We start from the raw sequence: 55,789 nt of genomic DNA, 5'->3' as shown, positions 1-55,789 counted from the left end.
TCGCTCAAGCTTGCCGAGGGGCCGAAGGACATCGCCCGCGCCGCCCGCCTCGCCGAGGCCAAGGGCGGGCAGACGCGCGCGATCCTGAAGCTGCTCGGCCGTGGCGCGCTGCTGCTGACGGCCGGCGCGTTCAATCTCGCGCTCTGGCTGTTCGGGGCGCTGATGACGCTGTTCGGCTTCGTCGCCTCGCTCAAATCCATGACCGAGCGGGCCACGCAGGCCTGGCTCGATCGCGGCAAGCGGCGCCGGCTGCGCCAGATGCAGGTCGCCGCCGCCAGCCCCGAACTGGTCGCAGCCGCGCCCTGCGGTTAGAGTGCTTCCGACCAATCGTCACTCCAGACGTTCAGGACCAAGGACCGATGCCGAGCTTCCACAACGGCGCTGTCGAAATCGCCTTCATCGATGAGGGAGAGGGCGATCCGATCGTGCTCGTCCATGGCTTCGCCTCGACCAAGAACGTGAACTGGGTCTATCCGGCCTGGGTCTCCGAGCTGCGCAAGGATGGCCGCCGCGTCATCGCGCTCGACAATCGCGGTCATGGCGATTCCGCCAAGCTCTACGACCCCGCGCTGTATGCGATCGCGGAAATGGCGAGCGATGTCACGGCGCTGATGGATCATCTCGACATCGAAAGCGCCGACATCATGGGCTATTCGCTCGGTGGCCGCATTGCCGGCCACATCGCGCTCGCGACGCCCGCGCGCGTGCGCTCGGCGATCTTCGGCGGAATCGGCATGGCGATGATCGAAGGCGGCGGCCCCGGCGAGAACGTCGCCTCCGCCCTGGAAGCGCCCTCGATCGACGAGGTGACCGATCCGGTCGGGCGGACATTCCGCGCGTTTGCCGACCAGACCCGCTCGGACCGGCTGGCGCTCGCCGCCTGCATGCGCGGCTCACGCGGATTGATGTCGAAGGAGGAGGCGGGGCGCCTCAGCGTGCCGGTGCTGGTCGCCGTCGGCACCACCGACGAGGTCTCGGGCTCGGGCCCCGCGCTCGGCGCGCTCATTCCGGGCGCTCGGGTGCTCGATATCCCCAACCGCGACCACATGCGCGCGGTCGGTGACAAGGTCTACAAGGCCGGTGTGATCGATTTCCTGGCGCAGCGTTGACGGTCCCATTCGCGCGCCAAGCGGTCGCGGCCCGTAGATTCCATGGGGGAGCGGTGAGCGAGCCCTTCCGATAGGTTTGGGTTTCCACACTCGAACCCTCGGAGAGTCAGATGCAAGCTTCGACCCAAGGCACGCTCACCGCCGGAGATACTGGCACGATTTTCGTTGCAATTGAACTCAGCCAGAAGAGCTGGCTGATCACGTTGCACAGTCCCGATCAGGGACGGATGTCGCGGCACAAGCTCGACGGAGTCGATCAGGTCGGGTTGCTGGCGTTGATCGCCAAGACGCGGGCCCGGGCGGCGCAGAAGCTCGGATCGGAGCCGCGCGTGGCGAGCTGCTACGAGGCCGGCTATGACGGCTTCTGGCTGCACCGGTTGCTGGTCGCGAACGGAATCGACAATCTGGTGTTCGATCCGGCAAGCATCGCGGTCGAGCAGCGCGCACGGCGGGCAAAGACGGATCGGATCGACGGCGAGCTGTTGCTGCGCACGCTGATGGCCTATTTGCGCGGCGAGCCCCGGGTGGTCCGGATCGTCCGGGTGCCGACGGTGGAGCAGGAGGACGCCCGGCGGGTCAGCCGCGAGCGCGACCGGCTGGTCACGGAGCAGACGGCCCACACCAACCGGATCAAGGCGCTGCTGCGGCTGTCCGGCCTGGAGGTCGGCGCGCCGCGCCGCCGCAACTGGCTCACCTGGCTGGAGCAGCAACGCGACTGGCAGGGTGAGCCGCTGCCGCCCCACGTTCTGGCCGAGGTCAAGCGCGAGCACGCGCGTCTGATGCTGGTGCGCGAGCAGCTCGCGGCGCTGGAGCAGAGCCAGGAGGCCGCGCAGGCGGCTGTCGTTCCGGAGGCGATGGCCAAGCGGCGGGAGCAGCTGCAGCGGCTCAAGGGGCTCGGGCCGGCCTTCGCCACGACATTGGCGGGCGAGCTGTTCTACAAGGACTTCCGCAACCGGCGCGAGGTCGCCAGCTATTGCGGCCTGACACCGAGCCCATGGAAGAGCGGCGGCATCGATCGTGAGCAGGGCATCAGCAAGGCGGGCAATCCGCACGTCCGCCTGAAGACGATCGAGCTGGCTTGGCTCTGGGTCCGCCATCAGCCGGACAGCGCGCTCAGCCGCTGGTTCCAGACCCGCACGCTCAACACCGGCAAGCGTGTCAGGCGCATTGCGATCGTGGCGCTGGCGCGCAAGCTCGTCGTGGCGCTGTGGCGCTATCTCGAGACCGGCCTCGTGCCCGAGGAGGCCCTGATGAAGGCGTAAACGAACTTCGCGATCAGGCCCGCGGTTCGCCGCGGTCTTGCGAGGATGGATGATGACCGTGCCACCCTAGGGCCGTACCACCAGCCGTCTTGTAGATGGGTCTCATCCTCTTTGGCTTCTCGCCGCAAGCATGCGGAACATGGGCCCGGATGACTTCATCCGACCGGATATGAGGTGATGCAGCGGACAGCTGCAGAATCTTCGCAAGCCAGTCCTCGACCGAGACCGCAGGTTCGTGGCGCCAGACGTCGCCCTGCCCACCCGCAAAGCCGCCGTCCGCTACGGCGCAAAATCGAGAGCGCGCGGACGTCGGCTTTGCTCCGCCGAACACACCACCTCTAAGGAAACGAACGGCATCCTCGAAAAAACAACCTCGACCTATCGAACGAGACTTGACTCACAAGACCCCATATGAGGGTGGGCAAAGGCGTTGCCGTGCTCTGTCCACGCATGCGGATCGCGGTGGCGCCGTGCCCACCGCCGGGCGGCATACTCTGCGGCGAGAAGGTCGGCACAGCGCTACTTGCGAGCTCGAACGTGGCGAGAGCTCGCCCGTGCCTTACGGGGCTGTGCGCTCGCCGCCGAAATGGCGGGCCGCCGCCACCAGTACGGTAAAGGTTGCGATCCAGACCAGGCGCGCGCCGTAGCGGTCGTGCGGGCCGGAGATGATGCCGCAGATCACGGCGTTGCCGAGCAGGGCCAGCGTCACGGTGGCGGCGAGCAGGGCGATGTCGTCGCGCCGCCGGCGCCAGATCGCGTGGCCCGCGATCGCAGCTGCCGCCAGCATCGAGGCCAGCGCGACCGGCACGTGCAGCCAGTTGACCAGCGCGAAGTCGATGTCCCAATGCTGCTGGTGTGCGGCGCGCATCGGCTGGGTCTGCGAGGGGATGTAGCGCTCGATGATGCCATAGGTGTGCGGCACCCAGCCATTGGTGCCTTCCCCGGTCGCCACGTGCATCAGCTGCTCCGCCGTCGCGACCGCAGCTGCCTTGGTCTGCCACAGCGGATAGGCGGCGAGCGACTGCTTCACGATGAAGCCCATCTCGTCGTTCATGCCCTCGAAGCGGCCGAGCTTGTTGAACATGCTGTTGCCCCACAGGAAGTCGTCGGCCGTGGGCGGCAGCTCGTTGCGATAGGGGCAGAGCTTCAGCTTCTCGCGCGAGCAATGGTCCTTCAGGTACTGCGCGACGATGCCGTCCTGGAGCATGCGGCCGAAGGCGACGCCGGTGCCGCCCGGCGTCCAGGCCAGCTGGCCTGAGAGAGCGAAGTTCGCGGCCAGCAGCATCGCCGCGCCGGCCACGATCGTCATGCTGGCCTGCACCAGGCCCGAAAGCGCGATCTGCCGGCGCAGCAACGGGTAGGCGATCCAGCCGGCGCAGCACAGGCCGAACAGCACTCCGAGCGTGGCGCTGTGGGTGGCGGAGGCGAAGGCCACGAAGCCAAACAGCGCACACTTCTCAAGTGGGGAGATCCGGCCCGCCTGCGTGGCCATGACGAACAGCGCAAGCACCGACAGGCCGGCGAAGATGTCGGTCAGCAGCATGCTCGCCAGCCAGGGCAGGGCGGTGGTCAGGATCAGCAGCAGGCCGATCCACAGCAGCCGCAGCGGCTGGCTGAGACCCAGGACGCGCAAGGTGAGCTGCAGGATCCATAGTGTCGCCAATGCCTGCAGGCCGAGATTGAGCCAGAAGCTGGAGCCCTCGCCCCAATGCAGATAGAGCCCGAACACGGTCGAGCGGCTCGGCACCAGGTAGCCTTCGTACCAGCGCGCGAGATAGCCGCCGGTGTCCCACTGGAGGAGCGGGTAGCCGTTCCACAGCGCCGGCGCGACCAGGAAGAGCGGGATGACGATGACGGGGAGCCAGGCCGATCCGGCCTCGGTTGCGCGTTCGTCCAGGATCTGGGTGTTACTGATGCCTGTGTCCCCCTGTGCGGAGCACCATGGCCAAAACATGGTCAGGGCGATATTCACCAATAGACCCAGAGTGATGGATGGTAAAGCAGCCCCCGTGATCGAGCGGGGGACGTTTGGCTTTCTGGCCGCGGGTGGTTCCTTTTTGCCGCAGCCGACTCCCGAACGGCGCGGGCCGGTATCCGGCAGTCTTGATCCGCAGTCTTGATCCGCAGCCTTGCCGCCCCGCATCAGGCCGCGCACAGGAGAACCGGGTTCCGAGCGCATCGGCAGGAGATCGGCTGTGCCTCGGGGAGGCCGCTTGATTTCCGGTTCCGGCTGACCACCTTGAGCCGGTGCGGCACCGGCGGGTCGGCGGCGTAACGGACGCGTAACCGGCGTAACGGAATTGTCTCAATCCCATGTTCTCTGGGAGGCAGGCTGGCCGCAATGGACTGACGACCTGGAGCAGCTCACAGAGGACACCGTTCCACGCGTCGTGCTATAAAACCTGCCCACTAAACGTGCGAGAAGCGCCATGGCTATGCATCAGACTCATCAGCACGAGACCCATCAACAGGGCGGAAAGCTGGCGGCGCTTGATCCGATCTGGGATCGGATTCGCCACGAGGCCGAAGAGATCGTCCGCCGCGAGCCGGAGCTCGCGACCTTCATCTACTCGACCGTGCTGCATCACAGCCGGCTGGAGGACTCGGTCGTGCATCGTGTCGCCGAGCGTCTCGATCATTCCGCGCTCTCGGGTGACCTGATCCGCCAGACCTTCGACGATGCGCTGCGCGACGAGCCGGATCTCGGCCACGCCTTTCGCGCTGACCTCGTTGCCGTCTATGACCGTGATCCGGCCACCTCGCGCTTCATCGATCCGCTGCTGTACTTCAAGGGCTTCCACGCGCTGCAGACGCATCGGCTGGCGCATTGGCTCCACCGCAAGAGCCGCAAGGATTTCGCGTTCTATCTGCAGAGCCGCTCGTCGGCCGTGTTCCAGACCGACATCAACCCGGCCGCGCGGATCGGGCGCGGCATCTTCCTCGATCACGCCACCGGCTTCGTCTGCGGCGAGACCGCCATCATCGAGGACAACGTCTCGATCCTGCACGGCGTGACGCTCGGCGGCACCGGCAAGGAGAATGAGGATCGTCACCCCAAGATCCGCCATGGCGTGCTGATCGGCGCCGGCGCCAAGGTGCTCGGCAACATCGAGGTCGGGCACTGCGCGCGGATCGCCGCCGGCTCGGTCGTGGTGAAGCCGGTCCCGAACAACGTGACCGTTGCCGGCGTACCGGCGAAGATCGTCGGCGAGGCCGGCTGTGCGGAGCCGTCGCGCACGATGGACCAGATGATCAACGCCATCGGGATATGAACCGCAAAGCGCGATCTGCGATCGCGAAGTCAAGAGCTTTTCAATAGCGGGATTTCGTGCCAACACACTGACCGTCTGTGGATTTGACGATCCGCCATTTGTTTCGGCAGAATGAATGTGAGATCCAAGATGTCCCTTTCAGGTCCGTTCGACAACGGCGACGTCGTCTCGCCACGTCGACGGGCTGGAATGTCGAACTCAGGGACGAGGGCTCTGCCCAGCGTCGTCTTTGAGAAACAACAAACCCCGCTGCCGATTGGAGATCACCGTGGACGTTCAGGAAGTCAGGAAGCTTGACGCGTATCTCAAGCGTGTGTTCGCCAATCCCAAGATCCGGGTGGTGCCGCGGCCGAAGAAGGAAGACTCCGCCGAAGTCTATATCGGCGAGGAGTTCATCGGTGTGCTGTTCGTCGACGATGAAGACGACGATCGCTCGTTCCAATTCCAGATGGCAATCCTGGAAGACGACCTCGTCGAGTAAGTAGCAGCAGTAGGGTGGGCAAAGGCGCGGCAGAGCTGTCTCGGCAATCGAGATCGTTTTGGCGCCGTGCCCACCATCTCACCGGGAATGTGCGGATCGATGGTGGGCACGCTGCCGCCCTGCGGGCGACCGCTTTGCCCACCCTGCGGCACTTGCGCGAATTACTTCGCGGCGTGCATTTGCGCCGCAAGCCGCTCCATGGCAGCGGCGACGTCCTGCCAGTGTGACAGCCAGCTGCGCGGAAAGCGGAAGATGAGATCGGCGCCCTCGACGCGGCGCTCGCTGAGGCACATGCCCGGTGTAGCCGCATCACGCGTGCAGCGGGTCACAAGCGCGGGCTGTTCCGCCACGAACAGGTCCTCGAGGTCGTAGGGCGTCCCAGCGCGGAAGCTGCGCATGGTCAATCCGTCCTGCACCGCGACACCAGCCGAATTCAGGTAGCGCGGATAGATCGTCCTCAGCCGCGCCTCGGGTGACAACGCGTCGTGATGCGCTGATATCGATACGAAGATCCGATCGATCGGCTGCGGCGCCAAGTCCAACTGATCGGCACTGACGTGATGCGGCGCCTCGGGCGGTGCCAGCGAGGGATATTCAAAGCCGAGATCGACGCGCTCCTGCGGGCCGGTATGACGCTGGATCTTCACGCGGACGGCCGCCGTCGGCACGTTGAACAGCGTGCCGCCGATGCTGACGGGCAGGCGTTCGGGCCCCTTGAATGCGCTGGCCTGCCACGTCGGCCAGAGCAGATAGGCGACCAGTGCAACCGCAGCCGTGGCCAGCACGCCGCCAATCACGATCGGCATGACGTGGCCATGTCCGTTCGAAGGGCGGGCATTGCGGATCGAAAACATCGTCATGACGGGCTGGGTATCTCGGGGCGAATCACCGCGGACTATGCCACGCCAATACGGCTTTCTGCAGGGTCTTACCGGCAAGGGCCCGGGCGTCAGGCGCGGCCGCCGTTAACCCTTCCTTAAGGATAATGTGGCGGGCGCGGCCGGTTTTTGCCAAACCAGCATCGGGGCAGTTCTGCAAGTCTGTGGGTGCGTTCGATGTCGGCAGAGGCGTTCAATTCACTGTTTTCGATCCTGATCGGCTTTGCCGTGGCCGGCGCCTTGGCCAGCGGCTATCAGGCCTATGCCGAACGTCCACCCGGCTTCGAACTGCTGCAGCAGGGGGTCACGCCGCGGCGCTTCGCTGCGGTGCCGTTCCTGGTGTTCGCTGCACCTTTCATCATCATGCGCAACACGCTGCGTGGCGCCCGGATCGAGCGGCGTCGTTTCGAGTTCGTGATGCTGGCGACCGTGATCGCCGGCTTCTGGAGCATGATGTCCGGCACCTTCCTGGTGATGACGCTGCGTGCCGCGGGTGTGCTGACCTAGTTCCGGCGAGCGCCGCGTCGTGGGCGCTTGCTTGAAAAGCCGGTTGCGGCTGTGCCAAGGTCTTGCGCGAACGGGAGACCTCGATGGCCATCTACGAACTCGACGGGCAGGCGCCTGAGCTGCCGGCGGACGGAAACTACTACATCGCCGATAATGCGACCGTGATCGGCCGTGTCAGGCTCGCCAAGGAGGTCACCGTCTGGTTCGGTGCGGTCATTCGCGGCGACAATGATTGGATCGAGATCGGCGAGAGCTCCAACATCCAGGACAACGTAACCTGCCACGTCGACCCCGGCTTCCCGCTCCGGGTCGGCAGGAACTGCACGGTTGGCCACAACGTGATCCTGCACGGCTGCACCGTCGAGGACGACGCGCTGATCGGCATGGGCTCGATCATCATGAATGGCGCACATATCCGCCGCGGCAGCGTTGTCGGCGCCGGCGCCATCATCACCGAAGGCAAGGATTTTCCGGAGTATTCGCTGATCGTCGGCGCGCCCGCCCGCGTCGTCCGGACGCTCGAACCCGCGCAGGTCGAACGGATGAGCATCGCGGCCCGCGCCTATGTCGACAAGGGGCCGCGCTACACCAGGGGTCTGAAGAAGATCGGCTGAGACGGCCACGCCACCGGTCGAGCCGCTCGGATTGATCCGCACGCCATCAGGTCCCTTCGGACTCTCCGGCCTCGCGTGCGCTGGCAACGCGTTCGTGACCGCTCGCCCACAACGCATGCTGCTCGCTGCCGTCCTGATACGGATTGGCCTCCGCCGGGATGTTCTCGTGTGCGGCGCGCTCGCCCTGTTCGAACGGATCTGGGTCGGTGCTCATGCTGCCGTCTTCCTCGTCTTTTTCGGTTTGCGCGCCGCTTTACCGGCGCTGTCGCCGTGCGCCGCCGCGCTCCTGCGCAATGCGTCCTTCAGATCGGCCGGCACGCCGTGCTTCTCGAGCAGGTCCATGAACGCCTCGTCGGCAAGGTCCTGCAGGCTCAGCATCTGATCTCGTCCCAGTTGCTTGAGCTTGTCGAACGTGTCGTCGTCGAAGGCGATCAGCTTGCGCACGAACCCTTGCTCTCCTCGCCCCATCAATTGTCTCCGATGCCAATTCGTTCCGGAACGTGGCTTGCGCCGTCGGGTTGAAGTGTAAACGGAGAGCGTCCTATGGCCAGACATTCACTGGACACGTTGATCGTGATCGTAGGTCTCACCGCGGCTACGGCCGTGTTCGCGCAAGGCGGCGGCGGCGCGGCGAGCGGTGGTGCAGCCGGCAGCAGTCCGAGCGCGGCCGGCACGCCCAATGCAGGCGCGGCCGGGGCAGGCACGACCGGCGTGAGCGGCGTCCCCTCGGGGCCCGGAAATCCGGCCGGCCTCAATAATTCGCAGAACGATCCGAGTGGCGCGGGCAGCGCCTCGCGGCTTTCGCAGCCGAATTCTCCGGGCACCAACAACCTCGGCACGGCGCAGTCGACCGGTTCTGGGGCGAGTGGATCGCGGGCCGGCTCGAGCAATTCGAGCGTCACCACCGGGAGCGGTCGCGGGGCAGCCGGTGGCACCACAGCGATGGGACCGAACCGGGGCGGCGATTCGACGGAAGAGGCGATCCAGCAGGAAAACAAGACGGTCGATCAGAAGGTGAAGAGCATCTGCAGGGGTTGCTGAATGTTGCTCGCGACGGTGGATTTGACGTGGAGACACCAAAGTCGCGCAGATGTGAGCGGGCCTGCCCGCGAGTTGTTCCAAATCCGGCTTAAAAGATCGACGTTGCAATGACGGCGGTCGTTGCGTCGGTTGGATTTGGAGACGGAATCGATGCGTAAGATGGTGTTGGGATTGCTGGCGGGCGGCGTGATCGCATCGATGATGGTGCCCGGCGTGGCCTCGGCGCACGGGCCGGGCGGCTTCCGCCATGGCGGCTTCGGCGGCTTCCACCATGGCGGATTTTATCGCGGCTTCGGCCCCGGCTTCGGTATCGGTTTGGGGTTCGGCTACCCCTACTATTATGGGGGCTATTCGGACTACTATCCTTACGCCTACGAGGATCTCGGCGGCTGCTACGTGGCCCGCCAGCGCGTGCGGACAGCGCACGGCTGGCGCTACCGCAATGTCGAAGTGTGCCAATGAGGCTTCGCGCGAGGTCTCCGGATGAACCGGTCACTTCGCGTTAACGATCTCTCGGCACCATTTATTGATGCTGCGATCCGGTGGAGAAGGCGCTGGCGCAACGCTTGCATGGGACACAGGCATGATGAACTCACTCACATCCCCTGAACTCACGTTCCTTTTCATGGGCGTCGTCGTCAGCCTCGGCATCGCGCTGGTCTGGATGGTCTGGGAGCTCGAGCGGAGCACCCGGCAACCGGCCCAAGAACACGCCAAGTCGCGCCGCAACGGATCGCGCCTGCGCTGATCGGCGGCTCGCGTTGATCAACAAGCTCTCGCTCGGCGCATCGCGCCGGGCGAGGTCAGTGCTTGGCGTTTGACTATCGCAACGCAACGTCAGCTCAGCACGCCGTACGTCTTGAACCATTTCTGCATCTGCGCCCAGGCATCGTCGGCGGCGTCCTTGCGGTAGCTCGGACGATAGTCGGCATGGAAGCCGTGCGGGGCGCCGGGATAGATCTTGAACTCCGCGGTCTTCTTGTTATCGGCGAGCGCCGCCTTCATCGCTTCCACGCTGGCGACGGGAATGCCGGTATCGGCTTCGCCGTAGAGACCAAGCACGGGGGCCTTGATGTCGGGCGCGAGCTGCGTCGGACTCTTCGGCCAGACCGGATTGGGCGGATCGATCAGCGGACCGTAGAATGCGACACCGGCCTTCAGGCCGGCATTGTGCGCCGCATATTCCCACACCGTGCGGCCGCCGCGGCAGAAGCCGACGATGCCGAGGCGCGAGGTGTCGCCGCCCTGTGACTTGGCCCAGGCGACGGTGGCGTCGAGATCCGACAACAGCTCCGCATCGGGTTTTGCATTCACGATCGGCAGCAGATCCTTGATGTCGCTGATCTTCGTCAGGTCGGTGCCCTTGCGGAAATAGTAGTCCGGCGCGACCGCGAGGACGCCGAGCTTGGCAAGGCGGCGCGTCACGTCCTTGATGTATTGGTGGAGTCCGAAGATCTCCATCGCGACCACGACGACCGGCGGATTGCTGGCGCTCGCAGGTCTTGCGAAATAGGCCGGCATCTCGCCGTCGGCGACCTTGATCTTCGCATCACCTGTATTGAGGCCGTTGGTGTCGGTGGTGACGACCTCGGCCCGCACGGGGCCTGCGGCCAGCGTGTAGCCCGCCGTCACGGCCGCCGATGCGGTCATGAAGCCGCGGCGTGAAAAGGGGGCGACTTTGGTCAGCCCGATGACATCGGACGTCAGTGCTGGTTCAGCGGACATGGGCGCTCCTCTCTGGTGATCCGGCGCCAACATTCGCTCACGCTCTGGGCCGCACTTCAGCGAATGTTGGCGCCAAAGGTGGGGGGCGCATTGAGCAGAGAATTTCCCGTGAAAAGCAAATCACCAGCCGGAGAGCCGTGGCCGCCGTGCCGGTTCCAGGCGGCTTCAGCGATCAATCTCGGTCCCAGAAAGAACAAGGTCGTCGGCGCAGTATGGCGCCAACGACCTTGCCAGCCCCGGATATTGAAATTGGCCTTGGCGCCATCCTGAAATTGGCTCGCCATCCGGTGAAATCAGGATGGCGTGAATCGTCTCTTCGAACTGTGAAGCACTTCACAAGGCTCCGGGAAAATTCGGCCGGGAGTTTACGATCCGCGTCACGAGCGCCGGCGGTGCCGATGCCCGCTGCGGCTCGCATGGGCGCGTGCCCGGATGCTGCGGTTGCCCGGCGGCGATGCCTGCTCCGAGCTCTGCGTGCTGGCGAAGGACTGGCGCAAGCCGTCGATCGCGTCCTTCAGGGTCGAGACCTGGTCCGACAGGCGCTTGGTGTCGGCCTGCTGGGTTGCGAGCAGGCGGCGCATGCTCTGCAGCTGCTCCTGCATCATCTGCAGCTGGTCGATTGATTCCTGCTGCGTGGCTTCGAGGCCCTTGGTCTTCTCGACGAGCTGCTCCGACGCCTGCACCGTGCGCGCCTGCAGCTGCCGCGTGACCGCACCGCGCTCGGCATCGGCAGGCGTACCGCCATAGGCCCGCCAGAGCACGATGCCGCCGATGCCCGCGATCAGCACCACGAAGGTGGCGGCCGCGAGCGCGATCGGCTGAGAACTCCTGACCACAGGGGTATTGGATTTATCGGGATAGCGTCTGGTGTCGCGCGTCACCGGGTTCATCACGAAACCACCCTAAATCGAAAAACATTCGGATACCCTCCCAAAAACCGGGAGAGGCGGAAAACTCGAAGGCAACTGGGAATCCCCGCACGCCATAAGCTATGCGCCCGGCGGGACGTTCCCTCACCAAGGTTTTATTAGCAAATCTGACAAAAGAGTGGCCCGCAAGCCCGAAACAGCGCGGGCGGCCGGCGGTTTCGCGGCGGCGGCACGTCCAGAGGCCCGGGCCGTCCGGCGGGTGACGCAGAAACGCTGAAAAGACAGGTGGTTACTCGGTTGTCCCGCAGTTCCTGCAGATCGTGAGCTTCTGCTTCAGGCGGGCCTCGTCGGCGAGGTCGGCGGCCTGTTCTTCCTCCCAGCTCATGCGGCCGCGAGCGCCGGAGCTCGACTGCGACGACATCGCGTCGACGCGGGCGTTGCCGCGGCGCTTGGCGCCCTTGCGCTGGGTCCCGACGTCGGGCTCCATCGCCATCTCGGCGTCGGCCTCGGAAGACGCAACGCGGCCGTCCCAGTCGGCCGCAGCCGCCGCCGTCTGCGGTCCTGTGCCGGCGGGCGCGGTGACGACCACCGGGTTGGCCGCCACGGGGGTGCCCGCCATTGCATCGGCCGACGCAAGCGGTCCGCTGCAGCCGGTCGCGGTCATGCAGCAATTAGCCAGGGTCAGGGCTGCCGCCAGCAGCGCTGCGCTTCGCAGGATCATCATCATGCCGACAACCTAGACCTGACCATCAGGGGAGACAAGCTGGCCGGCAGCGGCCGCGCCCTTCATGCGACCTATCGTCAAAGCAAGGCCAAAAAAAGTTGCGGCCAGGCCTTGGGGGAGGCCTGGCCGCGCGCGAACCGGTCTGGGACGGGGAGGGGTGGGGATGTGACCGGGTCGCGTAACTCGAATTCCTGTCTCGCCTCTCTTCTTCAGCGCTCTCTGGCGCTGGCGGTGGCCACTGCCGGGCGACCGTCGCCGAGCGAGACCCAGACGTTCGGGTCGCTCTGCGACTGCCGCTTGACGAAGCGGTAGCCGGTCTCGGTCCAGGCGACGACGCTCTCGTTCTGATTGTCGAGCACGTATTCGCCCTTGTCGGTCTTCACGGTGAGGACGGCGTGTCCCTCACCCTTCTTGTCGCGCACCACCGTGATCAGCAGCGCCTCGCGGGGCCAGCCGGCATCGATCAGCAGCTTGCGCTTCAACAGCACGTAGTCCTCGCAGTCGCCGTAGCCGTCTGACGGCAGCGACCATTTCTCGACCACGCCCCAATGGTCCATGTCGGTGATGGGCTTGACGTTCTCGTTGACCCAGCGATTGACCTTTAGCAGGTCGCGCCACGCCGTCTGCGAGAGCACGATGTCGCGGGGCTGCGACGCGCCGCCGCGGCATTCCTCGGGAGTCTCGGTGCAGAACTCGACCCAGCCGATCGGGGCCCGCGTCGTGTCGCCAAGGCTCGCATACAGCACCCGGTCGTCACCCGCATGCGCCGCTGCGCCCATCGCCACCAGGAAGGCGACAGCCGCCAACCCTTTTGCCAGTCCCGTCCGCTTGACCATTTTGGCCCCCCGTTTTCGTTGGGACCATGTGTCTCACAAAGATTTTTCGCTGCCGCTAAATCGCCACAGTGGATTTGACGAAAATCCAAGTAAAACAAAGGGATAATTCGCAATTCTATTGAATCGAATACGCATAAAATTTGAATCGATCGTGATTGATTCAAATGCGCTGCGTTAATGCGGGAACCGCTGTCGTTGCAGCCTCCAGCGCGGATTCCGCATCGCCCTTTAACCGCGTCGGACGGCACGTGCGATGGCCGAACGCCACACGGCGCCTGCGGTGGCAGGCGCCGTGTACTCCGTGAAGTTGCGGGATATGTGAGGCTGGCGGCTTTACCGCGCGGTAACGCTCTCTTCGAGCGTTTCGGCAAGCTGCGCGTGGGTGAACTCGATGGCGAAGCCGCCTTCGAGGTTCCGCACCACACGTGCCTGCACGCGGCCGAGCAAGACCTGCGATTTCAGCGGCGGCCGGGTCTCGGCCGCGATCGCCGCGCCCGACAGCGACATGTCCATGATGCGGCAGGTCATCTTGGTGCCGTCCTCGAGCGTCAGCACCGCGATCGGGTTGCGCGGAATGATACGGTCGTGGCGGCGGTCCTCCGGCAGGTTGAGGATGTCGCGGTTGGCGAGCCAGGTCAGCTGTGCCGCGAGCTTGTCGCGCTTGCGCGCGGTCGCGCCGATCGTCATCGCGAAGCCGTTGTCGATGATGCGGGTGATCTTGCCCTCGACGCGGCCGATATGGTCGAGATAGGCGATCACGCGGTCACCGACATTGCCGATGCCGGGCGCCAGCAGCGCGAGCCCGCCTGGCGACATGTTGATCACCTGGCAGGGAAATTCACGGCGGTCGGGCAGCATGTAGCGGCCGAGCAGGTGGACCTTGACCCGCTGGAAACGGCGGCGCTCCTCGGCGGCCGGAAGAGAGAGTTTTTTGTTCGGCAACGCCATGTTTCGCCACTCAAAGCCGGCTCTTACAGGGCCGGACGATCCAGCGCTGAAACTACGTCCTGCAGGGTTAATTCAGCGTTATCGCAGCGCCGCGGCCGTTCATGTTGTTCGCGTTTTGCGGGACGCGTGTCATGGACGCGTCGGGTGGGCGAAGGCGCTGCTGTGCTCTCTCCCCACGCCGTGCCCACCATCTTGCCGATGTGTTCGCCGCTCGATGGGGGGCGCGCGACCGCCTGCGGCGGCTGCTTTGCCCACCGGCAGCATCGCTGTAATCAGCGCAGCCCCTCATAGACCATCAGGCCGCGGGCGATCGCGAGCTTGCGCAGCGCGCGCGGCACCATGCGTTCGGCGGGCGGATGGATGTAGCGCCAGGAGACCATCTCGAGCGGGCCCAGCGCGCCCCGCGGCGCCTCGAACGGCGCGAGCAGGCCGGTCAGGCTGATCGGCTCATGCGCGCGCATCGCGAAGGGGAGCAGCAGCAGCTCGAAATGGGCCATCACGCCGTCCGGGGCCAGCGCCTTGACGCCGGCGATTGCCGGCAGCGTCTCCTCGCAGACCACGGTCGTGATCTCCTCGATCTCGCGGCGGCTCGCGGCGGCAAAATGTGCCGGAAAACTCTTGTCCTTGACGTCGCCGCCGAGCAGGGCGCACAGCCGCGTGCCGGCCATGCGGAACGGAAAGCCGCTGTCGGCATCGCAGGACAACACGAAGATATCGCCGAGCAGCTCACGCACGGCCGACGGCTCGATGTCGCTGCGCTCCGGCGCCTTGGCATGGCCGCGCCGATCGTTCCAATAGGCGAAGAACTCGCGATTGGACGGATGTTTCATCTCTCGGACCCCTCGCGCCCTCGACGTTCCCGGGACATCGCTGTCCCGCTTTCGTCCAGGCGCCTCCCTGGTTTGTTGTGCAGGAGGGGCTGTGCAGCGTCCATGCCGATGGTGCGATTGTGCCTGCTTTCCCCCGGCCTTCCGCGCGTTAAGGTTAAATTAACGATGAACTTGGCAGCGGCGCTGATGTCGTTAAGTTTGCGTTCATCAGTTCGCGGCCGGACGGTGGAAGGTCCGCCGCGACACGATGAAGGACACGAGGCGGCGTCAAACAAGTCCGGTCGTCGCGACGGGGAGGGGTGGGGGACAAACCCCGGGCTCTCCGACGCGGATAAGACCGGTGGATCTCGCGAGGGAGGGTTTTCTCAGAACCCTCCCTCCTTTCTTCTCAGATCCCGTTTCTTCTCAGATCCCGCGCCATTTCAGTCCACCGGACCGCCCATCAACTCTGCATGTGTGCGCTTGCGCCGGTGCAGCAAAGCCGCCTATCTGACGGGTCTGTTCCTCTCGTCGAAAGCGTTCGGCCCCTTGGATTCTCCGTCAGACCCCACGCCAGATCCGCAGCCGGAGACGCCGCGGGAACCGATCCTGAACCTGCCGGGTGTGCTGTCGGCCTATGTCCTGCTGATCGCGGCGATCCATCTGCGTGTGCTGCTGCCGGACGATTGGGACGGCTGGATCATCGACATGTTCGCCTTCGTCCCGAAACGGTACGACTCCACCCTGATGGACGGCGCCTTTCCCGGCGGCACGCCGGCCAAGATCTGGACCTTCGTCAGCTATTCGCTGCTGCATGCCAATCTGACGCATATCGGCTTCAACGTGCTGTGGCTGCTGCCGTTCGGCAGCGCGCTCGCCCGCCGCTTCGGCTCGCTGCGCTTCCTCCTGTTCCTGGCGGTCACGGCGGCCGCCGGCGCGCTGGCGCATCTCGTCACCCACGAGCACGCCCTGGCGCCGATGATCGGCGCATCGGCCTCGGTGTCCGGCACCATGGCGGCGGCGATGCGATTCGCGTTCGTGAAGGGCAGCTTCCTGTCGTTCAGCCGCGGCGACGCCGATACGGCGGCCAAGGTGCCGGCCCTGTCGCTCGCGCGTGCGCTGCGCAATCCGCGCGTGCTCAGCTTCCTTGCGGTGTGGTTCGGCGTCAACATCGTGTTTGGCGTGGGAGACCTCACGCCCGGCGCCGACGGCGCCAACGTGGCCTGGCAGGCCCATATCGGCGGCTTCATCGCCGGCCTCATCCTGTTCCCGCTGTTCGATCCGATCCCGCATGTGCGGGATGATGCTGCACCTGCGTTGCGTTCCGACGCGACAGACAGTTAGTTGCCGCGATCCTCCGCTTGCGAGCGCGCGTGATTTCATTCATCATTTGCAGCAATGCAACCGGGGTACGCCCCCCGCGCGAAACAACGGCAGGCTCTTTCCGTTGATGCATGCCTGCCGATGGCACCGTAACCAGAACGCAATGTAACCAGAACGCAACCAGTGCGGTGCCCGACTGTTGATTGAAGACTTGCTTGACCGAAACTGCTGGAAGCATCGGCCGCAAGGACGCCCGCTCAAGAAGGCGTAACGGCCTCTCAAGGAGACGAGCCATGACAGTACGTGCGATCCTCGACGTCAAGGGCCATCAGGTCGAGAGCGTCGAGCCCGAGACCACACTCGCCGAAGCCGCCAAGCTGCTCGCCAACCGCAAGATCGGTGCGGTTCTGGTGATGTCGGGAACGCGGATGGAGGGCATCCTTTCCGAGCGCGACATCGTGCGTTCGCTCGGCGAGCGCGGTGCCGGGGTTCTCACCGAGCCGGTGTCGGGCGTCATGACGCGCCGCGTCGTGAACTGCAAGCCGCAGGACACCGTCGCTTCGATCATGGAAATGATGACCAACGGCAAGTTCCGGCACCTGCCCGTGATCGAAGGCGGCGTCGTCGTCGGCCTGATCTCGATCGGCGACGTCGTGAAGTGGCGCGTCCAGGAATACGAGAACGAGCAGGAAGCCCTGCGTCAGTACATCAAGACGGCGTAGGCCCGCCGCCGTTCGGCGCAACCGCGCCGATCGCGTCCTGGATCGAATCCAGCGCACGTTCGGCCGCCTTCGTGCCGAACGCGATCAGATCGGCTGCGCGGTGGAAGTCGAACCAGCCGATCTGTCCGACCCGCGGCGAGATCAAGAGATCGGGAGGATCGCCCGCGAGCCGCGCGCGGGTGATGCGGTCCTGCATGATGTTGAAGGCGTCGACCATGACCGAGGAGATGCCCGGCCGGCCGCCGCCGCCGAAGAACTGCCGCTTCACGGCGCGCTCGGGCGAGAACAGCTTGCCGAAGCGGCGCTTCGGCGGCGTGCTCTCCATCACCGTCTCCGGCACCTCGACCGGCTGGCCATGGGAATAGATCGTCGTCGAATGCGTGAAGACGTCGCTCGACAGGTTGGCGGCGATCACGATCTCGGCGCCAAGCGCGCGCGCCGCCGACACCGGCACCGGATTGACCATGGCGCCATCGACCAGCCAGCGGTCGCCGATCAGCACCGGCGCGAAGATGCCGGGCAGGGCGTAGGAGGCGCGCATCGCGTCGACCAGACTGCCATGGGTCAGCCAGATCTCGTGCCCGGTGCGGATCTCGGTCGCCACGGTGGCGACCTTCATCGGCAGCTCCTCGATGGTGACGCGGCCGAGCGAGGCTTCGAGCTGGGCCGCGAGCTTCTCGCCGCCGATCAGGCCGGAGCCGTTCAGGCGGATGTCGAGATAGCCGAGGATGTTGCGCATCTGCAGGCTGCGCGCCCATTCCTCCAACGTATCGAGCTGGCCGGCCGCATAGGCGCCGCCGACCACGGCGCCGATCGAGGTGCCGACGACCACGTCGGGCACGATGCCGTGCGCCATCAAGGTCCGGATCACGCCGATATGGGCGAAGCCGCGTGCCGCGCCGCCCCCGAGCGCAAGGCCGATGACCGGCTTGCGGATCGTGCCGAGACCGATATCGGCGCTTTCGGCCCCGCTCTGGCGGCGTCCCTTCAACATGTCCAGCACTGTGGTCTCCACGCCTACGCAAACTGTGTGCAACGAGTCGGCAACGGACTCATGACGCACCTCAAACTTACCAGAAGCATCCTTTATGCCGGCTGACCGGGGCATCAGATGCCGCCGATTTGAAGTTCCCGCAACTCGGGCGATCGCGGCGGCTGGCCCCTTGGTGCGAGCCTGCGACCAAGCCGCGCGGCCTGGGCTGCGGTTCCCCGGCTGGTTCAGTAGAGGCTTGAATTCGCCGCGTTTTCGGTCAAAAGCAGGGACGATGACGACAGGTCGCGGGTTCACCAGATTCCGGCGCAGCGGGCGGCTATGGCTTGTGCCCGTTTTGTCGTGCCTGCTCGCCGGGCTCGCTGTCTCTCCGGCCGCCGCCCAGCTGTTCAGCGATCGTCCGCCCCCGGTTCCGCCGGCTGCGGTGCCTGATCCCGGCGCCGCCGTCAGCCTGGCCCCGCCCTCCGGCCCGGGGGCTGGCCCCATCCTGCCACCCGCGCCGCAGGCGTTGCCGGGACCGCCGGTCGCGGCGATTCCGCCAGGGGCGCCCGCCGCCATCCCCCCCATTGCCGCTCCGCCGGCGGCTGCACCCAATCAGGGCGTGCTGTCGCTCTCGGCGCGCTACGGCAAGGATCTGCCGGGCATCAATGGCGGCCTGGTCTGGCGCGTGTTTGCCGATCGGCCCGACGAGACCGGCACCTTCAAGATGCTGCGCGAGGACCGCGGCGCGACGCCGAACATCGTGCTGCCGCCCGGCAACTACGTCGTGCACGTGGCGCTCGGGCTCGTCAGCGCGGTCCGGTCAGTGAACCTGAAGGCGGAAACCGATCGCGAGGCCTTCCTGCTGCCGGCCGGCGGTCTGCGCCTCGAGGGCCGGGTCGGCGCCAGCAAGATCCCGCAGAACCAGATCTCGTTCTCGATCTACAAGGGCAGCCAGTTCGACGGCCGCGAGCGGCCGCCGGTGGTGCCGAACGTCGCCGTCGGCGACGTGCTGATGCTCCCCGAGGGCACCTATTACATCGTCTCGAACTATGGCGACGCCAACGCCGTGGTGCGCTCCGACATCCGCGTCCAGGCCAGCAAGCTGACCGACGTCACCGTCACCCATCGCGCCGCGGTCATCACCCTGAAGCTCGTGACCGACAAGGGTGGCGAGGCGCTCGCCAACACCGCCTGGTCGGTCATCAACCCCGGCGGCGACGTGATCAAGGAATCGATCGGCGCGTTCCCGAAGGTCGTGCTCTCCGAAGGCGACTACCGCGCCATCGCCAAGAACGAGGGCAAGGTGTTCGAGCGCTCCTTCAGCGTCGTCAACGGCGTCGACGGCGAGGTCGAAGTGCTCGCGCGTTGAGCGGCGGCTCGCTCGCGTGATGTCCTCCTAGCCCCGGTGAACGCCAGCGCCACCCGCCGGGGAATCGTCCTGCGAGTAGCGCCGCTGATGCGGGGCGTCAGCGCTCTCCACGCCGTCATTCCGGGGCGTTCGCGCGCAAAATGGCGCAGCCATTTTGGAGCAGCGCGAATGAGCCCGGAATCCATAATCACAGGCGCTAATTGGTTCGATGAAAAGCGCCATGCGCAATCCGCTTCGCCTTGACCGGCAGTGGCTATGGATTCCGGGCTCGCTCTGCGCTCGAGGCCGACTGGCGTCGGCCTCGGCTCCGCGCGCCCCGGAATGACGCAGAGAGGTTCCGCCCGGCAAGCAACCGTCCCCGACTCCAGCAGGAGTCCGACTCTTCTCCCCATCTATGAAGACCATTCATCGGGAGAGCCACATGCGCGTGTCCGACATCATCCGCCGCGCCGTCGAGATCGGCGAACGCAAGGGCTGGATCACGTTCGACGAGCTGAATGAGCTTTGCCATGGCAGCAAGGTCGAGCCTGAGGACATTGAGCTTGTCATCAATGCCCCTCAGCGACGCTGACATTCGCCTCGAGGACGAGTGACGCTTATGGAGAGAGCAGCCCGGGTCAGCGCGGCGATACCCGGGAGACGGTCCGGCATGCCGCTTCGCCCCCGGGGCGACCGCCACCATAACTCAATAGTTCGGAGGAGCCATCCTGTGAGTTGCTCGTCATGGAGCGCTCGGCTCACATTACGACTATGCGCCAGAAGCATCACGCGGGTCTGCATGACGGCATCTTGTTGACGAAGCGCAGCAGCCTCCACTAACATTGATCGTATCACCTTCCCATTCTCGATCAGGATGAGAGCCGTGCGCGCATTGTCTCCGTCATCGATTCTGCCGCCGTTGGCGCGATACAGTCATGGGATGGCCGTGCCGGCCGACCACCGACTGGTGTTCACTGCAGGGCAACTCGGCGTCGGACCTGACGGGCGCATTCCCGAGGATAGTGAGGCGCAGGCCGATCTCTGCTTCGCAAACATTGCTGCCATCCTGGCCGAAGATGGCATGACGCTGGCGAACGTCGTCCGCCTCAGCGTCTATGTCACGGCGCGTGAGCACATGCCGGGCTACAGGCAGTCACGCGACCGGCACTTTTCCGGAACGCCTCCAACGACGACGCTGATCGTGGTGGCCGGCTTGGTCCGTCCGGAATTCGTCATCGAGATTGAAGCCATCGCGGCCGCGTCCTAGCCTCTTGGCCCGCGGGTTGCGGTTGTCGCATTGACGGCTCAGCGAGCGTAGCGCGGGTGAGCGCAGCGAGGCCCAGGATAACGTCCCGCATTCTGCTGCGCTCATGCGGGCGGCTTGCCAACTCGTACGCCTTTGCCCGACGGGTTAATTTGTCGCAGTTATTAGTCCTTGCGCCGTCGGGCAAATCAGGTCGATCTTTCTGCCCATCCCGCCTCGAGATGAGCAACTGTGCTGAGAGGTAGGCCGGCGAACGGCCGGCCTCAAGGCTGGCGCGAGACGCGCCCCCGCCTTCGGCGGCTGAAGGCCTTGACCCCGTCCGCTCGCCGTCCTGAGGACTTGGCATGCGCTCGGTCGTGGACCGAGCGCGGTAGAGCGCTCGATCAGCTCACCGCGGTCCGTAGCGGCTTGGGATTCCACCTCTCACCGCGAGCGATCATCGTGTTGAGGATGATGATCAGCTTGCGCATGCATGCGATGAGCGCCACTTTTGGCTCCTTGCCCTTGGCGATGAGGCGCTCATAGTAGGCGCTGAGCACCGGATTGTGTTGCGTCGCTGCGCCGAGGCAGGGAAGGAACAGGCCGTTTCTCACCCAACGTCGTCCGCCCTTGATGTGACGCTCGCCGCGGCGCTTGCCGCTGTCGTCGTCATAAGGGGCAACGCCGATCAGGGCAGCGGCGATCCTGTCACTCACCTTGCCGAGCTCCGGCGCTCCTGCAATGAGAAGCGCGGAGGTCGTGCCGGCAAGCCCCGGCACACTTTCGATGATCTTGGCGCGCTCGGCAAATTCCGGTGTCGCCTTGACCTTGGCGGAGATCGCAGCCTCGAGCTTTGCAATCTGGGCCGCGAGCATCTTCAACACCTGGGAATGGGCCTTCTGCGCCAATCCCGGTACAACATGCTCGTTCTGGTTCTGCAAACGGGTTTTCAGATCCATCAGGTTCTTGCGCGCTTTCACCAGCCCCGCCAGTTCCTCGCGTGCAGCATCGTAGGTCTGGCTCGGTGCCTCGTCGAACGTCTCGGCGAACCAGGCGATCATCTCTGCGTCGATCGTATCGTTCTTCGCCAGTCGACCCGCCGACAAGGCGAAGCTGCGAACCCGTTTGGGATCAACGATCCGCACCTCTATCCCCGCCTCGCGCAGCGCCTTGGCCCATTCGCGCTCATAGCCGCCGCTGGCCTCCATGACGGCCTTTGTCACCTTGTGCTTGCGAAGCAAGGCCATGAGCTGGCGGTGCCCGTGCGAACTGCTCGGGAACGTCTGCCGTAAGCCGAGCTTGCGAATGCAGCCGTCGACCTTGTCCTTGGCGACATCGATGCCAGCGACACCGTTTACGATTTGTGTCATCATCCACTCCCTTCCTTGCCTTGTATGGGCTCGAAGCCCTTGCAACTGTTCGGGTTGAGGAAGATCACCGGAGCTGTCCCTCGCTCTGATACAGGCTCTGCCGCGTTTGGGGCGTAACGGGCTCAGATCCAGCGACGGGCGGTTTTGCGAGAACCGCCCGTTCGCGCATTCTGGCAGACTTTCTGAACACAAGGGGCGTATCGCGGTCGTCACGACACGCGGGGCGGGGAGCGGTGGGCGTGTTGGATTGCAGCGCGAGGTCTCCTTGCGCCGACGAACAATTCGGCACGCACGGTCAAGTCGCGCGGTCCTGACATCCCGATGCTGATTGTCAACCTCGGATCGACGCTCGCGCGTCGTGCGGGGGATGGTGGCCAGAAAGCCCGGTGCACCAGGGAGAACGCGAAGCAGCCGTTCAGCCATCGCGTAGGGAGGGCCGGGTCGTCCGGCTGAACCTGTGGTACCTGCCGCCTGCATTTTTTTCGCAGGCGGGCCACGGGCCTCAGTCGAGGTCCGGTCCTCCCTGCGCCCTCTATTCGAAGAGGGCGGTTCAGTCAGCAAGACTCGGGCAGATCTTGTCGCGAGATCGCGAGCTCACATCCGCATCAATGCCGTAGCCGCCGCGTGTTGCGACATCGACCATGAACGTGAAGCGATGCTGTCACAGTCGCTAATGCGCGATAACCATGGAACCACTTAAAACTGTCACAATTGGTGCGCGCGAGGCGCGAAGCCTATCAATTTACAGCTCGTTAAAGCCGCGTCTGCTTCAGATACCGCTGGGACCGACAGGGTGGCGATTGAGTAGAAAATGATGAGTGCTGCGAAGAACAAGGCGTCAACGACGATCAGCAGCGATCTCTTTGACGACATTCCGGTGCTCAGGCGCAAATGGCAGGCGGCGTTGAAGCCCGGCCAGCGCCTGCCGCGTTACGAAGACGTGATGCTGGGCAGCCTCGGCCGTCTCGCCGACCATATCGCGGTGCTCAACAACGAGGATGGCCGCCTGGAGATTTCGCGCAGCGGCCGCTACGTCCAGCAATGGCTGCAGGACGAGCGCTGGGACATTGCGCTCGAAGCCGTGTCGCCGGACTGCGCCACCGTGCTGGTGGAGGCTGCCAATTGTGCGCTTGCCAGTGGCGAGCCTTACCTCGCCAGCGGGCATTGCGTGCGCGACGGCATGGTTCGCACCTACGACGTTCTGGCGCTGCCGACCAACTCGCGTTGGGGCAGCACGCTCGTCGGCACGTATGTCAACGAGCGCGCGACGCAGTACAATCTGCTCGATGCGATCTTCTCGACGACGGATGACGGCGTCGTCTCGCTCGCGACCATCCGCGACAGCGCGGGTGCGCCGAGCGACTTTCAGGTCGTTCACCACAACCATGCTGCGGCCGAGTTGCTCAGATTGCCGACTGCGACGCTGCAATGGCATCGGCTCAAGCAGGGCGGCAACATGCTGTGCACGCCCGAGGTGATGGCGCGACTGTTCAAGGTGGTGGTTGACGGCGAACGCGATCAGTTCGAGTTCGACTGTGACGACCGCAGCCTGCGACTCGGCGCCCATGCGTTCGGTGACATCGTCTCGCTGACCATCTCCGACGTCACGGCGCTGAAGCGGCGTGAAGCGTCGTTCCGGCTGCTGTTCGATGCCAATCCGGTGCCGATGTGCATCCTCGACAGGAAGACGGCTCAGTTTCTCAACGTCAACGATGCGCTGGTGAGGCACTATGGCTACGGCCGCGCGGATTTCCTGCGCAAGAGCGTCTGGGACCTGTGGCCGCCGGGCGAATGGGAGACGCTCGATGACGCGCTGTTGCGCCTTGCCGACGGCGATCAGTTCAACCGCGACTGGCGCCATCGCAAGGCCGACGGCAGCGAGATCGAGGTGCTGACCTACGGACGCGAGATCGCGTTCGATGGTCGCGACGGCGTGCTGGTGGCCATCGTCGACATCACCGAGCGCCGCCGCGCCGAGGCGCGCATCGCCTATATGGCACATCATGACGGCCTCACGGGCCTGCCGAACCGCGAGTTCTTTCAGCAGCGCCTCACGCAGGAGCTCGATGGCGCCGCGTCGGATGCCAAGCGCATCGCGGTGATGTGCATCGACCTCGACCTGTTCAAGACCGTCAACGATTCGTTCGGCCACCCGATGGGTGACCGCCTGCTGCAGGCTGTCGCGGGCCGGCTCAGGCAGCAGATGCATGGCGGCCATCTTGCGGCGCGGCTGGGCGGCGACGAGTTCGCCGTGATCCTCGGCCACACCGGCGCGAAGGACGCGAGCGAGTGCGCCGGCCGTCTGATCGCGGCGCTCAGCGCCCCCTATGATATCGACGGCAACGAGCTGGTGATCGGCGCCTCGATCGGCATTGCGCTCTCTCCGGGCGACGGCGCGAGCTGCGAGGAGCTGATGAAGAACGCCGACATGGCGCTCTACCGCGCCAAGCGGGACCGCGGCCGCGTGCATCGCTTCTTCGAGAAGGAGATGGATCTCCAGGCGCAGAAGCGTCGCGATATGGAGCATGACCTGCGTCGTGCCTTCGCGCAGTCTGAGTTCGAGTTGCACTACCAGCCGCTGGTCGACGTCGCCACCAATGCCATCGCCGGCTTCGAATGCCTGCTTCGCTGGCGTCATCCGGACAAGGGTATGATCTCGCCGGCCGACTTCATCCCCGTCGCCGAGGATATCGGGCTGATCGTGCCGCTCGGGGAATGGGTTCTGCGCGAAGCCTGTCATGAAGCTGCGAAATGGCCCGACGGCATCAAGCTCGCCGTGAACCTCTCGGCGGCGCAGTTTCGCAGCCGCAACCTGGTGCAGGTGGTGGTCCAGGCGCTGGCGCAGTCGGCGCTGGCGCCGGAGCGGCTCGAGCTGGAGATCACCGAGTCGATCCTGCTGGCCGAGACCGAGGCCAATCTCGCGACCTTGCATCAGCTGCGGCGGCTTGGCATCCGCATCTCGATGGACGATTTCGGCACCGGCTATTCCAGCCTGAGCTATCTGCGCAGCTTCCCGTTCGACAAGATCAAGATCGACCGCTCTTTCGTGAAGGATGTGACGCAGCGCTCTGACTGCGTCGCCATCGTCCGCGCGATTTCGGGGCTCGGGAGGAGTCTCAACATCACGACCACGGCCGAAGGTGTCGAGACCGCCGAACAGCTCGACTGGCTGCGCGCTGAAGGCTGCAACCAGGTCCAGGGCTTCCTGTTCAGCGCGGCGCGGCCGCCCTCCGAGATCGCCGATCTGCTGGCGCGGTTCGGCACGCGACCGTCGAAGGCGGCGTGAGGATGGGGCGCGTAGGGTGGGCAAAGCAGCCGCCGCAAGGCGGCAGCGTGCCCACCGTCGGGCCGCCTATTCCGCTGCCAGACGGTGGGCACGGCGCCACCGCGATCTCGCACGGGGCAGACAGCAGGGCGCGCGCCTTTGCCCACCCTACACGACCGCTCCTACGAGCGCGCTCAGAACCTCGTCACGATATCCGCCAGCGCCGGGCGCGGGCGGTCCTCGCTCGGCCTGGTCGGCTTGCCGATGTGAATGAGGCCGGCGAGCTTCTCCTCCGGCTTCAGCCCGAGCCCGTCGAGCACGTCGCGATCGAACATGAACCAGCCGGACAGCCAGCAGGCGCCGTAACCCAATGCAGTGGCGGCGGTGAGGATGTTCATCGCGCTCGCCCCGGCCGACAGCTCCTGCTCATAGGCCGGCACCTTGGGGTGCGGCTTGGTGAAGCTGACAAGCCCAATCACGAGCGGTGCCTCGGCGAAGCGCCTCTTCTCGACCTCGATATCAGCCGCGCTCGCCTGTGGGTTCTTCCCAGCGAACACGGCGGCGATGACCTCGCCGGCGCGCAGGCGGGCCTCGCCCTCGAACACGATGAAGCGCCAGGGCGCGAGCTTGCCGTGGTCGGGCACGCGGGCGCCGATGGTCAGGATGGTGTCGAGCTCGGCGGGGGAGGGGCCGGGGCCGCTCATCTCGCGCGGCTTCACGGAACGGCGGGTCTTCAGGAGTTCAAGGGCGTCGGGCACGTGGCGGGGTCTCTTTGGCTGGATGGGCGAGAGATAGCATGCGGGTCCGCCTGCAACGAGGGTGGGCCACGGCGTTTTGATCGGTTCTATGGCCCGGCCGGGGCCGTATGGCAGGCGCGTCGCTGGCACAGCGTTTGCGCGCGTGCCGTGTGCAGCTTCGCGCTTTGCGACGCTGGGATGGGACGCCGGCTGCGGCCATGTGTCCGAACCTCGCTTTCGTGGGAGAATTGTCGAACCTTGGGTGGACCGGTAAAAACATAATGCTGAGATCACCGCGGGGGGCTGCTCCAAGTGCAAGTTCTGCCTTGCAGATGAACGTGCCGATACCGACACCTGACGCCGTTATCCGGCTGCGCCGAATGCCGGGCTTTGTCATGGCGATGCGGGCCTCGACCTCGTCCGCGGTCAGGCTGTACCGCGGTGACCGCATCCTGAATGCGTTGTTGAGTGACCGGGCCAGGGCGCTGCTTCCGCATGTCGCGCTGTATCTGCACTTTGCCGGGGAGCGCGAAGGCGAGCTTGGACTCACCGTCGGCGCCATGAAGGACATGTGTGTGCAGCTCGACCTGTGCAGCCGCGGACGCTGCGAGGCCATGCTCGCCTTGATGCGCGCAGTCGGGCTGGTGGCCTCGGTCTCCAATCCGGACCGGCGACGGCGGCCGCTGGCGCCGACTGACCGACTGATCGCCCTGCATCGCGACCGCTGGGGCGGGCAGTTCGACGCAATGAGCGCGGTGCTTCCGGCTGCCGTGGCCTATCGTGCCGCGCTGAACGATCCCGCCTTCGTCAAGAGCTTCGTGCTCGAGCTCGGCCGCCGCTTCATCGCGGGCTTAAGGGTGCTCGACGGTGCGCCCGAGCTGGAGCCGTTTGCCGAGCGCACGGCCGGCATGGTGATCCTGTTCAGCCTGGCCCAAAGCGCCGGGCCGGATCAGCCGTTCCCGCCCGATGGTCCCGTGCCGCTCTCCATCAACGGTCTCGCGACGCGCTTCTCGGTGTCGCGCAAGCATGTGCTGACGCTGCTGCGCGACGCCGAGCAGCAGGGGCTTCTGGCTCGCGGCGGCACCGGGAACGACGCCATCACCATCCTGCCAAGGGGACGCGAGGCGATCGAGCGGATGCTCGCGACGATGTTTCTTTATTTGGCCGAATGTGCCGAGGTCGCGCTGCAGGCGGCCGACGAAGAGGGGAGAGCGATGGATGCTGTGGCCAGCCTGTCGGCCTAACGGAGGGCAGCGGGCGGCTCGCTTGGGAGCAAGATGTTTCCGCGCGTCATTGCGAGCGCAGCGAAGCAATCCAGAATCTCTCCGGAGAGACAGTCTGGATTGCGTCGCTTCGCTCGCAATGACGAGGAGAGAGGGCGTAGCCCGCATGTCGCTGCGCTCATGCGGGCTACGATTTACCGCCCGATCAGGCCGCCTCGCGTTGACGGCGCCGGACGTCCGGCGGCGTCGCCTCGTCGACCAAAGCGGCGATCGCTTCCGCGGTCGGCATCACGGTCTGGCCGTCGCGGCCGAGCCGGCGCACGGAGACCGAATGCGTCTCGGCCTCCTTCTTGCCGACCACGAGCAGAGCCGGGATCTTCTGCAGCGAATGCTCGCGGACCTTGTAGTTGATCTTCTCGTTGCGCAGGTCGATCTCGCACCTGAGCCCCGCGCGCCGCAGTGCCGCCAGCACCTGCTTGGCGTATTCGTCGCCTTCCGAGGTGATGGTGGTGACGACGACCTGCGTCGGCGACAGCCACAGCGGGAAGCTGCCGGCATAGTGCTCGATCAGGATGCCGATGAAGCGCTCCATCGAGCCGCAAATCGCGCGATGCACCATCACCGGAGCCTTCTTGGCGCCGTCGGCGTCGATGTAGAACGCGCCGAACCGCTCCGGCAGGTTGAAGTCGACCTGCGTGGTGCCGCACTGCCAGTCGCGGCCGATGGCGTCGCGCAGCACATATTCGAACTTCGGCCCGTAGAACGCGCCTTCGCCCGGATTGATCTCGGTGCGGATATGGTTGCTCTGCGCCTTGATCTCGTTCAGCACGGTGGCCATCACGCGCTCGGCGTGATCCCACATCTCGTCGGTGCCGACGCGCTTGTCCGGCCGGGTCGAGAGCTTCACCGTCAACTCGCCCTCGAAGCCGAAATCGGCGTAGGTCGACAGGATCAGGTCGTTGATCTTCAGGCACTCGTCAGCGAGTTGGTCCTCGGTGCAGAACACATGCGCGTCGTCCTGGGTGAAGCCGCGCACGCGCATCAATCCGTGCATCGCGCCGGAGGCCTCGTAGCGGTGCACGACGCCGAACTCGGCGAGCCGCAGCGGCAGGTCGCGGTAGCTCTTCAGGCCATGCTTGAAGATCTGCACATGACCCGGGCAGTTCATCGGCTTCAGCGCGAACCAGCGCTTGTCCTCGGCCTCGTCGCCGGCGGACTGCGCCGCGAACATGTTCTCGCGGTACCAGTTCCAATGGCCCGAGGTCTCCCACAGCGACTTGTCCAGGATCTGCGGCGCATTCACCTCGTCATAGTCGCCGGCGAGACGCCGGCGCATGTAGGCGATCAGCGCCTGGAAGATGCTCCAGCCCTTGGGGTGCCAGAACACGACGCCGGGACCTTCCTCCTGGAAGTGGAAGAGGTCGAGCTCGCGGCCGAGCTTGCGGTGGTCGCGCTTCTCGGCCTCCTCGATCTGCTTGAGGTAAGCGTCGAGCTGCTCCTGCTTGGCGAAGGCGGTACCGTAGATGCGGGTCAGCATCGGGTTGTTCGAATCGCCGCGCCAATAGGCGCCCGCCACCTTCATCAGCTTGAAGGCGCCTCCGATCTTGCCGGTCGAGGTCATGTGCGGACCACGGCACAGGTCGAACCAGTCACCCTGGTAGTAGATCTTGATCGGCTCCTGGCCGGGGATGGCGTCGACCAGCTCTACCTTAAACGCCTCGCCCTTGTCGCGGAACACCTGCTTGGTCTTCTCGCGGTCCCACACCTCCTTTGTGAAGGGTTTGTCGCGGCCGATGATCTCGCGCATCTTCTTCTCGATCGCGGCGAAGTCTTCGGGGGTGAATGGCTCGTTGCGGAAGAAGTCGTAATAGAAGCCGTTTTCGATCACCGGGCCGATCGTGACCTGGGTGCCCGGCCACAGCGCCTGCACGGCCTCGGCGAGCACATGCGCGCAGTCGTGCCGGATCAATTCCAGCGCGCGCGGGTCGTCGCGGTCGACGAGCTCGAGCCTGGCATCCTCGACAATGGGATCGTCGAGGTCGGCGAGCGTGCCATCGAGCGCCATCGCCACGGTGCGCTTGGCGAGCGAGGGCGAGATGCCCTTGGCGATGTCCAGGCCGGTGGTGCCTCTCGGATATTCGCGCTTCGCGCCGTCGGGGAAGCTGATGATGATCTTGTCGACCGGGGCGGCGGGCTTCAGGTTGCTGAGGCTGTAGTGGAAACCGGATTCGGCTTTGGGCTGTTCGGACTTGGAATCGGGGGATTTAGAATCAGGCATAGGTCTCTCCTTCAGCTCACTCCTGCGAACGAGCGCAGGTAAGCGGGAGCAAGGGGTATAGCAGGGGATTCGGAGGCTGCAACCGGGCAAAGGACGGGAAAACCGGCCGTTTGCGCCGGCAGGCGCGTTACGGAGATTGCCGCAGTCGGCCGGTATGATACAACTTGAAGTGTTCGGGGCGTGGGGACGCGTTGGCGATGGTGTCTGCAGGGGAGGCGCCGCTCTCTCTTTATTGTTTCCGGCGTGGCGGCATTCGGGTTGCAGCCGTGCTTCTCGCGCTCGTGCTGCCGAGCGGTCAGTCCATTGCGGGCGTAGCGACGACGACCAAACCGGCGAGTGCCAGGCTTTCGATTTTCAGGCCTGTTCAGCAGGAGAAACCGCCGACGCAAGCCAAGCCGGCGGCACTGGCCAAGCCCGCTATTCGTCCCGCGCAGCCATCGCCACGGATCGGCGACGGCTTTGCACCGATTGCGTTTGCCCTCGTCAAAGGCCCCGCCGACGCCTGCGGCCCGGGTTGCGACAGCTGGATCGCGGCCGAAGGCAAGATCGACGGCAGTGCCGCGGCGCGCTTCCGCAAGTTCATGAAGCAGATCGGCGACCGCAAGCTGCCGATCTACTTCAATTCTCCGGGCGGCAATCTCGAACAGGCGCTCGCCATCGGCACCATGCTGCGCGAACGGAAAGCAGCCGTGCGGGTCGGGCGCACCACGTTGCGCGAATGCGGCTTCGAGCCCCAGGAGGGCGACGTCTGCACCAGGCTCAAGCTCTCGGCGCGCGAGCTACACGGCGAGGTCTGGACGCGGGGCGCGATGTGCAACTCGGCCTGTCCCTACATCATTCTCGGCGGGACGACCCGCGAGGTCGGACCGGACGCGACGCTTGCGGTGCATTCGCCGCGCGTAATCCTGAATTTCACCGGCGGCGTGCCGACCCGGGAGATGCGGGCGCAGGCGCTGCAACAGGCCATGGCGCGATCCGATCGCATGGTGCTCGATCACCTCATCAAGCTCGGTGCGGACCCCGCTCTGCTCACGGCGGCGCGGTCCGTCCCATTCGAGAGCATGCGCGTCCTGACGCGGGAGGAGATCGTGCGTTTTGCGATCGACCGGCGCGACCGGGTCGAAAGCCCATGGATGTTCGAGGCTGCCAATCGCGGTATCGCGTACAAGACAATCCTTGCGCGCAAGGACGGCGAGACGTCATTCGGCACGACGCGCTTTCAGCTCGTCTGCTTCGATCAAAATCGCTTCGAGCTCGACGTCGAGCGCAACGCGCCGTCCGGCTCCGGACGTGCGTCCCTTGCGATAGTGGGCGGAGATCTCAGGCTGAACTTTCTGTCGCCGCCGCGCCGTTCGGGCGGCCGCGAGACGTGGGGCGTTTTTCTCGACGGCGGTCAGGTGAGGGCGCTCGCATCGACCAGGACCGCCGAGCTGACCGACGGCCCATCGAACCTCGCGCGTCCCGATGGCGCGCCATTCCCGGTCGCGAGCGAGGGCCTGCAAAGCGCCTTGAAGATGCTGACGGACACCTGTCCGCCGGCCAAGGCCGCCACTCAGCCTGTGATCGCGCCCGTGCCTTGGCAGCAGGTTCCGTGGCCGCAGGCCTCCGCGCGCTAATGCGGCCGAGAGAATGCCGCCAAGAGAGAATGCCAACACAAGAACAACACAGAAAATGTCATGGGCAGCATGAGACATTTTCATGCAGATGCATGAAAATGTCTGCTATGGAGGCGCCATGACGTCCGATCATGCTCCCCCTCGCTTCGCCCCGACCGCGCTGATGCTCGGCAACATCGTAACCGGTTGCTCGGTGCTCGCCCCCGCCGGGATGCTGCCCGAACTCGCGTCCGGCCTCTCCGTCGGCATCCATACGGCAGGGCTCCTGATCACCTTCGGCGCGATGGTGCTCTGCATCTGCTCGCCCTTGACCGCCTGGCTGACCAGCCGGCTCGACCGCCGCCGCCTGCTCGCGGCGACCTTGCTGGTGCTGGCGCTCGGCAATCTCGCCTCGGCCTTCGCGCCGGACTACGCGAGTCTGCTGGCTCTCCGGCTCGTGATGCTCGCGGTCGGGGCGCTCTATACGCCGCAGGCAGCGGGGACGGCCGCCCTGATCAGTTCGGTGGAGAAGCGCGGCAGCACCATCGCCTACGTGTTTCTCGGCTGGTCCCTGGCAGCAGCGGTCGGGCTGCCACTGATCACCTTCATCGGCAGCCACTCGGGCTGGCAGGCCGCCTATCTCGCGGTTGGTGCGGCCGGGGTCGTCAGTTTCGCGCTGCTGACATGGCGCCTGCCATCCGGCCTGAAGGGCGCACGGGTCGAGCTGAACACCTGGGTCGAGCTCGGGCGCAACCGTATGGTCGTGCTGCTGCTGCTGATCACGACCCTGCAGATGTCGGGACAGTTCGTGATCTTCACCTTCATGGGGCCGCTGCTGAAGAAGCTGACCGGGGCCGATCCCAACCAGATCGGACTGGTGTTTGCGATCTATGGCGCCTGTGGCTTCATCGGCGTCGTCATTGCGACCCGTATCGTCGATGGCTGGGGTCCGTATCGGACGTCGCTGCTGTTCACCTGCCTGATGCTGGCGGGGGTTTCAGCCTGGACGTTGGGGGCGGGTGTCTATCCCCTGATGGCGGTGGCCGTGGCGATCTGGGGATTGGGATTTGCGTCCACCAACTCGATGCAGCAGGTCCGTCTGGTTGCGGCAGCGCCGCCGCTCGCCTCGGCCTCGGTGTCGCTGAACACCTCGGTGCTCTATATCGGCCAGGCAATCGGTTCCGCAGTCGGCGGCAGCCTGTTCGCGCGCGACCTGCTCGGCCCCACCGGCTACGTCGCCATGGGGTTCGTGGTGTTGTCGCTGCTGGCCATCCTGGCGAGCCGGCCGCGCGTGGCGGTCGCCGTCCTGGCCTGAGGCGGACCGCAAGCAGCGGGTTGGCGCTTGGCAAACCCCGCCGGACCGGATTAAAGCCGAATATCGTGGGGAGCTGCGGGGCGGGGAATTCGCCACACCCGGCGCAATGTCTCGACGGGATGCTCGCGCGCCCACGGTTCGGATGAAAGAGATATGACATGAAGAAGATGATGTTGAGCCTTGCCGCGGTGCTGCTTTGCACCTCCGCACTGGCCCAGAGCAGCCAGCCGATGGTCGGTGACCGCCCGTTGGTGCAGGTCAAGCCGAAGGGGACAAAGACCGCGGCTGCCATGCCGGCCAAGCCGCAATCGACCGGCGCGAAACTCCAGGCCTGCCTGGAGATCGATGATGGGACCAAGGAGCGGCTGAACTGCTACGATGCGGTCATCCCGCCCGCGGCCAAGCCTAAGGCCGCGAAGGCCAAGACGGTGGCCGACTGCAAGTTCACCAAGGAAGAGGACGAGCGGCTGGCCTGCTTCAACGGCTTCGTCGAAAACATGCCGAAACTGCCGAAGAGCTGAGGCCTTCCCTCCCGAGGGACTCCGATCGCCTCAGCGGCTCGATGAGCCGGAGGCCCCCGCCGCAATTCGGATCGGCGGCTGGGCCGCCGCCATCTTCGTCAGCACGTCCCTGATCGGGTGGCGGGTCCAGGCCAGTGTGACGTAGTCGCGATGGGTGATGCCCTCGTCGGTCTCGACGAATACGACGCTGCCGGGGCGCAGGGGCCGATCCATGTCCTCCGAAACCTCGATGCCCTGGTTGCGCAGCATCGCCATCAGCTCATGGTCATGGCGCGCGGTGTAGCGGGTATAGGAGCTGATGAAGAAGCCGGAGCGGTTACGCTCGATCCAGTTGGCGAATTTGTCGAGTTGACCGTAGACGGCATCGAGCAGCACGACGCCACGCACGCGGTCGCTGATGCCGCCGACCTCCAGGCTCCATGCGGTTGGCAGGAAACCGCCGCTATAGCCGACGATCACGATCGGCATGTCGGCGAAGGCCTTCGCGTTCGAGGGATCGCCGGTCAGGCGGGCGAGGTTGCCGGCGGCCTCGTCCATGAAGCGTTTGAAGCCGCCCGGTTGCCAGAACTTGCCCGCGCTCGAATCGGCGGCATCGACCGCCATCTGCGGCGCAAGCAGCACCGCGTTGGCCCCGGATGCGCTGATCTGCTGCGGCACCATCTGCCGGTCGCGCACGTCGCGTTCGAGGGTGGCGCCGTTGCCGTGGAAAAACACGACGATCACGCCGGGCTTTCGCACGTCGAACTGTTCGGAAACGTGCACCAGCACGCGGCTGTCATTGTAGGTCTGATCCTGCCAGTAGACGCGGCCCGAGAAGCTGCGATGGCCGCGGCGGTCACCGCTGCTGACATTGAGGAACGGCGCATCGGATGCCGGATTGTTACCGAAATAGGGGAAGGCCGACGACTTCATGCTGACCAGCGTCGTCAGATCCTCACGCGGCCGCCGGGCCGGTGCCTGCGGCTCCAAAGAGGCGACCTGATGGGGCGGCGGATTGGGAACGAAGTCCGAGGGGGTGTGTAGCCGGAAGCTCTCCTGTGCCGACGGGAAACGGTCACCGAACTCAGGCGTGGGGAAGCGCTCGTCGAAGGTCAGCCCCTGCGCCGCCGTCGCGTTCGCCGCCAAGGCGTCGGGGTCGGGCACCTTGCCGCAATGCGCAAGCGAGAGGCAGATTGTGGCGGCCATCGCCACGCCGGACCAGCGTGGCGCATTCGAACGCGCGCGCCAACGCGGCCCCACGGACCGGCGTGTGCAAACAGGCATCGCGCGCTTCTGATCTGCCCCGATCATTCGTCCCCAAGACGAGTTGGAGCCGCAGAGCGGCCCGCGCAACCATCGGACTTCGTTCAACCTGCGCCGCCGACATTGAGGTCGCGTTAAGGGTCGTGTCCGGTCAACTCCGGCGCAACGGGGACACACCACGCGATCATGTCGCGATTGTGGGACGCCCGGCGGGCCGATGCAATACCACAGACATCCCCCAGCGGAATCGGTTCAAAAATACCTTCGAAGGAGGCCATATTTAACGCCCGTTAACTATGATTGAATGGTTTAGCGGGAACCTGAGCTCGAAGCAGGGAAGGGGCGTCGAGCGTCCCTGAACGAGATGGCTGCATCCGAGGCCGACGATGCCACCTGGTCGGGCGCCGGCGCAAGCCCAGGCGCTTCGGCCCCATCGGTATCGCTGCCGGTCGCGACCGCAATCGTGATCGCCGACATGATCGGGGTCGGCGTGTTCACCAGCCTCGGCTTCCAGGTCAAGGACATCCCTTCCGGGTTCTCGATCCTGGTCCTGTGGGCCGTCGGCGGCCTGGTGTCCGTCTGTGGCGCGCTGTCCTATGCCGAGCTCGGTGCGATGTTTCCGCGCTCGAGCGGCGAGTACAACTTCCTGACGCGTGCGTTTCACCCCGCGATCGGCTTTATGGCCGGGTGGGTGTCGTCGACGGTAGGCTTCGCCGCGCCGGTAGCGCTCGCAGCGATGGCGTTCGGCGAATACGGCCGAGCCGTCCTGCCCGGCGTTCCGCCGCTGGTGCTGGCGGTCGGTGCGGTGTGGCTGGTGACGCTCGTCCAGCTCGGCGGCATCAGGCAATCGAGCCGCTTCCAGCTGCTCTCGACCGTGCTGAAGCTCGGCCTGATCATCGCATTCCTGATTGCCGGCTACGCCATTGCGGTCCCGCAGCCCGTCACGTTCCTGCCTGCACCCGGCGATATCGGCTACATCACGAGCGCTCCGTTCGCGACCGGTCTGGTGTTCGTGATGTACGCGTTCTCTGGCTGGAACGCCGCGACCTACATCATCGGCGAGCTGCACGCTCCGGAGCGGACCTTGCCGCGCGCGCTCCTTGTCGGCACCGTGATCGTGCTGGTGCTCTATATCGCTCTGAACGCTGTATTCCTCCGTGCGGCGCCGATGAACGAGCTCGCCGGCCAGCTTCAGGTTGCGAGCATCGCCGGTGGTCACATCTTCGGCGAAGCCGGCGGCCGTTTCGTCGCTGCCATGATCTGCGTCGGATTGGTTCCGTCGATCGCCGCGATGATGTGGATCGGTCCGCGCGTGCTGATGACGATGGGCGAGGACATCCCGGCGCTGTCGGTGTTCGCCCGTCGGACGCGCAGCGGAGCGCCGGGCTACGCAGTCCTGTTCCAGCTCACGGTGGCGACCTTGATGCTGTTCACGGAGAGCTTCGAAGCGGTGCTCGACGTCGTGCAGTTCTCGCTGCTGTCCTGCTCGTTCCTGGCGGTGCTCGGTCTGTTCAAGCTGCGCATCGCGCGGCCCGATCTCGCACGGCCTTACCGGGCCTGGGGCTATCCGTTGACGCCCTTGATCTTCCTCACCGTGACCGGCTTCATGATGTCCTATCTGATCACCGCGCGGCCGGTGCAGGCCGGCCTCGGTGCCGTGGCGATGATGTCGGGACTGTTCATCTACTGGTTCGCTCACAGGCGGTCGGGGCGGAGCGTCGCAGCAGGCTTATCGGGGTCGGATTGAAGATGCGCGTCGGGCTGAGATTATGGTTGGCAGCCGCATGCTGCATCCTGTCGATGAGCTGCGAGGTCAAGGCTCAGACCGTCACGCCCGACGACACGGCACGGGTGCTCGCGGGCATGACGCCTTCTGCGGGGTCGCCATTGGCTGCGCTGGCGCAGAATCCTGCGTGGCAGCGGCACGCGGCGTTCTTCGACAACGCGTTCAATCAGCTCGAGCAGCGGCAGCTGTCGAAGATCCGGACCTGGGCGGATGCCAACCTCGCGGCGCCGCGGCCCGCGATGTTCTATTTCTTCTCGGGGCCCGACTTTCTCTACGCCGACGCCTTCTATCCGAAGGCCACGACCTATGTGATGGCCGCGCTCGAGCCGCCCGGTCCGATCCCAGATATGACGCGATTGCCTCGCGGCAGCATCGGTCCCGCGCTGTCCTACGTGGAGCGTTCGCTGCAGTCGATTTTGAGCTTCTCCTTCTTCATCACCAAGCACATGAAGGCGGACCTGCGCGAAGGCGAGATCGAAGGGACCCTGCCCATCCTCTATGTGTTCCTGGCCCGCACCGGCAAGACGATCCGCAATGCGAGCCTGATCTGGCTGGATGACAAAGGCGGGCTGCACGCTGCCGGCGAAGCGCCGGCGCGCAATGCGACCAAGGGCGCGCGCATCGTGTTTGCCGGCGCCGATGGTGTCGAGAAGACGCTCTACTACTTTTCCACGGACCTTTCCGACTCCGGCGTGAAGGCCAGCGGTTTCCTCAAGTTCTGCGAGCCCCTCGCTCCCGGCGACAGCCTGCTGAAGAGCGCCTCTTATCTGTTGCATGAGAGCAGCTTTTCCCAGGTTCGCAGCTGGCTGCTGAAGAACAGCGCCACGATCATCCAGGATGATTCCGGCGTCCCGCTTGCGAGCTTTGAATCCAGGGCTTGGCGCTTCTTCCCGTTCGGGCGCTATGCTGGTCCGATCGACAAGTTCCCGGATATGTATCAGGTCAGTTATGCGAAGCTGTTCGAGCGTGCCCAGCCGCTGGATTTCGGGATCGGCTACCGCTGGCGCACGCGCGAGTCGAACGTGCTGCTGTCGGTCAGATCGCCTTCGGCCGATGCAACGACGTCCGCCGAAGCGACGGTTCCGGCGGAAACCAGCTATCAGCCGCCGCGCGCACGCCGCATGCCGCGTCCGCCGGAGCCCATTCCTGTGTATCCGCCGCCGCGGCGCGATGACTTCATCTTCTGGCCGCGCTGGTGACTGGGCGCGAGAGCTGCGTGGCGCTTCACCAGTGCATGCTCTGGCTCGGAACGACGTAGGACGCCGTCGTCGGGGGCAGGGCGGTGCTGTCGGCAAGATAGCGCCAGCCGGCGACGATGACGATCAGGAGCGCGATGATGCAAAGCAGGTCCACCTGCCGTGCGTCGTGATCAATCCCGTTGTGGCCTGAGCCCTTGCGGGATCGGTCGGATCTCGGGCTGATTGTCCAGCGCATCGTTGTTTCCTTCCGGAAGGAAGCTTCAACATCAATGCAAGACCGCGCGGCGATGTTCCTTCGGGACCAGCGCCGCCTGATCCGGTAACACTAATCCTGGCCCGGGACTTTTCCAGTCCGATTTGCTTCAAATCATATGATGCGCGCGCGCTTTTGCGTTGCACACATCAGCCCGGCGGCCCGTTGACGCCGCGCCAGCGCGCATAGCGCCAAGGCAGGTACCAGCGCCCGCGTGCAGGTCGTTCGACAGGTACGTTGTCGATGCCCGAGGTGCCGAACGGCTGGCAGCGCAGCAGGCGGGCCAGCGTCATCCAGCCGCCGGCCCAGAGGCCGTAACGCTCGATCGCCTCATCGGCATAGACCGAGCAGGTCGGCAGATGCCGGCAATTGTAGCCGACCAGAGGCGACAGCGTGTGACGGTACAGCCAGATCAGAGCTCGGGCTGCGCGCCGCGGGATTCGCGACAGGAGCGCTGCGTGCATGTGCGCGGAATGGCAGTCGGAATCAGGACATGAGTGCTTCATAGGCGGCTTGCCTGACCGATGGGCGAACCTTTGACCGGTTCCCGGGCGAGGAACCTCCGCTCGCGCGCATGTGTGGTGATGTGATGCAACAATGACAGGTTTTCAGCGGCGCCGCAGCGCGCCTGCGCTAGACGCTCGGGGATTGCCCGGATACGTTTCTCGGCAAGGATGTGACAGACTCATAACCGATTTGAGGCCGGCTCGTCAGGTCTTGTTGTGAGGTCGTGCCGCGACGGAACTGCTTACCGAGCTTTACGAGGGGGGGCGGATTGGGCGTGAGATTGCTGCGGTCGCGTGAATTGCGCTGGATGCTTCTGGGCGTTGCAGCGGTTGGTGCGGTGCTCGGTAGCGCGATCACCATGATGACGAACGCGGCGCGGGCTGGCGCCGCGCTCGAAGAACGCAAGCTCCCGATGCGGTTCGACTGGGTGGCGTGCGAGCCCAATTGCGGCTGGGTCAGTGCGGTTGGCATTGTCACCGGCGATACTCCGAAGGATTTCGAGGATTTCGCCAGGGATCGCGACCTCACCGGGCTGACCCTCGTGCTCGACTCCAGTGGCGGCTCGGTCAATGACGCCATCACGCTCGGGCGGCGGTTCCGTGGTCTCAAGATGCGCACCACCGTGGGGACGACGTTGCGTCCCAGCCGGACGAGCGACCGGCCGCGCATTGCGCCCGAGGCCTATTGCGAGTCGATGTGCGTATTCCTGCTGTTGAGCGGAACCACGCGCTACGTCCCCGACGCGGCGCATGTCCGGGTGCATCAGATCTGGATGGGAGATCGTGCTGACGACGCCAAGGCGGCGAGCTATACGGCGCAGGACCTGATGATCGTCGAGCGCGACATCGGCCGTCTCGCCAAATACACCTTCGACATGGGTGGGGCAGGCGACCTGCTGTCCCTGGCGCTCAACGTGCCGCCGTGGGAAGACCTGCACGAATTGTCCCGCGCCGAGTTGCGACTCACCAACATCGTCACCACCGAGATGGTGGCCGAGGTGTTGCCGCTCGCCAAGGGCGCGATCCCGGTCGCCCTCGCGCCGAAAGGGCAGGATAAGAACCAGGAGCGCTTCCCAGCCGTTGTGGCCGAATCCGACAAGGGGCAATCCGCGCGGTCGACCCGAACAGCGGAAGCGCTGCCGCCGAACACGGTCGCTGCGACGCCGCAACAGTAGCTGATCCTTATCGAAGGCCAAACCCCGGCTGGACGGATCGCTGGTGCGATCCATGGCTCCCGTGGCTCCGATGGACTAGACTAGCCCCGGGCCGCAGCCGGCTGCTCGTCCGCCGTCGTGTCTCCGGTCCTGGCCTCGATCTGGTTGATCGCGTCCACCACGGCGTCGAAGGTCAGCAGGGTCGAGGCGTGACGGGCCTTGTAATCCCGCACCGGCTCGAGCAGCGCGACGTCGGCCCATTTGCCCTGCGGCGGCGCACCGTTCTCCTTGAGCATCCGGCGGACCAGCTCACGCAACTCGCGCAGCTCCGTTGCGTTCGAGCCAACGACATGGCGGGCCATGATCGAGGAGGAGGCCTGGCCCAGCGCGCAGGCCTTCACGTCATGGGCGAAGTCGGTCACGACGGGGCCATCCATCTTGAGATCGACTTTCACGGTCGAGCCGCACAGCTTGGAATGGGCGGTCGCGGTGGCGTCGGGGTTGTCGAGCCGTCCGAGCCGCGGAATGTTTCCGGCGAGCTCGATGATGCGCTTGTTGTAGATGTCGTTCAGCATTTGCCTGACGTCCCGGATTTACCGGCGCGGTCGGCCTTGGCGGCCGGGTTTCATCGCCCTATATTGCGACTATATGGAAATGATTGGCCGGAATTCCAGCCACATCCACAGCCGTCTGGCGTATAGGCGCCCAGTCTGCAGGTGCAATCTGCCGGTGACACTCCGGTCGGACCGCCGACCGGTCGAACGGAGTTGAGATGGACGCTTTGATCAAGACGCTGCGCGCGAATAAGCCGGACGGCAAGCCGTCCGACGCCAAATTGCCGGAAGCCCGCCCCGCGGAGCTCGATCCGGCCGAGTTTCTTGCCGCTGCCGTCCGCGCCGACCGGCCGCGTCCGTCGCGGGCGGAGGCTGAGGCCGCCGTTTATACGCTGCTCAATTACATCGGCGAGGATCCGACCCGTGAGGGCCTGGTCGATACGCCGCGGCGCGTGGTCGAGGCTTTCGACGAGCTCTATCAGGGCTATCATCAGTGCCCGGCCACCGTGCTCGACCGCACCTTCGGTGAGACCGCCGGCTATGACGATTTCGTGCTGATCCGCGACATCGAGTTTACGTCGCAATGCGAGCATCACATGATGCCGTTCTACGGCAAGGCGCATATCGCCTACACCCCGGTCGAGCGGGTGGTGGGGCTGTCGAAGCTTGCGCGGCTGACCGACATCTTCGCGCGCCGCCTGCAGACCCAGGAGCACCTGACGGCCCAGATCGCGGCCGCCATCGACGAGGTGCTGAAGCCGCGCGGCGTGGCGGTGATGATCGAGGCCGAGCACACCTGCATGTCGGTGCGCGGGGTTGCCAAGCACGGTGCCATGACCTTCACCAGCCGCTTCACCGGCATGTTCAGGGACAATCCGGCGGAGCAGGGGCGTTTCCTGTCCATGGTGCGGTCGCCGCAGCGTTAGGCCGTCCAGGGTCGTGAGCAGAGATTTTCGTGTCTTCATCCTCAGTTGAACGCGAGGAGGGCTCCGCCTTCCTGCCCAAATTCGACGCGGCCGGTCTCGTCACCTGCGTGACGACCGATGCCGTAACTGGCGACGTGCTCATGGTCGCCCACATGAACGACGAGGCGCTGCGCAGGACCGTCGCGACGGGCGAGGCGTGGTATTTCAGCCGCTCGCGCAACGCCTTGTGGCGGAAGGGTGAGAGCTCGGGGCAGACCCAGCGAGTGGTCGAGATGCGCACCGATTGCGACCAGGACGCAGTCTGGCTGCGCGTCGAGCAGACGGGAGCGGCCTGCCATACCGGCCGCCATTCCTGCTTCTATCGCAAGATCGAGCGGGCCGATGAAGGCGGCGCCCGTCTCGTCTTCGTCGATGCCGACAGACTGTTCGATCCGGACGCGGTCTATCGCAAGTAGGTCAGAGGCCTCCTCCGGCAATTTGCGGGTCGTTCATTGGCCTGCTCCGGGCAATCAATTAACCGGCCATTAACCATACCGATCGCATTTTGCCTGATGTTTCCGGCGCGTTCGTCTGCCAGCGAATCTGCAAACAGCGGGTCATCTCATGTCGGTCGACGCATCCAACTCCTCGTCCACTGGGCTCCTTGACGGCGTCCGGGCGCGGGTCGCCGGCGCGATCAAGCAGGCCGCCGACACGGTCGGCACCAGTTTCGAATATCTCCTGTCGACCGCGAAGATGGAGTCGGACTTCAACCCGACTGCTGGTGCTTCAACGTCTTCGGCGCGCGGGCTCTATCAGTTCATCGACCAGACCTGGCTCGGCACGGTGAAGGAAGCCGGCACCGAACTCGGCTACGGCCAATATGCCGATGCGATCACCAAGACGTCGTCCGGCGAATACACGGTCAGCGATCCCGGCATGCGGCAGGCGATCATGAAGCTGCGCGACGACCCCAAGGCGTCGTCGGCAATGGCGGCCGCCCTGACGCAATCGAACAGCTTCCAGCTCACCGGCGCGATCGGCCGGCGGCCGACCGATTCCGAGCTCTACATGGCGCACTTCATGGGCGTCGGCGGCGCGGCGAAGCTGATCACGAGCGCCCAGGACACGCCGAGTGCGTCGGCGGCGCGGATGTTTCCCAGCGCGGCGGCGGCCAACCGGTCGATCTTCTACGATCGCGATGGACAAGCGCGCAGTGTCTCCCAGGTCTATTCGGTCCTGAACACCCGCTACGCTGGCGCCGCCAATTCCTCGACCACCCGCGGGGCGCTCGCCCTCTACGGCGGGGCGTCGTCGAACGTGGCTCTCGCCAATGCCGCCGGCGGCGGCGCGCTGCCAACGACCGACACGGCGACCTTTCTGTCGATGTTCCCGGATGTCCGCGGGTCCTCTCAGGCTGCGTCCTCCGTGACGGCGGATGCCTCCACCGCGAGCCGGCCGGCGGATCCGATGTTCCGCTCACTATTCCAGGTCGACGGCCAGTCGAATCAGACGGTTTCGCCTGATGTCCGCGAATTGTGGGGCCGTTCCTCCGTTGCCAGCACCGCGCCGGTCGAAAGCGCCGCCAATAATGGCAACGGCGGTGGTCAGCGTCGGCTCGACCTGTTTAGCGATCCCCACGGGACCTTCTCCGGCTGAGATGGCGGCTGCGGCTCGCCTGAGCCATTGATCCAACGAGAATAATTTTCACGTCCTGCTGCGGAAGCCGGCAATGCCGACGGCCGCAATTTGCCCGTTCGACTACGGCCAATTCGAGCCTTTAGAGGTATCATAATACTTAATTGAGCCGGTGGCTTAACAAAACATCAACGAAACCAGCCACTTATGGTGAACGCTTTGTTAAGCGTCGTGGTTTATTTTCGGTGTTGTCGAGGCCCTCGTGGCCTTGTTTTGCAAGTTGCGTAAGCCGGAAAGACCATGATCGTTCGGCAGTTTCTCAGTTGGGTCAGAACCGCGCCCGCCGGTGAGCGGGCAGAGGCCACCAGGGCTTTGGCCCGGGCGTGGATGCTCTCGAATCTCACCGATGAGGATCGCGGCGCCGCAGAAGGCGCGCTTCTCATGCTTCTGGACGATCCGTCACCACTGGTGCGGCAGGCCATGGCGGAGGTGTTCGCGCGATCGGCGGAGGCGCCCGCGGCCATCGTCCAGGCGCTCGCCACCGACCAGCCTTCGGTCGCCGCCATCATCCTCGAATACTCGCCGCTGCTCATCGACGCCGACCTCGTCGACATCGTCGCCACCGGCAATTCGGAAACACAATGCGCTGTGGCGCGCCGCGTCGGCCTGCCGGCGCCGGTCTGCGCCGCCATCGCCGAGGTCGGCAGCCCGGCGGCCGCGCTCGAACTGATCGAGAATGCCTATGCCGACCTCGCGCCGTTCTCCTGGGATCGCATCGTCGAGCGTCACGGACATCTCGCCGCGATTCGCGAAGCCATGCTGGTGCTGGACGATCTGCCGGCGGCGACGCGCGCGGCGCTGGTCGACAAGCTCTCCGAGACGCTGGCGCAGTTCGTGGTCGCCAGGAACTGGCTCAGCGTCGACCGGGCCGGGCGCATCACCGGCGAAGCGCGCGACCGTTCGACCATCACGATCGCGGCGCGCTCACGCGGCGAGGAGTTGCGCGGACTGGTCCAGCATTTGCGCGCGACATCGCAGCTGACTGCCGGCCTGATCCTGCGCGCGCTGTTGTCGGGCAACATCGAATTGTTCGAAATCGCGCTGTCGGAGCTCGCCGACATGCCCCGGGCGCGGGTGTCGGGGCTGCTCAACGATCGCGGCCGCGCCAGCCTGCAGGGGCTGCTGCGCAAGGCGGGCATTCCCGAAACCACCTTCGATGCCTTCAGGATCGCACTCGACGTTTGCCGCGAGACCGGCTTTGCCGATACCTTGAGCGGTGCGGCCATCTTGCGCCGCAAAATGGTCGAGCGGGTGCTGACGCATTGCACGACCGATCGCGATTCCGCCGAGCCGCTCTTGATCCTTCTGCGCCGCTTCGCCACCGAATCCGCGCGCGACGAGGCCCGCGAGTTCTGCGACGAGGTGATGGCGGAGGATTTCGTCGCCGGGCTGGAGTTCGGGTTGATTGCGGCCTAGCCCCGTGGCCACCGCTGATCGGCGCAGGCTGCGCGCGTGTGCCGCGGCAATGACGGCCCCGTAGCCCGCATGTGCGTCAGCCGAGGCCCAGCGGGCTTCGGCGAAACGCCATGCGGGGATGGTCTGTCCCCGGGGGAGCCGCGCTCGCCTGGGCTACGGCCCGACGCTTAGGGCTGGTCGCCCGGCACCAGGCTCGGGGCCAGGATTGCTTCGAGATGCTCCGGCCGGTCGCGGTTGACCTGGACGAGATAGTCGTCGGCCACGCGGCGCAGCCGACGACTCAATTCGCCCGCCACGGTGGCGCTGTCGTATTTCGTGTGGTCGTGCACGATCGCCTGGATGGCGTTGACGTGATGCTCGAACAGTTCGGCGGGCACCTTGTCGAGATCGGGTGCATGCTCGATGATGCGGCACAGGCTGTCGGCGACTTCTGCGGCGGCGGGATAACCGAAGGTCGCGGCATCGCCCTTGATGTCGTGGGCGGCGCGGAACATCTCCTCGCAGGCCGAGTCGTCGAAGTCGTTCTTCAGGACGGCCGCGTAGGCCTTCGACAGACGACCGGCTTCGGTGTCCATCCAGGACTTGAACTCGCCCGAGAGGTCCGCAAGAGCGGCTTCCGCCCGCGCAATCGGATCATCGAGATTCTTCTCGTCGACCCGGTGCAGCACTTTCTTCAGCGGATTGGGCTGGGTGATGACGTGATGCGAGGCGTAGGTCTTGACCTGGATCGCCGGGGCTTTCTGTTTCGCCATCTCGATGTCCTGACTGATGCCGACCAACGCACTTCGACTCATTGCCCGATTCATAGCCGAGGACATGCGCGCGCTGGGCGCCGATCCCCGGATTGCGTTAACGGGGGCTCACTGCTCCGCCCCTAAACCGCGGAGCGCGCTTTATCCAGAAGTGACGGCTGCTGGTAGATTTCGGCCTCGCCGCCAACCCGGCGCTCGGGACCGATATAGGCGGTGTTGGTGTTGCGGCGTCGATCCGGTCCGAAATAGGTCTTGGTCTTGATGAAGGGGCGCGGATTGGCGACCACGTTGAGGATGCGCTGATACAGGCCCTTCGCCGAGATCGGCTTGGCCAGGAATTCGGTCACGCCGGCATCGCGCGCGACGGTGACGCGGCGCTTCTCCGAATGACCGGTCAGCATGATGATCGGCGCGTAGGGATTGCCCTTGGCTTCCGGCTGGCGGATCATCTGCGCGAGTTCCAGTCCGTCGAAGATCGGCATCGCCCAATCGGTGATGACGATGTCCGGCGAAAAATGGGTGTACATCTCGAGCGCGGTCGCGCCGTCCTCGGCCTCATTGACCTCGCGCGCACCGAACGAATGCAGCAGCGTGCGCAGGATGCGGCGCATGTGCGGGTTGTCGTCGCAGACGAGGAAACGCAGCTTGTTGAAGTCGATGCGGTACATTGGGCCGGCCTGAAAGGATCACCGGAGATGTCGGTATACCTGCATTAACCATACGGAGCCGCGGGTTAACAAAGCGTTGCGGGTGGCTGCAGAGGGCCGAAAAAGCGGCTGATATCAGTAGCCGAACTGCTCGCTCAGGATGCGCTCTTCCAGGCTGTGGCCGGCATCGAACAGCATCCGCATCGAGATCGTCTTGTCCGAGAGCACCTCGACGCGCTGGACGTTGCGGACCTCGTCATGGTCGGCCACCGCCGCGACCGGCCGCTTGTCGCCTTCGAGCACCTCGATGATGACGTAAGCCGTGTTCGGGAGCAGGGCGCCGCGCCAGCGCCGCGGCCGGAACGCGCTGATCGGCGTCAGAGCCAGAAGCGCTGCGTTGATTGGCAGGATCGGACCCTGCACCGAGAGATTATAGGCGGTGGAGCCCGCAGGAGTCGCCACCAGAACGCCGTCGGCGATCAGCTCCGGCATGCGCTCGCGCTCATCGATCAGGATGCGCAGGCGCGCGGTCTGCGCGGTCTGGCGAAACAGGTAGACCTCGTTGATGGCGTGATGAATGTGAACGACGCCGCCGGCGTCGGTCGCCCGCATCAATAGCGGATGGATCACCGATTCCTGCGCCGCGCCGAGCCGCCCATGCAGATCGATCGTGCTGAACTCGTTCATCAGAAAGCCGACCGTGCCGCGATGCATGCCGTAGATCGGCTTTCCCGAGCGCATGTGATCATGCAGCGTCTGCAGCATGAGGCCATCGCCGCCGAGCGCCACCACGACGTCGGCGAGGTCCGGATCAGCATTGCCGTAGAGCGCGCTCAGCTGCGTCAGCGCGGCCTGGGCCTCGGCACTTGGACTCGCGACGAAGGCGATCCGCTCATATCGCTTGGGCGTGGTCATGCGTCGCAGGGCTCGCTGGTCGGTTGGCCGATTGAAGGCGCCGTGTCGTCTAGCCGACCTTGGCCGTGCTTGTCCATCGCGGCCGATATGGCGGAGCAATGGGGCCGGGATGAGGACCGATGTCGCCCGGAAATGGGCGCATGACGCCGCCGTCATGACGGCGTCATTTTTCCTGCAGGCTGCGCACCGGATCCCAGGCGGCGGCGCCGCCCTCAAGGGCCGCTTTTGCTCTCTGTGCGAACAGATCGCAGGGCGCATCGTCCAGCGCGCCCTGCGAAAAACGATCGGCCGCCTGCGGCAACTCGCCGGCCCGCCAGTGCGCGAGACCAGCCGCGTAGCCGGTGAGCAGGGCCTGTTCGCGCGACGAAAGCTCGGCGGCACGGCCGTGCAGCTCGTAGATCTTGAGCGACTGCTCGCGGCCCTTGACCCGGATCGTGTCGAGCTCGCGCCAGGCAAACTCGTTGCCGGCGAGCGCGACCGTGCCGTCGGACGCGATGATGGTGGTGCCGTAGAACTTGTTGGCGCCTTCGAGTCGCGAGGCCACGTTCACGGCGTCGCTCATCACGGAATAATTGAAGCGGCGCTGCGAGCCGAAATTGCCGACCAGCGCCGCGCCGCTGTTGATGCCGATGCGCTGCGCCACCTTGATGCCCTGGAAGGCCGTGGACGTGCGGTTGAGCTCGGCGAGCTTTGCCTTGCAGCCGAGCGCCGCGCGTGCGGCGCTTCGCGCATGATCGGGATCGTCGAGCGGGGCGCCGAACACCGCGACCACGGAGTCGCCGATATATTTGTCGACGTAGCCGTCATGGCTTTCGATCACGTCGGTCATCGCCGACAGATATTCGTTGGTCAGCGCCATCAGTTGTTCCGGCGACATCTGCTCGGCGATGCGCGAGAAGCCCTCGATGTCGGAGAAGAACACGGTGACTTCGCGGGTCTCGCCACCGAGCTGCGGTAGCCGGCGCGAGGCGAGCATGCGGTCGATCTCGCGCGGCGCGAGGTAGTAGGCAAAGCTCTTCTGCAGCAGCCGGCGATCCTTGTCCGAGACCATGAAGCGATAGCCGGTCGTCGCGGCCAGCGCGAGCACGCCTGCCGCCAGCGGCTCGGTCAATGGGAGCACGTGGGCATGGTTGAAGAGGGCGGTTGCAAGGCCTGTGTAGAGCAGGCCGAGCCCGGCGAGGATCGCAGCTGCGGCGGCCGGCCGCAGCAGCCGGGCCAGCAGCGCAGCCAGGAGCGCCATCGTCGCGGCGATAGCGAAGATGGCGAAGCGTCCGAGCTCGATCGCGGCATCCTGCCTGACGAGATTGTTCACCGCGTTGGCATGGATGTAGACGCCGGCGATCGTGCTGCGTGCGAACGTCTCGGTCAGCTTGCGTTCCGCCAGCACGCAACGCGGCCGCCGTGCGCCCTCGGCGCGGGTCGCGAAGCGCTTCGACGTCAGTCTGCGGTCCTCGATGCCGACGGTGCCGATTAGGACGACCTTGCCGGCGAACTCGCGTCGGAAATAGTCCTTGTCGCCCTTGATGGCACAGGCCCGCAGATCGGCGAAGGAATAGGTCGGCACGTCGTCGGCGCCGCCGGTGAAATTCAAGCTCATCGTGCCGGGTACGCTGCCGGGCACGTTATAGTCGCCGAGCGTCACGCCCTCTGGAGCGATCACGGGCGTGGTGCCGCGCGCGCGCGCCGCCAGCTCGAGCGCCATGCTCGGAACCGCCTTGCCGTCGACGCTGAGCGTCAGCGGATGGCGGCGGACGACATCGTCACTGTCGGTGTAGGTGTTGAGCGGGCGCAGGTTCTGCTGCTGGCGCACGGCAACGCGCTGTCCCGGCGCCGGCAGGATCGGCTGCTCGCCGAAGATCTCGCCGAGCACCACCTTGCCGCCGGCGGCTGCGGAGGCCAGCGCGCGCAGAAAGTCGCGGTCGAAGCCGCGCGTCTTCTCGCCGAGCGTGCTGTCACCGAGCGGAATCTCGGACTGCTCGATCGAGGTCTGGAACACCATGTCGAATCCGACGACCTTGGCGCCGCCGTCGAGAACGGCTGTGAGCACGCGGCCGATCTCGCCGGTCCAGGTCAATAGCGGCGAGCCCCTGAACGGCGGCGTTTGGTAGCTTTCCTCGTCGATGGCAACCACGACCGCCGGACTGTCCGCAGCATCGTGCAGGTTGCCGAACGTCTCGAAGCGCAGCCATGTGAGCGCATCGAGCGACAGGCCGCGGCCGCGCTCGAAGGCCGGCGAGACCAACAACCCCGCGCTCGCCAGCGCAATGGCGACGACGGCAAGCGCGTCGCGCGTCCGGCGTCCGATCGCCACCGACAACTGCCTTCAGCTTCAGTTCAGTCGGATCAATCGCCCGACCGCGGGGCCCGGGCCGGCCTTGGCCTGGGCGTCGACCTTGAAGACGAGACGGGAGGGCCCGAAGCTCGCGACATAGGTGCCGCCCGGGGTCAACGGATGGTTGGTGCCGGCGAAATCATAGAAGCGTCCCTTGAATTGCCGGCCCGACAGCTCGACCTGCTGGCGCTCGCCGGGCTGGTCGAGCCGCTCGACGATCAGCGTGCCGCGCCCCTTGGCTTCGACGATCGGCGAGGCGCCGTAGATGACGGCTTGCGCCACCGGCGCGCTGTCCGGCCCGAGGCTGCGCACGATCGTCGCCGCCACCTCGCTGGTCTCGCGTGTCGTCGCCTGGGCGTGGCTGGCGTCGCAATTGACGATGTCGCTCTTGAGCGTGGCGCCGTCGACCTTGCTCTCGCCAGGACCGACCGTGACGCTGCCGGAGCCGCTCACGGTCTCGCGCCGGCACGATTTGAGGTAGCTCATGACCACGGCACCGTCAGGGCCGAGCTTGATCACCTGGCCGGGCGCGACATAATCCATCAGCTCTGCGCCGGCCACGTCGCCCTGAACGTCCTCGACGAGGGCGGCCGGCGGCCCGGCCAGGGCCGGAGAGGCAAGCCCCGTCAGCGCGACGACGATGAGCGTCGGTATTTTCATGAATGAACTCCGTGGTCGAACCGGCAGGCGCCCATGTCTCTGGCCGCGTCCCTGGCCGCTCGGCCATGTCCCTCCTGTGGGACGTCGGACGGCGCCGCGAGGTTCGAGCCCATACCACAAGTGGCAGGAAGAGGCACTCGCTCGGACGTGACCTGGATCACGGAAGAGTTGGTTGAGCCTGGTCCCTGGCCGCGGTTCATGCGTTGCAGAATGGCACGTTTTCGGCCAATGGCTTCGCCAGCCCGCTTGGCGGCAGGGAGTGAGTTGATGCCAGCTCTGAGATCATCGGACCGGCGTGCCGGCCTCGCCGCGTTGGCGCTGGCGGCGCTGATCGCCGGCCAGGCCGTGCGCGCGCAGGATGCCCCGCCTGCGGCGCAGGAGAGCGTGGCTCCTGCAGGTCAGCGCACCGGCTCGGCCGGCAATCGGTCGGCCAGCCCGCCCGGATCGTCCTCGACGGCCGAGCAGCGCAAGCTGCCTGCCGATTCCACTACCACGCATACGCTCGAATTGCCAGGCCGCAGGCTGTCGTTTACGGCGGCCGCGGGCGCAATCCGCCTGTTCGACGACAAGAGCGAGCCGCAGGCCGACATCGCCTACACATCCTATCAGCTCGATGGCGCCGATCGCGCCGTCCGTCCCGTGACCTTCTTCTTCAATGGTGGTCCCGGCGCCTCGTCCGCCTATCTGCAGCTCGGCAATGCCGGGCCATGGCGAATCTCGATCGATGCGGCCAGCGTGACGCCGTCGTCGAAGCCGGATCTGCTGCCCAATGCCGACACCTGGCTCGACTTCACCGATCTCGTTTTCATCGACCCTGTCGGCACCGGCTACAGCCGCTTCGTCGCCACCGGCGACGAGGCGCGCAAGCGCTTCTTCTCGGTCGATGGCGACGTGCGCTCGCTGTCGCTCGTCGTGCGTCGCTGGCTGGAGAAGCATGACCGCCTCGCGTCGCCGAAATTCGTCACGGCCGAAAGCTATGGCGGCATTCGCGGTCCGAAGATCGTGAACAATCTCCAGCACGACCAGGGCATCGGCGTGAACGGCCTGATCCTGGTGTCGCCGCTGATGGATTTCCGCGACTATTCGGGTTCGAGCCTGATGCAATATGTCGCGAGCCTGCCGAGCTTCGCAGCCGTCGCCCGGCAGATGAAGGGGCCGGTGACCCGCGCCGACCTCGGTGATGTCGAGCGTTATGCAAGCGGCGATTTCCTGCTCGACCTCGTGAAAGGCGAGGCCGACACCGATGCCACCAACCGGCTCGCCGACAAGGTCGCTGGTCTGACCGGGATCGACCAGGCGGTCAGCCGCCGGCTGGCCGGCCGCTTCAACGTCTCCGAGTTTCGCCGCGAATTCGACCGCAAGAACGGCCGGATCACTGGCCGCTATGACGGCTCGGTGCTGGGGATCGATCCGTATCCGGATTCGAGCCATTCGCGCAGCTCCGACCCTTCCGGCGACGTGCTCACCGCGCCGCTGACCAGTGCCGCGGTCGAGCTGACGACGCGCAAGCTGAACTGGCGTCCGGACGGCTCCTATGAGCTGTTGAGCGGTGCCGTGAACATGAACTGGGACTTCGGCCGCGGCCTCAGTCCGCCGGAGTCGGTCGGCGAGCTCAGGCAGATTCTCGCGCTCGATCCCAAGCTCAAGCTTCTGGTCGGGCATGGCCTGTTCGATCTCGCTACGCCCTACTACGGCTCCAAGATCCTGCTCGATCAGCTGCCGCCCTTCGCACGGCCGCCGCGGGTCAAGCTCGTGGTCTATCCGGGCGGGCACATGTTCTATTCGCGCGACGATGCGCGCAAAGCCTTCCGTGGTGAGGCCGAGGCGCTGATGAAGTAGGGGAAGGGCGTCAATGGGGCAACGCACCGGACTGCGAACCTTCGGCAAGGTCCCGACCGACCCGTCGGGCAGATTCAGACACGCTGTGTTATCAGGATCACATGTCCCGCTGGGCGACTCGCCGTATCATAGCAAGCGCGGTCTGATATCCGCGACGATCCTGGGTTGTAGAGAGCTTGTGACCGTGATCTTATCCGGCTCCTGGGGGCGGGGATTTGGTGGCGATTTCACATCCAATTGATGGCGATTTGCGCCGGGAGGGTGTCTTTGTCCAATTCTTGGGCAACTGGCATACCTATATCGATTGCTGCTCCCGCGCCCGCCTTGTCGATGGCATCGATCCCGCGGGTCTGAGCGCCGGCGATCGGCTTGCAATCTGGATCTACACGACCGAACATTCCCGATGGTACCAGCAGATCAACAGCGAGCTGTGGAGCGGCCATCCGTCCACCGCGGTTCGGGAGTTTGCACGAATCTTGAATGGTGCACTGCAGAAATTGCCGGTCCACATTGGCGCCGTTCATCGCGGCTACATGTCGGATGACCTCTCGAAAGACCTGGCGAAATATACCGCGGGTGCGATCGTGGATTGGCCGGGGTTTACCAGCACGAGCCGGGACGAGGACAAGGCCTTGGACGGCAACATGACTTTTACGATCCTGTCGCGAAGCGGCCGCGTTTTAGGAGGATATTCCGATATGCCCAGCGAAGACGAAATTCTATTCCACGCGGCGACGAAATATCGCGTTCTGTTGGTGCAACGTCAAAACGATGACGCCGTTGTGGAGCTGGAGGAGGTCATCGCGCCGGAGCACGCCGCTTAAACCTGCCGTACATCCATGCCGCGCTAAGCATTCCTGACACACACTTCGAGGCTGCCATGCCCAAGATAACATACGCCGGTCCCGACCAACCTGAAAAGAAGCAGGAGGAACTCCTCAAGAAGGAGTTCGAGGAGAAGGCAAGGGCAGCACGCAAGAAGTTCTTCGAAAAGAAAAAGGCTGGCGCAAAGCCGGCCAAGGGACATCCCACCCCCCTACAACGCCGAATGTATTCTGGCGGCGTTTAAATCAACCGAACCGTTGTCCCGTTTGCAGAACTTCTCCTGGGTCTTGCTCGGGACAGGGTCTGTTTGTCTGTGATTTGATCGATCCGATCCTCCAGCGCTCTACGTAACGTCGCGGGGGTCACCGACCTTCGTGTGACGTGTCGCCACCCGCTTGGCGCCCACCATGAGCTCGCCTTCGCTGCCTGCTCCGGATCTTCATCAATCACCGCTGCTACGATCGCGTCCTGCGGCGGCCCTTCGGATACTTCCGCTCCATCTCCGCCCGTACAACCCGCTCGGGCCGCACCCGGGCGCCGGCGAGCCAGATCTCGCTGACGCCGGATTTGGTGCGCACGCGTCGGACGGATTCGCCGTGGCTGGCATAGCCGGTGGCCTGCACGATGCGGCCGGTGTCGCGTCCCGTCACCTCGATGCGGGAGGCGTCCAGGAAAGGGTTGATGAAGGTCGGATTGGCGACCAGCACCTGCGCGCCGAACGGCACGAGATCGACAGCGCCCCACAGCGTCCACCAGCGTCCGGTCCAGTCGCGCGTCTTGCGGGTCGGGGCGCCATGGGTGGCAAACGCCTGCAGGATGAACTTGACGCCGTTGGCCCATCCCGGGGCCCAGCCATCGACGGCGTTGGTGAGCACGGTGATGGCGATCTCCCGTGCCGGAATCACCGACGTCCGCGAGATGTAGCCCTGGAAGCCGCCGCCATGGCCGAACCAGTCGAACCCGGCGGTGGTGCCGCTCATCAGCGCCAGACCATAGTGGACCTCTTCGACATCCTGCGGGACACGCCATTGCCTGCGGATCATTTCGCGGCGGCTCGCGACCGACAGCAGGCTCTTCCTGGCGTTTGGCGCGAGTTGGGCGAAGAAGCGCGCGGTGTCCGCCGCGGTCGCGACCGCGCCGGCCGCGGCCATGATGGCGTGGGTTGGATTGTCGCCGGGAATCACCACGCGGCGTCCGACCGGCACGGTGCGCGAATGGCCGCGCGCGAACGGGACGCCCTTGCCGAGCAGCGTCATGTCCGCGGCAGTCTCGCGCAGGCCGAGGGCTGCGATGATCTCGCGCTGCAGCCAGACGGGGTAGGGCTCTCCGGTGATCGCCTCGATGACAAGGCCGAGCAGGCCATAGCCATGGTTGGAATATTTGAAGCGGCTGTTCGGATCGATCACAGGCGGCAGCCTGAGCTCGGCCAGCAGCTCGTCCTTGTCGAGATAAGATCGGCTATCGGCGAACTGGCCGGAATCCTTGCCGTCGCGGGTCAGGCCCGCCGTGTGCGACAGCAACTGGCCGAGAGTGGCCGTGGCGACGTCGGGATGCAGATCCTTGACGTATTGCCCGACGGCGTCGTCGAGCTTCAATCGCTTCTGCTCGCGCAGGCGCATGATGCCGGCGGCGGTGAAGGCCTTGGTGTGGGAGGCGATGCGGAAGCGATGCCGCGGCGTCAGCTTCTCGCCGGTGTCGAGGTTGGCATGCCCAAAGGCCGCCTCCAGGACGATCTCGCCGCGATGGGCGATCGCCAGGATGCCGCCGGGCTGTCCGGAGACCTCGACCTGAAACGCCAGCCAATCGCTGATATAACCGAGTGCGGCGCCAAGCCAGGGCTCCACGAGGCAATCTCCCGCTCAAACCGCGCAATGAAAATGAAAGAGGGGGCGGCCGAGGTGTCATCCTGACCCGACGAACGGCGGCGGACAATAGTCAGTAACCCCGGCATGAAGCGAAGCGACATGCGGGACCGGCCTCCCGCGGGTCGCTGCGCTCACTTGGGCTAAGCTCTGAAACAAGCAGAAGACAAACAGAAATGGCGCAACCCTTTCGGGTTGCGCCATGTATCTGAGACAGCCTCTTCAGATCGGACTTGTCCGATCGGGTCGTCAGTAGACGAGGCCGGTGCCAGGCTGCTTCTCGAGCGCGTCGGCGAGCGACCGATATTCGGTGCTGTTGGTGCCGGCGAGCTGTGCCACCTTGTCGAGGTGATACTTGGCCTGTTCGCGGTTGCCCTGTTCGAGCTGCCACAGGCCGTAATACTGCCAGGTGCGCACGTGGTTCGGATCGTCCGCCAGGGCCTGCTCGTAATACTGCTTCGAGGCCTGGTAGTTGCCGAGCTTGCGGTAGGAGTAGCCGATCAGATTGGCGACGTCGGCGACGTCCTCACGGTTCAGCGCCTTGAGCTGCTCGATCGCGGTGGCATAGTCGCCGCGGTCATAGATCGAGGTGTAGGCCGTGCGGTAGGCAGCGAGGAACTTCGGATCTTCGATGCTCGAGCTCTTGTCCTTCTTCTTCTTGGACGAATCCGACGCCGGCGGCGACGAGGGGGTGTCGCTGCCTGCGGCATAGGCCTTCGACAGAAGCAGCGGCCCGGAGGCCACGGCCATCGAGAACAGCGCCAGCGTGGCAATCCTGATCGCAGACTTTTTCATTCGTATCTCCCGAGTTGTCGATCCAACAGGTGACTGCATGCGGAGAGAAGAACTTCCGCAGCTGCGAAATATTCCCGGTCATTTGCGCGGATTTTGCGCCGCGATCGGCGCATTATACGGGCCACATGGTGACAGGCCAGTCACTTCGATGACTATCCCTTCATGTCGATGAACTGAAAACCCAGCTTTACTTCAGGGTGGGTTCAGTGCCGGTTCCCTATCGTCGTTTCCATGATCACGAGCCCATCCGGACTGGATGGTACCTCCAGATCTTCACATCACGGAGACGACCATGCTGAAGACAATGTCCGTTACGCTGCTCGCCGCTTCGATCCTGGCTGCGCCTGCGTTCGCCGCTGGTCCTGCAAAAACCGACCCTTCGGCGAAGTCCACCCAGACCACGGGGACCGCGAAGACAGATACCGTCAAGACCGGTGCGAGCAAGTCCGACGCAGCCAAGACCGAAGGTGGGACGCAGGCCGGCGACAAGACCAACGAGATGAAGCCGACCGTCGGCAAGTCGAAGAGCAAGCCGCACGCTTCGCTGCTCCGCCACACGCATCGGCACGTGGCGCATCTCCGCCATCACCACAACGTGAAGGTATCGCACGCCGCAGTGAAGAAGCCGGCGCTGACCAAGGTCAGCTTCAACGCGACCGGACACAAGAAGGTGAGCGTCAAGCGTGTCACCCCGGCGACCCGCCGCGGCTGACCGGCCGAGCAGCCATAGAGCCGATCGTCGATTCGTCTTGCCACCGGCAGCACCAGTGCCACCGGTGGCAGCCGCTTGACGGGAGTGTGAGGGGAACTGATTTCCCTGGCCGTCGGCTTTAGGTTAGAAGCGGCCGAAGGGAAGGTCTTTCAGAGTTGGACGGCGTGGGGATGGGGAAAACGAGCTGGTGGCCGGCGGCCGGGCTGGCGCTGCTGCTGACGAGTTGTGCCAGCGGTGGCCCCGCCGCGTTCATGAGCGAGGACAGTCGCGGCATTTCCTATACGGACGATCGCGGTGTCGCGAACCAGCCCTTCCCGCCAAACTATCGCGCCGAGCTCCTGGCTTATCTCAGGACCTACCTGAACAATCCCGTGGGCGTGCGCGATGGCGTCGTGGCCGAGCCCGTGCAGCGGACGGTCGGCGGCCGCCTGCGTTACGTCAGCTGTCTGCGCTATGCGGCGCGCGAGTCCGACGGCAGCTACCGCCCGGCGAAGGAGCGGGCGGCAGTCTACGTCGACGGCCGGTTCGACCGCCTGATGGAGGATGCCGGCGAGCTCTGCGCTGGAGCGACCTATGGCGCTTTCCCCGAGATCGCTGCCCTGACGCGCTAGCTCTGGCCGCGAGCACCTCCAAGTTCGAAGGCCTGCCACGCCGTCGCGGCGGGTTGCCAACCGGCTCGCCCGATCACAATTCAGGGATGGGTCAAACGCGTTGCCGCCTCACCGCGACCAAATCTCGGGCGAGGCGCG

General features: G+C 65.3%; 58 protein-coding genes (1 of these 58 running past the window's edge). 32 read left to right on the top strand and 26 right to left on the bottom strand.

From position 1 onward, the window contains the following. The 3 genes from LQG66_RS09920 to LQG66_RS09910 form a co-directional block, all read left to right on the top strand. Positions 1-312, top strand: the final stretch of a protein-coding gene (locus LQG66_RS09920) for a hypothetical protein (RefSeq protein ID WP_231325969.1). It extends 828 nt beyond the left edge of the window; 312 of the gene's 1,140 nt are visible here — the last part of the coding sequence; the start codon falls outside the window, past its left edge; it ends in the stop codon at positions 310-312. 47 nt (positions 313-359) lie between these two features. Further along, positions 360-1,109: an alpha/beta fold hydrolase gene (locus LQG66_RS09915; protein WP_231325967.1), complete on the top strand. Its 750-nt coding sequence runs from the start codon at positions 360-362 to the stop codon at positions 1,107-1,109. A gap of 110 nt (positions 1,110-1,219) precedes the next feature. Beyond that, a complete protein-coding gene (locus LQG66_RS09910) occupies positions 1,220-2,371 on the top strand; it encodes an IS110 family RNA-guided transposase (protein WP_231317924.1) in 1,152 nt (383 codons plus the stop codon). 559 nt (positions 2,372-2,930) lie between these two features. Here the strand turns inward: LQG66_RS09910 and LQG66_RS09905 are convergent. Further along, positions 2,931-4,325, bottom strand: coding sequence for a hypothetical protein (locus tag LQG66_RS09905; protein ID WP_231325964.1), 1,395 nt, complete (start codon positions 4,323-4,325; stop codon positions 2,931-2,933). A gap of 475 nt (positions 4,326-4,800) precedes the next feature. Here LQG66_RS09905 and cysE point away from each other — a divergent pair, with 475 nt between their 5' ends. Both cysE and LQG66_RS09895 read left to right on the top strand, forming a co-directional pair. Next, entirely contained in the window at positions 4,801-5,643 is an 843-nt protein-coding gene (gene cysE / locus LQG66_RS09900) for a serine O-acetyltransferase (RefSeq protein ID WP_231325962.1), read from the top strand. A gap of 268 nt (positions 5,644-5,911) precedes the next feature. Then, entirely contained in the window at positions 5,912-6,124 is a 213-nt protein-coding gene (locus LQG66_RS09895; RefSeq protein WP_231325960.1) for a DUF3126 family protein, read from the top strand. Positions 6,125-6,285: 161 nt separating this feature from the next. Here LQG66_RS09895 and LQG66_RS09890 read toward each other — a convergent pair whose 3' ends face one another. Beyond that, the gene (locus tag LQG66_RS09890; RefSeq protein ID WP_231325959.1) at positions 6,286-6,984 is read right to left on the bottom strand and encodes a hypothetical protein; all 699 of its coding nucleotides are present in this window, start codon (positions 6,982-6,984) and stop codon (positions 6,286-6,288) included. Positions 6,985-7,179: 195 nt separating this feature from the next. On the opposite strand from LQG66_RS09890, the gene LQG66_RS09885 reads away from it, so the two are divergent. Both LQG66_RS09885 and LQG66_RS09880 read left to right on the top strand, forming a co-directional pair. Next, the gene (locus tag LQG66_RS09885) at positions 7,180-7,509 is read left to right on the top strand and encodes a DUF6949 family protein (RefSeq protein WP_231325958.1); all 330 of its coding nucleotides are present in this window, start codon (positions 7,180-7,182) and stop codon (positions 7,507-7,509) included. A gap of 83 nt (positions 7,510-7,592) precedes the next feature. Then, positions 7,593-8,123: a gamma carbonic anhydrase family protein gene (locus tag LQG66_RS09880; protein WP_231325957.1), complete on the top strand. Its 531-nt coding sequence runs from the start codon at positions 7,593-7,595 to the stop codon at positions 8,121-8,123. Positions 8,124-8,169: 46 nt separating this feature from the next. Here the strand turns inward: LQG66_RS09880 and LQG66_RS09875 are convergent, their stop codons facing one another. Further along, entirely contained in the window at positions 8,170-8,337 is a 168-nt protein-coding gene (locus tag LQG66_RS09875; protein WP_231325956.1) for a hypothetical protein, read from the bottom strand. Further along, the gene (locus LQG66_RS09870) at positions 8,334-8,591 is read right to left on the bottom strand and encodes a hypothetical protein (protein WP_231325955.1); all 258 of its coding nucleotides are present in this window, start codon (positions 8,589-8,591) and stop codon (positions 8,334-8,336) included. Before LQG66_RS09870 ends, LQG66_RS09875 begins: the two co-directional genes overlap by 4 nt. A 75-nt stretch (positions 8,592-8,666) precedes the next feature. Between LQG66_RS09870 and LQG66_RS09865 the strand changes: the two genes are divergently transcribed. From LQG66_RS09865 to LQG66_RS09855, 3 genes are all read left to right on the top strand, one after another. Then, positions 8,667-9,164, top strand: coding sequence for a hypothetical protein (locus tag LQG66_RS09865; protein ID WP_231325954.1), 498 nt, complete (start codon positions 8,667-8,669; stop codon positions 9,162-9,164). A 150-nt stretch (positions 9,165-9,314) separates the two neighbouring features. Beyond that, complete coding sequence (locus tag LQG66_RS09860) at positions 9,315-9,626, top strand: hypothetical protein (protein ID WP_231325947.1); 312 nt, start codon at positions 9,315-9,317, stop codon at positions 9,624-9,626. Positions 9,627-9,747: 121 nt separating this feature from the next. Then, positions 9,748-9,912, top strand: coding sequence for a hypothetical protein (locus tag LQG66_RS09855; protein WP_231325946.1), 165 nt, complete (start codon positions 9,748-9,750; stop codon positions 9,910-9,912). Between the two features lie 89 nt (positions 9,913-10,001). Here the strand turns inward: LQG66_RS09855 and LQG66_RS09850 are convergent, their stop codons facing one another. The 7 genes from LQG66_RS09850 to LQG66_RS09820 form a co-directional block, all read right to left on the bottom strand. Continuing rightward, positions 10,002-10,889: a dienelactone hydrolase family protein gene (locus LQG66_RS09850; protein ID WP_231325945.1), complete on the bottom strand. Its 888-nt coding sequence runs from the start codon at positions 10,887-10,889 to the stop codon at positions 10,002-10,004. Between the two features lie 56 nt (positions 10,890-10,945). After that, a complete protein-coding gene (locus tag LQG66_RS09845; protein ID WP_231325944.1) occupies positions 10,946-11,173 on the bottom strand; it encodes a hypothetical protein in 228 nt (75 codons plus the stop codon). Between the two features lie 93 nt (positions 11,174-11,266). Further along, on the bottom strand, positions 11,267-11,779 hold the full coding sequence (locus tag LQG66_RS09840) for a hypothetical protein (RefSeq protein ID WP_231325943.1): 513 nt from the start codon (positions 11,777-11,779) through the stop codon (positions 11,267-11,269). Between the two features lie 268 nt (positions 11,780-12,047). Continuing rightward, a complete protein-coding gene (locus LQG66_RS09835; protein ID WP_231325941.1) occupies positions 12,048-12,485 on the bottom strand; it encodes a hypothetical protein in 438 nt (145 codons plus the stop codon). 206 nt (positions 12,486-12,691) lie between these two features. Then, a complete protein-coding gene (locus LQG66_RS09830; protein WP_231325939.1) occupies positions 12,692-13,318 on the bottom strand; it encodes a transglutaminase-like cysteine peptidase in 627 nt (208 codons plus the stop codon). 333 nt (positions 13,319-13,651) lie between these two features. Next, complete coding sequence (locus LQG66_RS09825) at positions 13,652-14,266, bottom strand: PilZ domain-containing protein (protein WP_231325937.1); 615 nt, start codon at positions 14,264-14,266, stop codon at positions 13,652-13,654. A 272-nt stretch (positions 14,267-14,538) separates the two neighbouring features. After that, entirely contained in the window at positions 14,539-15,096 is a 558-nt protein-coding gene (locus tag LQG66_RS09820) for a PAS domain-containing protein (protein ID WP_231325935.1), read from the bottom strand. Positions 15,097-15,624: 528 nt separating this feature from the next. Between LQG66_RS09820 and LQG66_RS09815 the strand changes: the two genes are divergently transcribed. Together LQG66_RS09815 and LQG66_RS09810 are read left to right on the top strand one after the other, a co-directional pair. Beyond that, on the top strand, positions 15,625-16,419 hold the full coding sequence (locus LQG66_RS09815; RefSeq protein ID WP_231327737.1) for a rhomboid family intramembrane serine protease: 795 nt from the start codon (positions 15,625-15,627) through the stop codon (positions 16,417-16,419). Between the two features lie 272 nt (positions 16,420-16,691). Continuing rightward, positions 16,692-17,120, top strand: a complete 429-nt coding sequence (locus tag LQG66_RS09810) for a CBS domain-containing protein (RefSeq protein ID WP_231325933.1) — start codon at positions 16,692-16,694, stop codon at positions 17,118-17,120. Here the strand turns inward: LQG66_RS09810 and LQG66_RS09805 are convergent. Next, complete coding sequence (locus LQG66_RS09805; RefSeq protein ID WP_231325931.1) at positions 17,107-18,123, bottom strand: patatin-like phospholipase family protein; 1,017 nt, start codon at positions 18,121-18,123, stop codon at positions 17,107-17,109. The two genes, LQG66_RS09810 and LQG66_RS09805, sit on opposite strands and share 14 nt — an antisense overlap. Positions 18,124-18,385: 262 nt before the next feature. Here LQG66_RS09805 and LQG66_RS09800 point away from each other — a divergent pair, with 262 nt between their 5' ends. The 3 genes from LQG66_RS09800 to LQG66_RS09790 all read left to right on the top strand — a co-directional run bounded on the left by LQG66_RS09800 (position 18,386) and on the right by LQG66_RS09790 (position 20,708). After that, positions 18,386-19,462, top strand: coding sequence for a hypothetical protein (locus tag LQG66_RS09800; protein ID WP_231325929.1), 1,077 nt, complete (start codon positions 18,386-18,388; stop codon positions 19,460-19,462). Positions 19,463-19,883: 421 nt separating this feature from the next. Next, positions 19,884-20,033 carry an RNA polymerase subunit sigma-70 gene (locus LQG66_RS09795; protein ID WP_231325928.1) on the top strand — a complete coding sequence of 50 codons (150 nt, stop codon included), beginning with the start codon at positions 19,884-19,886 and terminating at the stop codon, positions 20,031-20,033. Between the two features lie 291 nt (positions 20,034-20,324). After that, a complete protein-coding gene (locus tag LQG66_RS09790) occupies positions 20,325-20,708 on the top strand; it encodes a RidA family protein (RefSeq protein WP_425601302.1) in 384 nt (127 codons plus the stop codon). A 380-nt stretch (positions 20,709-21,088) separates the two neighbouring features. Here LQG66_RS09790 and LQG66_RS09785 read toward each other — a convergent pair whose 3' ends face one another. Continuing rightward, positions 21,089-22,054, bottom strand: coding sequence for an IS110 family RNA-guided transposase (locus LQG66_RS09785; RefSeq protein ID WP_231317673.1), 966 nt, complete (start codon positions 22,052-22,054; stop codon positions 21,089-21,091). An 814-nt stretch (positions 22,055-22,868) separates the two neighbouring features. On the opposite strand from LQG66_RS09785, the gene LQG66_RS09780 reads away from it, so the two are divergent. Beyond that, positions 22,869-25,340, top strand: a complete 2,472-nt coding sequence (locus tag LQG66_RS09780; protein WP_231325924.1) for a putative bifunctional diguanylate cyclase/phosphodiesterase — start codon at positions 22,869-22,871, stop codon at positions 25,338-25,340. Between the two features lie 173 nt (positions 25,341-25,513). On the opposite strand, the gene LQG66_RS09775 is transcribed toward LQG66_RS09780, so the two are convergent. Beyond that, complete coding sequence (locus LQG66_RS09775) at positions 25,514-26,077, bottom strand: nitroreductase family protein (RefSeq protein ID WP_231325922.1); 564 nt, start codon at positions 26,075-26,077, stop codon at positions 25,514-25,516. 359 nt (positions 26,078-26,436) lie between these two features. On the opposite strand from LQG66_RS09775, the gene LQG66_RS09770 reads away from it, so the two are divergent. Continuing rightward, positions 26,437-27,300, top strand: coding sequence for a hypothetical protein (locus LQG66_RS09770; RefSeq protein WP_231325921.1), 864 nt, complete (start codon positions 26,437-26,439; stop codon positions 27,298-27,300). A 184-nt stretch (positions 27,301-27,484) separates the two neighbouring features. On the opposite strand, the gene thrS is transcribed toward LQG66_RS09770, so the two are convergent. Continuing rightward, entirely contained in the window at positions 27,485-29,557 is a 2,073-nt protein-coding gene (gene thrS / locus LQG66_RS09765; protein ID WP_231325920.1) for a threonine--tRNA ligase, read from the bottom strand. Between the two features lie 266 nt (positions 29,558-29,823). Between thrS and LQG66_RS09760 the strand changes: the two genes are divergently transcribed. The 3 genes from LQG66_RS09760 (at position 29,824) to LQG66_RS09750 (ending at position 32,988) form a co-directional block, all read left to right on the top strand. Then, positions 29,824-31,173: a COG3904 family protein gene (locus tag LQG66_RS09760; RefSeq protein WP_425601301.1), complete on the top strand. Its 1,350-nt coding sequence runs from the start codon at positions 29,824-29,826 to the stop codon at positions 31,171-31,173. A 118-nt stretch (positions 31,174-31,291) separates the two neighbouring features. Continuing rightward, entirely contained in the window at positions 31,292-32,467 is a 1,176-nt protein-coding gene (locus tag LQG66_RS09755; RefSeq protein WP_231325919.1) for an MFS transporter, read from the top strand. Between the two features lie 158 nt (positions 32,468-32,625). Then, positions 32,626-32,988: a hypothetical protein gene (locus LQG66_RS09750; protein ID WP_231325918.1), complete on the top strand. Its 363-nt coding sequence runs from the start codon at positions 32,626-32,628 to the stop codon at positions 32,986-32,988. A 30-nt stretch (positions 32,989-33,018) separates the two neighbouring features. Here LQG66_RS09750 and LQG66_RS09745 read toward each other — a convergent pair whose 3' ends face one another. Beyond that, positions 33,019-34,173, bottom strand: coding sequence for an alpha/beta hydrolase (locus LQG66_RS09745; protein WP_231325917.1), 1,155 nt, complete (start codon positions 34,171-34,173; stop codon positions 33,019-33,021). 421 nt (positions 34,174-34,594) lie between these two features. Here LQG66_RS09745 and LQG66_RS09740 point away from each other — a divergent pair, with 421 nt between their 5' ends. Together LQG66_RS09740 and LQG66_RS09735 are read left to right on the top strand one after the other, a co-directional pair. Continuing rightward, a complete protein-coding gene (locus LQG66_RS09740; RefSeq protein WP_231325916.1) occupies positions 34,595-35,977 on the top strand; it encodes an APC family permease in 1,383 nt (460 codons plus the stop codon). Positions 35,978-36,030: 53 nt separating this feature from the next. Next, positions 36,031-37,215 carry a hypothetical protein gene (locus LQG66_RS09735; RefSeq protein ID WP_231325914.1) on the top strand — a complete coding sequence of 395 codons (1,185 nt, stop codon included), beginning with the start codon at positions 36,031-36,033 and terminating at the stop codon, positions 37,213-37,215. A gap of 25 nt (positions 37,216-37,240) precedes the next feature. Here the strand turns inward: LQG66_RS09735 and LQG66_RS09730 are convergent, their stop codons facing one another. Further along, positions 37,241-37,450, bottom strand: coding sequence for a hypothetical protein (locus LQG66_RS09730; protein WP_231325912.1), 210 nt, complete (start codon positions 37,448-37,450; stop codon positions 37,241-37,243). 167 nt (positions 37,451-37,617) lie between these two features. Further along, positions 37,618-37,932, bottom strand: coding sequence for a membrane protein insertion efficiency factor YidD (yidD, locus tag LQG66_RS09725; protein WP_425601300.1), 315 nt, complete (start codon positions 37,930-37,932; stop codon positions 37,618-37,620). A gap of 311 nt (positions 37,933-38,243) precedes the next feature. Here yidD and LQG66_RS09720 point away from each other — a divergent pair, with 311 nt between their 5' ends. Then, the gene (locus LQG66_RS09720; protein ID WP_231325909.1) at positions 38,244-39,149 is read left to right on the top strand and encodes a COG3904 family protein; all 906 of its coding nucleotides are present in this window, start codon (positions 38,244-38,246) and stop codon (positions 39,147-39,149) included. A gap of 80 nt (positions 39,150-39,229) precedes the next feature. Here the strand turns inward: LQG66_RS09720 and LQG66_RS09715 are convergent, their stop codons facing one another. Then, a complete protein-coding gene (locus tag LQG66_RS09715) occupies positions 39,230-39,703 on the bottom strand; it encodes an iron-sulfur cluster assembly scaffold protein (RefSeq protein ID WP_231325908.1) in 474 nt (157 codons plus the stop codon). 197 nt (positions 39,704-39,900) lie between these two features. On the opposite strand from LQG66_RS09715, the gene folE reads away from it, so the two are divergent. The 4 genes from folE (at position 39,901) to LQG66_RS09695 (ending at position 43,701) form a co-directional block, all read left to right on the top strand. Then, on the top strand, positions 39,901-40,608 hold the full coding sequence (folE, locus tag LQG66_RS09710; RefSeq protein ID WP_231325907.1) for a GTP cyclohydrolase I FolE: 708 nt from the start codon (positions 39,901-39,903) through the stop codon (positions 40,606-40,608). Between the two features lie 29 nt (positions 40,609-40,637). Continuing rightward, positions 40,638-41,063, top strand: a complete 426-nt coding sequence (gene hisI / locus LQG66_RS09705) for a phosphoribosyl-AMP cyclohydrolase (protein WP_231325906.1) — start codon at positions 40,638-40,640, stop codon at positions 41,061-41,063. Between the two features lie 148 nt (positions 41,064-41,211). Then, complete coding sequence (locus LQG66_RS09700; RefSeq protein WP_231325905.1) at positions 41,212-42,246, top strand: transglycosylase SLT domain-containing protein; 1,035 nt, start codon at positions 41,212-41,214, stop codon at positions 42,244-42,246. A gap of 279 nt (positions 42,247-42,525) precedes the next feature. After that, a complete protein-coding gene (locus LQG66_RS09695) occupies positions 42,526-43,701 on the top strand; it encodes a DUF2336 domain-containing protein (protein ID WP_231325904.1) in 1,176 nt (391 codons plus the stop codon). A 167-nt stretch (positions 43,702-43,868) separates the two neighbouring features. Here the strand turns inward: LQG66_RS09695 and LQG66_RS09690 are convergent, their stop codons facing one another. The 5 genes from LQG66_RS09690 to LQG66_RS09670 form a co-directional block, all read right to left on the bottom strand. Continuing rightward, positions 43,869-44,453, bottom strand: coding sequence for an Hpt domain-containing protein (locus LQG66_RS09690; RefSeq protein ID WP_231325903.1), 585 nt, complete (start codon positions 44,451-44,453; stop codon positions 43,869-43,871). Between the two features lie 122 nt (positions 44,454-44,575). Next, positions 44,576-45,121 carry a response regulator gene (locus tag LQG66_RS09685; RefSeq protein ID WP_231325901.1) on the bottom strand — a complete coding sequence of 182 codons (546 nt, stop codon included), beginning with the start codon at positions 45,119-45,121 and terminating at the stop codon, positions 44,576-44,578. A gap of 114 nt (positions 45,122-45,235) precedes the next feature. Beyond that, the gene (locus tag LQG66_RS09680) at positions 45,236-46,015 is read right to left on the bottom strand and encodes an NAD kinase (RefSeq protein ID WP_231325898.1); all 780 of its coding nucleotides are present in this window, start codon (positions 46,013-46,015) and stop codon (positions 45,236-45,238) included. Positions 46,016-46,178: 163 nt separating this feature from the next. Next, positions 46,179-48,326 carry an adenylate/guanylate cyclase domain-containing protein gene (locus LQG66_RS09675; protein WP_231325896.1) on the bottom strand — a complete coding sequence of 716 codons (2,148 nt, stop codon included), beginning with the start codon at positions 48,324-48,326 and terminating at the stop codon, positions 46,179-46,181. A gap of 18 nt (positions 48,327-48,344) precedes the next feature. Further along, a complete protein-coding gene (locus LQG66_RS09670) occupies positions 48,345-49,007 on the bottom strand; it encodes a hypothetical protein (RefSeq protein WP_231325894.1) in 663 nt (220 codons plus the stop codon). A gap of 267 nt (positions 49,008-49,274) precedes the next feature. Between LQG66_RS09670 and LQG66_RS09665 the strand changes: the two genes are divergently transcribed. The 3 genes from LQG66_RS09665 to LQG66_RS09655 all read left to right on the top strand — a co-directional run bounded on the left by LQG66_RS09665 (position 49,275) and on the right by LQG66_RS09655 (position 51,915). Continuing rightward, positions 49,275-50,846 (top strand): S10 family peptidase, encoded by a 1,572-nt coding sequence (locus LQG66_RS09665; protein ID WP_231325892.1) that lies wholly within the window; start codon positions 49,275-49,277, stop codon positions 50,844-50,846. Between the two features lie 218 nt (positions 50,847-51,064). Next, positions 51,065-51,670, top strand: coding sequence for an ADP-ribosyltransferase domain-containing protein (locus tag LQG66_RS09660; protein WP_231325889.1), 606 nt, complete (start codon positions 51,065-51,067; stop codon positions 51,668-51,670). Positions 51,671-51,726: 56 nt separating this feature from the next. Continuing rightward, entirely contained in the window at positions 51,727-51,915 is a 189-nt protein-coding gene (locus LQG66_RS09655; RefSeq protein ID WP_231325887.1) for a hypothetical protein, read from the top strand. A gap of 211 nt (positions 51,916-52,126) precedes the next feature. On the opposite strand, the gene LQG66_RS09650 is transcribed toward LQG66_RS09655, so the two are convergent. Together LQG66_RS09650 and LQG66_RS09645 are read right to left on the bottom strand one after the other, a co-directional pair. Then, on the bottom strand, positions 52,127-53,515 hold the full coding sequence (locus LQG66_RS09650; RefSeq protein WP_231325885.1) for a serine hydrolase domain-containing protein: 1,389 nt from the start codon (positions 53,513-53,515) through the stop codon (positions 52,127-52,129). Between the two features lie 267 nt (positions 53,516-53,782). Continuing rightward, complete coding sequence (locus LQG66_RS09645) at positions 53,783-54,328, bottom strand: tetratricopeptide repeat protein (RefSeq protein WP_231325884.1); 546 nt, start codon at positions 54,326-54,328, stop codon at positions 53,783-53,785. A gap of 292 nt (positions 54,329-54,620) precedes the next feature. Between LQG66_RS09645 and LQG66_RS09640 the strand changes: the two genes are divergently transcribed. Together LQG66_RS09640 and LQG66_RS09635 are read left to right on the top strand one after the other, a co-directional pair. Then, entirely contained in the window at positions 54,621-55,040 is a 420-nt protein-coding gene (locus LQG66_RS09640) for a hypothetical protein (RefSeq protein ID WP_231325883.1), read from the top strand. A 164-nt stretch (positions 55,041-55,204) separates the two neighbouring features. Then, complete coding sequence (locus LQG66_RS09635; protein WP_231325880.1) at positions 55,205-55,651, top strand: hypothetical protein; 447 nt, start codon at positions 55,205-55,207, stop codon at positions 55,649-55,651. Positions 55,652-55,789 lie beyond the last annotated feature (138 nt).

Origin of the sequence: Bradyrhizobium ontarionense, from assembly GCF_021088345.1 — a bacterium.
GTDB lineage: Bacteria > Pseudomonadota > Alphaproteobacteria > Rhizobiales > Xanthobacteraceae > Bradyrhizobium > Bradyrhizobium ontarionense.
This window is presented reverse-complemented; position numbering and strand designations above follow the sequence as displayed.

Coding starts and splice junctions, on each gene's coding strand:
- LQG66_RS09915 (WP_231325967.1), top strand. CDS start 360: ATGCCGAGCTTCCACAACGGCGCTGTCGAAATCGCCTTCATCGATGAG.
- LQG66_RS09910 (WP_231317924.1), top strand. CDS start 1,220: ATGCAAGCTTCGACCCAAGGCACGCTCACCGCCGGAGATACTGGCACG.
- LQG66_RS09905 (WP_231325964.1), bottom strand. CDS start 4,325: ATGTTTTGGCCATGGTGCTCCGCACAGGGGGACACAGGCATCAGTAAC.
- cysE (WP_231325962.1), top strand. CDS start 4,801: ATGGCTATGCATCAGACTCATCAGCACGAGACCCATCAACAGGGCGGA.
- LQG66_RS09890 (WP_231325959.1), bottom strand. CDS start 6,984: ATGACGATGTTTTCGATCCGCAATGCCCGCCCTTCGAACGGACATGGC.
- LQG66_RS09885 (WP_231325958.1), top strand. CDS start 7,180: ATGTCGGCAGAGGCGTTCAATTCACTGTTTTCGATCCTGATCGGCTTT.
- LQG66_RS09880 (WP_231325957.1), top strand. CDS start 7,593: ATGGCCATCTACGAACTCGACGGGCAGGCGCCTGAGCTGCCGGCGGAC.
- LQG66_RS09875 (WP_231325956.1), bottom strand. CDS start 8,337: ATGAGCACCGACCCAGATCCGTTCGAACAGGGCGAGCGCGCCGCACAC.
- LQG66_RS09870 (WP_231325955.1), bottom strand. CDS start 8,591: ATGGGGCGAGGAGAGCAAGGGTTCGTGCGCAAGCTGATCGCCTTCGAC.
- LQG66_RS09865 (WP_231325954.1), top strand. CDS start 8,667: ATGGCCAGACATTCACTGGACACGTTGATCGTGATCGTAGGTCTCACC.
- LQG66_RS09860 (WP_231325947.1), top strand. CDS start 9,315: ATGCGTAAGATGGTGTTGGGATTGCTGGCGGGCGGCGTGATCGCATCG.
- LQG66_RS09855 (WP_231325946.1), top strand. CDS start 9,748: ATGATGAACTCACTCACATCCCCTGAACTCACGTTCCTTTTCATGGGC.
- LQG66_RS09850 (WP_231325945.1), bottom strand. CDS start 10,889: ATGTCCGCTGAACCAGCACTGACGTCCGATGTCATCGGGCTGACCAAA.
- LQG66_RS09845 (WP_231325944.1), bottom strand. CDS start 11,173: ATGGCGAGCCAATTTCAGGATGGCGCCAAGGCCAATTTCAATATCCGG.
- LQG66_RS09840 (WP_231325943.1), bottom strand. CDS start 11,779: ATGAACCCGGTGACGCGCGACACCAGACGCTATCCCGATAAATCCAAT.
- LQG66_RS09835 (WP_231325941.1), bottom strand. CDS start 12,485: ATGATGATGATCCTGCGAAGCGCAGCGCTGCTGGCGGCAGCCCTGACC.
- LQG66_RS09830 (WP_231325939.1), bottom strand. CDS start 13,318: ATGGTCAAGCGGACGGGACTGGCAAAAGGGTTGGCGGCTGTCGCCTTC.
- LQG66_RS09825 (WP_231325937.1), bottom strand. CDS start 14,266: ATGGCGTTGCCGAACAAAAAACTCTCTCTTCCGGCCGCCGAGGAGCGC.
- LQG66_RS09820 (WP_231325935.1), bottom strand. CDS start 15,096: ATGAAACATCCGTCCAATCGCGAGTTCTTCGCCTATTGGAACGATCGG.
- LQG66_RS09810 (WP_231325933.1), top strand. CDS start 16,692: ATGACAGTACGTGCGATCCTCGACGTCAAGGGCCATCAGGTCGAGAGC.
- LQG66_RS09800 (WP_231325929.1), top strand. CDS start 18,386: ATGACGACAGGTCGCGGGTTCACCAGATTCCGGCGCAGCGGGCGGCTA.
- LQG66_RS09795 (WP_231325928.1), top strand. CDS start 19,884: ATGCGCGTGTCCGACATCATCCGCCGCGCCGTCGAGATCGGCGAACGC.
- LQG66_RS09785 (WP_231317673.1), bottom strand. CDS start 22,054: ATGACACAAATCGTAAACGGTGTCGCTGGCATCGATGTCGCCAAGGAC.
- LQG66_RS09780 (WP_231325924.1), top strand. CDS start 22,869: ATGAGTGCTGCGAAGAACAAGGCGTCAACGACGATCAGCAGCGATCTC.
- LQG66_RS09770 (WP_231325921.1), top strand. CDS start 26,437: ATGCCGGGCTTTGTCATGGCGATGCGGGCCTCGACCTCGTCCGCGGTC.
- thrS (WP_231325920.1), bottom strand. CDS start 29,557: ATGCCTGATTCTAAATCCCCCGATTCCAAGTCCGAACAGCCCAAAGCC.
- LQG66_RS09755 (WP_231325919.1), top strand. CDS start 31,292: ATGACGTCCGATCATGCTCCCCCTCGCTTCGCCCCGACCGCGCTGATG.
- LQG66_RS09750 (WP_231325918.1), top strand. CDS start 32,626: ATGAAGAAGATGATGTTGAGCCTTGCCGCGGTGCTGCTTTGCACCTCC.
- LQG66_RS09745 (WP_231325917.1), bottom strand. CDS start 34,173: ATGGCCGCCACAATCTGCCTCTCGCTTGCGCATTGCGGCAAGGTGCCC.
- LQG66_RS09740 (WP_231325916.1), top strand. CDS start 34,595: ATGGCTGCATCCGAGGCCGACGATGCCACCTGGTCGGGCGCCGGCGCA.
- LQG66_RS09735 (WP_231325914.1), top strand. CDS start 36,031: ATGAGCTGCGAGGTCAAGGCTCAGACCGTCACGCCCGACGACACGGCA.
- LQG66_RS09730 (WP_231325912.1), bottom strand. CDS start 37,450: ATGCGCTGGACAATCAGCCCGAGATCCGACCGATCCCGCAAGGGCTCA.
- yidD (WP_425601300.1), bottom strand. CDS start 37,932: ATGCACGCAGCGCTCCTGTCGCGAATCCCGCGGCGCGCAGCCCGAGCT.
- LQG66_RS09715 (WP_231325908.1), bottom strand. CDS start 39,703: ATGCTGAACGACATCTACAACAAGCGCATCATCGAGCTCGCCGGAAAC.
- folE (WP_231325907.1), top strand. CDS start 39,901: ATGGACGCTTTGATCAAGACGCTGCGCGCGAATAAGCCGGACGGCAAG.
- LQG66_RS09700 (WP_231325905.1), top strand. CDS start 41,212: ATGTCGGTCGACGCATCCAACTCCTCGTCCACTGGGCTCCTTGACGGC.
- LQG66_RS09695 (WP_231325904.1), top strand. CDS start 42,526: ATGATCGTTCGGCAGTTTCTCAGTTGGGTCAGAACCGCGCCCGCCGGT.
- LQG66_RS09690 (WP_231325903.1), bottom strand. CDS start 44,453: ATGGCGAAACAGAAAGCCCCGGCGATCCAGGTCAAGACCTACGCCTCG.
- LQG66_RS09685 (WP_231325901.1), bottom strand. CDS start 45,121: ATGTACCGCATCGACTTCAACAAGCTGCGTTTCCTCGTCTGCGACGAC.
- LQG66_RS09680 (WP_231325898.1), bottom strand. CDS start 46,015: ATGACCACGCCCAAGCGATATGAGCGGATCGCCTTCGTCGCGAGTCCA.
- LQG66_RS09670 (WP_231325894.1), bottom strand. CDS start 49,007: ATGAAAATACCGACGCTCATCGTCGTCGCGCTGACGGGGCTTGCCTCT.
- LQG66_RS09665 (WP_231325892.1), top strand. CDS start 49,275: ATGCCAGCTCTGAGATCATCGGACCGGCGTGCCGGCCTCGCCGCGTTG.
- LQG66_RS09655 (WP_231325887.1), top strand. CDS start 51,727: ATGCCCAAGATAACATACGCCGGTCCCGACCAACCTGAAAAGAAGCAG.
- LQG66_RS09645 (WP_231325884.1), bottom strand. CDS start 54,328: ATGAAAAAGTCTGCGATCAGGATTGCCACGCTGGCGCTGTTCTCGATG.
- LQG66_RS09640 (WP_231325883.1), top strand. CDS start 54,621: ATGCTGAAGACAATGTCCGTTACGCTGCTCGCCGCTTCGATCCTGGCT.